At 60.4% G+C, this 56,376-nt stretch carries 52 protein-coding genes and 1 pseudogene (2 of these 53 running past the window's edge); 26 read left to right on the plus strand and 27 right to left on the minus strand.

Annotation, left to right across the window (positions count from 1 at the left end; all coding sequences use genetic code 11):
* The 4 genes from aroQ to gcbA form a co-directional block, all read right to left on the minus strand.
* Positions 1 to 80, minus strand: the start of a protein-coding gene (gene aroQ, locus EAH74_RS28440) for a type II 3-dehydroquinate dehydratase (protein WP_129438831.1). 373 nt of this gene lie to the left of the window's left edge; 80 of the gene's 453 nt are visible here — the first part of the coding sequence; it begins with the start codon at positions 78 to 80; its stop codon lies off the left edge, out of view.
* 131 nt (positions 81 to 211) lie between these two features.
* Positions 212 to 1,951: a protein-disulfide reductase DsbD gene (locus tag EAH74_RS28445; RefSeq protein ID WP_140683152.1), complete on the minus strand. Its 1,740-nt coding sequence runs from the start codon at positions 1,949 to 1,951 to the stop codon at positions 212 to 214.
* 163 nt (positions 1,952 to 2,114) lie between these two features.
* A complete protein-coding gene (locus tag EAH74_RS28450) occupies positions 2,115 to 4,061 on the minus strand; it encodes a methyl-accepting chemotaxis protein (RefSeq protein ID WP_140683155.1) in 1,947 nt (648 codons plus the stop codon).
* Between the two features lie 52 nt (positions 4,062 to 4,113).
* On the minus strand, positions 4,114 to 5,784 hold the full coding sequence (gene gcbA / locus EAH74_RS28455; RefSeq protein ID WP_140683158.1) for a diguanylate cyclase GcbA: 1,671 nt from the start codon (positions 5,782 to 5,784) through the stop codon (positions 4,114 to 4,116).
* Between the two features lie 286 nt (positions 5,785 to 6,070).
* Between gcbA and EAH74_RS28460 the strand changes: the two genes are divergently transcribed.
* From EAH74_RS28460 to EAH74_RS28490, 7 genes are all read left to right on the plus strand, one after another.
* On the plus strand, positions 6,071 to 7,138 hold the full coding sequence (locus EAH74_RS28460; protein WP_140683161.1) for a DUF2333 family protein: 1,068 nt from the start codon (positions 6,071 to 6,073) through the stop codon (positions 7,136 to 7,138).
* Between the two features lie 3 nt (positions 7,139 to 7,141).
* Positions 7,142 to 7,699, plus strand: a complete 558-nt coding sequence (locus EAH74_RS28465; protein ID WP_095127311.1) for an NUDIX hydrolase — start codon at positions 7,142 to 7,144, stop codon at positions 7,697 to 7,699.
* Between the two features lie 273 nt (positions 7,700 to 7,972).
* Positions 7,973 to 8,344 carry a translation initiation factor Sui1 gene (locus EAH74_RS28470; protein WP_033059567.1) on the plus strand — a complete coding sequence of 124 codons (372 nt, stop codon included), beginning with the start codon at positions 7,973 to 7,975 and terminating at the stop codon, positions 8,342 to 8,344.
* A 214-nt stretch (positions 8,345 to 8,558) separates the two neighbouring features.
* Complete coding sequence (gene speA, locus EAH74_RS28475) at positions 8,559 to 10,472, plus strand: arginine decarboxylase (RefSeq protein WP_008153741.1); 1,914 nt, start codon at positions 8,559 to 8,561, stop codon at positions 10,470 to 10,472.
* Between the two features lie 233 nt (positions 10,473 to 10,705).
* Positions 10,706 to 12,034: a contractile injection system protein, VgrG/Pvc8 family gene (locus EAH74_RS28480; RefSeq protein WP_140683164.1), complete on the plus strand. Its 1,329-nt coding sequence runs from the start codon at positions 10,706 to 10,708 to the stop codon at positions 12,032 to 12,034.
* The gene (locus EAH74_RS28485; RefSeq protein ID WP_140683167.1) at positions 12,031 to 12,813 is read left to right on the plus strand and encodes a DUF4123 domain-containing protein; all 783 of its coding nucleotides are present in this window, start codon (positions 12,031 to 12,033) and stop codon (positions 12,811 to 12,813) included. Before EAH74_RS28480 ends, EAH74_RS28485 begins: the two co-directional genes overlap by 4 nt.
* An 18-nt stretch (positions 12,814 to 12,831) precedes the next feature.
* A complete protein-coding gene (locus tag EAH74_RS28490) occupies positions 12,832 to 13,707 on the plus strand; it encodes an alpha/beta hydrolase (protein WP_140683170.1) in 876 nt (291 codons plus the stop codon).
* On the opposite strand, the gene EAH74_RS28495 is transcribed toward EAH74_RS28490, so the two are convergent.
* Positions 13,701 to 15,050 carry an MATE family efflux transporter gene (locus EAH74_RS28495; RefSeq protein ID WP_140683173.1) on the minus strand — a complete coding sequence of 450 codons (1,350 nt, stop codon included), beginning with the start codon at positions 15,048 to 15,050 and terminating at the stop codon, positions 13,701 to 13,703. The genes EAH74_RS28490 and EAH74_RS28495 overlap by 7 nt on opposite strands.
* Positions 15,051 to 15,212: 162 nt before the next feature.
* Positions 15,213 to 15,506, minus strand: a complete 294-nt coding sequence (locus EAH74_RS28500; RefSeq protein ID WP_140683176.1) for a hypothetical protein — start codon at positions 15,504 to 15,506, stop codon at positions 15,213 to 15,215.
* Between the two features lie 195 nt (positions 15,507 to 15,701).
* Between EAH74_RS28500 and EAH74_RS28505 the strand changes: the two genes are divergently transcribed.
* The 5 genes from EAH74_RS28505 (at position 15,702) to EAH74_RS28525 (ending at position 20,088) form a co-directional block, all read left to right on the plus strand.
* Positions 15,702 to 16,004: a MazG-like family protein gene (locus EAH74_RS28505; RefSeq protein ID WP_129438809.1), complete on the plus strand. Its 303-nt coding sequence runs from the start codon at positions 15,702 to 15,704 to the stop codon at positions 16,002 to 16,004.
* Entirely contained in the window at positions 16,004 to 16,753 is a 750-nt protein-coding gene (locus EAH74_RS28510; protein WP_008153735.1) for a methyltransferase, read from the plus strand. Before EAH74_RS28505 ends, EAH74_RS28510 begins: the two co-directional genes overlap by 1 nt.
* 12 nt (positions 16,754 to 16,765) lie before the next feature.
* Positions 16,766 to 17,380: a DUF4136 domain-containing protein gene (locus EAH74_RS28515; protein WP_140683179.1), complete on the plus strand. Its 615-nt coding sequence runs from the start codon at positions 16,766 to 16,768 to the stop codon at positions 17,378 to 17,380.
* A gap of 54 nt (positions 17,381 to 17,434) precedes the next feature.
* Positions 17,435 to 17,992 carry a DUF4136 domain-containing protein gene (locus EAH74_RS28520; protein ID WP_140683182.1) on the plus strand — a complete coding sequence of 186 codons (558 nt, stop codon included), beginning with the start codon at positions 17,435 to 17,437 and terminating at the stop codon, positions 17,990 to 17,992.
* Between the two features lie 113 nt (positions 17,993 to 18,105).
* On the plus strand, positions 18,106 to 20,088 hold the full coding sequence (locus EAH74_RS28525) for a pilus assembly protein TadG-related protein (protein ID WP_140683185.1): 1,983 nt from the start codon (positions 18,106 to 18,108) through the stop codon (positions 20,086 to 20,088).
* Here EAH74_RS28525 and EAH74_RS28530 read toward each other — a convergent pair.
* Together EAH74_RS28530 and EAH74_RS28535 are read right to left on the minus strand one after the other, a co-directional pair.
* A complete protein-coding gene (locus EAH74_RS28530) occupies positions 20,058 to 22,811 on the minus strand; it encodes a PAS domain-containing sensor histidine kinase (RefSeq protein WP_140683187.1) in 2,754 nt (917 codons plus the stop codon). The two genes, EAH74_RS28525 and EAH74_RS28530, sit on opposite strands and share 31 nt — an antisense overlap.
* Positions 22,808 to 23,248, minus strand: coding sequence for a TadE/TadG family type IV pilus assembly protein (locus tag EAH74_RS28535; RefSeq protein ID WP_140683190.1), 441 nt, complete (start codon positions 23,246 to 23,248; stop codon positions 22,808 to 22,810). Before EAH74_RS28535 ends, EAH74_RS28530 begins: the two co-directional genes overlap by 4 nt.
* A 75-nt stretch (positions 23,249 to 23,323) precedes the next feature.
* On the opposite strand from EAH74_RS28535, the gene EAH74_RS28540 reads away from it, so the two are divergent.
* A complete protein-coding gene (locus EAH74_RS28540; protein ID WP_008156575.1) occupies positions 23,324 to 23,794 on the plus strand; it encodes a prepilin peptidase in 471 nt (156 codons plus the stop codon).
* Positions 23,795 to 23,907: 113 nt separating this feature from the next.
* The gene (locus EAH74_RS28545; RefSeq protein ID WP_140683193.1) at positions 23,908 to 24,687 is read left to right on the plus strand and encodes a response regulator transcription factor; all 780 of its coding nucleotides are present in this window, start codon (positions 23,908 to 23,910) and stop codon (positions 24,685 to 24,687) included.
* Positions 24,688 to 24,786: 99 nt separating this feature from the next.
* Here EAH74_RS28545 and EAH74_RS28550 read toward each other — a convergent pair whose 3' ends face one another.
* From EAH74_RS28550 to cpaB, 5 genes are all read right to left on the minus strand, one after another.
* A complete protein-coding gene (locus EAH74_RS28550; RefSeq protein WP_140683196.1) occupies positions 24,787 to 25,677 on the minus strand; it encodes a type II secretion system F family protein in 891 nt (296 codons plus the stop codon).
* Positions 25,674 to 26,558 (minus strand): type II secretion system F family protein, encoded by an 885-nt coding sequence (locus tag EAH74_RS28555; RefSeq protein ID WP_140683292.1) that lies wholly within the window; start codon positions 26,556 to 26,558, stop codon positions 25,674 to 25,676. The genes EAH74_RS28550 and EAH74_RS28555 overlap by 4 nt, the downstream gene beginning before the upstream one ends.
* Before the next feature lie 10 nt (positions 26,559 to 26,568).
* Positions 26,569 to 27,849 carry a CpaF family protein gene (locus EAH74_RS28560; protein ID WP_140683199.1) on the minus strand — a complete coding sequence of 427 codons (1,281 nt, stop codon included), beginning with the start codon at positions 27,847 to 27,849 and terminating at the stop codon, positions 26,569 to 26,571.
* A complete protein-coding gene (locus tag EAH74_RS28565; protein ID WP_140683202.1) occupies positions 27,846 to 29,042 on the minus strand; it encodes an AAA family ATPase in 1,197 nt (398 codons plus the stop codon). The genes EAH74_RS28560 and EAH74_RS28565 overlap by 4 nt, the downstream gene beginning before the upstream one ends.
* A gap of 129 nt (positions 29,043 to 29,171) precedes the next feature.
* On the minus strand, positions 29,172 to 30,119 hold the full coding sequence (gene cpaB / locus EAH74_RS28570; RefSeq protein WP_140683206.1) for a Flp pilus assembly protein CpaB: 948 nt from the start codon (positions 30,117 to 30,119) through the stop codon (positions 29,172 to 29,174).
* Positions 30,120 to 30,442: 323 nt separating this feature from the next.
* Between cpaB and EAH74_RS28575 the strand changes: the two genes are divergently transcribed.
* Both EAH74_RS28575 and EAH74_RS28580 read left to right on the plus strand, forming a co-directional pair.
* Entirely contained in the window at positions 30,443 to 30,640 is a 198-nt protein-coding gene (locus tag EAH74_RS28575) for a Flp family type IVb pilin (RefSeq protein WP_140683209.1), read from the plus strand.
* Between the two features lie 84 nt (positions 30,641 to 30,724).
* Positions 30,725 to 31,138: a response regulator gene (locus tag EAH74_RS28580; protein WP_140683212.1), complete on the plus strand. Its 414-nt coding sequence runs from the start codon at positions 30,725 to 30,727 to the stop codon at positions 31,136 to 31,138.
* Between the two features lie 125 nt (positions 31,139 to 31,263).
* Here the strand turns inward: EAH74_RS28580 and EAH74_RS28585 are convergent, their stop codons facing one another.
* Together EAH74_RS28585 and EAH74_RS28590 are read right to left on the minus strand one after the other, a co-directional pair.
* On the minus strand, positions 31,264 to 32,118 hold the full coding sequence (locus EAH74_RS28585; RefSeq protein WP_140683215.1) for a MaoC family dehydratase: 855 nt from the start codon (positions 32,116 to 32,118) through the stop codon (positions 31,264 to 31,266).
* 2 nt (positions 32,119 to 32,120) lie between these two features.
* Positions 32,121 to 33,473: a 3-oxoacyl-ACP reductase gene (locus tag EAH74_RS28590; protein ID WP_140683218.1), complete on the minus strand. Its 1,353-nt coding sequence runs from the start codon at positions 33,471 to 33,473 to the stop codon at positions 32,121 to 32,123.
* 217 nt (positions 33,474 to 33,690) lie between these two features.
* Here EAH74_RS28590 and EAH74_RS28600 point away from each other — a divergent pair, with 217 nt between their 5' ends.
* The gene (locus EAH74_RS28600; protein WP_140683221.1) at positions 33,691 to 34,968 is read left to right on the plus strand and encodes an acetyl-CoA C-acetyltransferase; all 1,278 of its coding nucleotides are present in this window, start codon (positions 33,691 to 33,693) and stop codon (positions 34,966 to 34,968) included.
* Here the strand turns inward: EAH74_RS28600 and EAH74_RS28605 are convergent.
* Positions 34,955 to 35,983, minus strand: a complete 1,029-nt coding sequence (locus EAH74_RS28605) for a bile acid:sodium symporter family protein (protein ID WP_140683224.1) — start codon at positions 35,981 to 35,983, stop codon at positions 34,955 to 34,957. The genes EAH74_RS28600 and EAH74_RS28605 overlap by 14 nt on opposite strands.
* A gap of 84 nt (positions 35,984 to 36,067) precedes the next feature.
* On the opposite strand from EAH74_RS28605, the gene EAH74_RS28610 reads away from it, so the two are divergent.
* On the plus strand, positions 36,068 to 36,859 hold the full coding sequence (locus EAH74_RS28610; protein ID WP_140683227.1) for an AraC family transcriptional regulator: 792 nt from the start codon (positions 36,068 to 36,070) through the stop codon (positions 36,857 to 36,859).
* Between the two features lie 207 nt (positions 36,860 to 37,066).
* Here the strand turns inward: EAH74_RS28610 and EAH74_RS34020 are convergent, their stop codons facing one another.
* Positions 37,067 to 37,834: a methyl-accepting chemotaxis protein gene (locus EAH74_RS34020; protein WP_371916927.1), complete on the minus strand. Its 768-nt coding sequence runs from the start codon at positions 37,832 to 37,834 to the stop codon at positions 37,067 to 37,069.
* 90 nt (positions 37,835 to 37,924) lie between these two features.
* Positions 37,925 to 39,013, minus strand: a pseudogene (locus EAH74_RS34025) (cache domain-containing protein); the annotation flags it as partial.
* A 457-nt stretch (positions 39,014 to 39,470) separates the two neighbouring features.
* Between EAH74_RS34025 and EAH74_RS28620 the strand changes: the two are divergent.
* Both EAH74_RS28620 and EAH74_RS28625 read left to right on the plus strand, forming a co-directional pair.
* The gene (locus EAH74_RS28620) at positions 39,471 to 40,364 is read left to right on the plus strand and encodes a PA4780 family RIO1-like protein kinase (protein WP_129438758.1); all 894 of its coding nucleotides are present in this window, start codon (positions 39,471 to 39,473) and stop codon (positions 40,362 to 40,364) included.
* A 189-nt stretch (positions 40,365 to 40,553) separates the two neighbouring features.
* On the plus strand, positions 40,554 to 41,768 hold the full coding sequence (locus EAH74_RS28625) for an MFS transporter (protein ID WP_140683233.1): 1,215 nt from the start codon (positions 40,554 to 40,556) through the stop codon (positions 41,766 to 41,768).
* Here EAH74_RS28625 and cueR read toward each other — a convergent pair.
* From cueR to EAH74_RS28640, 3 genes are all read right to left on the minus strand, one after another.
* The gene (gene cueR / locus EAH74_RS28630; protein WP_008156539.1) at positions 41,722 to 42,135 is read right to left on the minus strand and encodes a Cu(I)-responsive transcriptional regulator; all 414 of its coding nucleotides are present in this window, start codon (positions 42,133 to 42,135) and stop codon (positions 41,722 to 41,724) included. The genes EAH74_RS28625 and cueR overlap by 47 nt on opposite strands.
* On the minus strand, positions 42,132 to 44,525 hold the full coding sequence (locus EAH74_RS28635) for a heavy metal translocating P-type ATPase (RefSeq protein WP_140683236.1): 2,394 nt from the start codon (positions 44,523 to 44,525) through the stop codon (positions 42,132 to 42,134). Before EAH74_RS28635 ends, cueR begins: the two co-directional genes overlap by 4 nt.
* A 180-nt stretch (positions 44,526 to 44,705) precedes the next feature.
* Positions 44,706 to 45,089, minus strand: a complete 384-nt coding sequence (locus EAH74_RS28640; protein ID WP_140683239.1) for a hypothetical protein — start codon at positions 45,087 to 45,089, stop codon at positions 44,706 to 44,708.
* 147 nt (positions 45,090 to 45,236) lie between these two features.
* Between EAH74_RS28640 and EAH74_RS28645 the strand changes: the two genes are divergently transcribed.
* Positions 45,237 to 45,434 carry a heavy-metal-associated domain-containing protein gene (locus tag EAH74_RS28645; RefSeq protein ID WP_140683242.1) on the plus strand — a complete coding sequence of 66 codons (198 nt, stop codon included), beginning with the start codon at positions 45,237 to 45,239 and terminating at the stop codon, positions 45,432 to 45,434.
* 220 nt (positions 45,435 to 45,654) lie between these two features.
* Positions 45,655 to 46,851, plus strand: a complete 1,197-nt coding sequence (locus EAH74_RS28655; RefSeq protein WP_140683245.1) for a multidrug effflux MFS transporter — start codon at positions 45,655 to 45,657, stop codon at positions 46,849 to 46,851.
* 8 nt (positions 46,852 to 46,859) lie between these two features.
* Here EAH74_RS28655 and EAH74_RS33140 read toward each other — a convergent pair whose 3' ends face one another.
* The 3 genes from EAH74_RS33140 to EAH74_RS28665 form a co-directional block, all read right to left on the minus strand.
* Positions 46,860 to 47,030, minus strand: a complete 171-nt coding sequence (locus EAH74_RS33140) for a hypothetical protein (protein WP_165353242.1) — start codon at positions 47,028 to 47,030, stop codon at positions 46,860 to 46,862.
* A gap of 229 nt (positions 47,031 to 47,259) precedes the next feature.
* Entirely contained in the window at positions 47,260 to 48,273 is a 1,014-nt protein-coding gene (locus EAH74_RS28660; protein WP_140683247.1) for a zinc-binding alcohol dehydrogenase family protein, read from the minus strand.
* Positions 48,274 to 48,306: 33 nt separating this feature from the next.
* Entirely contained in the window at positions 48,307 to 48,600 is a 294-nt protein-coding gene (locus EAH74_RS28665) for a putative quinol monooxygenase (RefSeq protein WP_134421269.1), read from the minus strand.
* 117 nt (positions 48,601 to 48,717) lie between these two features.
* Here EAH74_RS28665 and EAH74_RS28670 point away from each other — a divergent pair, with 117 nt between their 5' ends.
* The 3 genes from EAH74_RS28670 (at position 48,718) to EAH74_RS28680 (ending at position 52,205) form a co-directional block, all read left to right on the plus strand.
* The gene (locus EAH74_RS28670) at positions 48,718 to 49,647 is read left to right on the plus strand and encodes a LysR family transcriptional regulator (protein ID WP_129438744.1); all 930 of its coding nucleotides are present in this window, start codon (positions 48,718 to 48,720) and stop codon (positions 49,645 to 49,647) included.
* Positions 49,648 to 49,963: 316 nt separating this feature from the next.
* Complete coding sequence (locus EAH74_RS28675) at positions 49,964 to 50,698, plus strand: ArsR/SmtB family transcription factor (RefSeq protein ID WP_140683250.1); 735 nt, start codon at positions 49,964 to 49,966, stop codon at positions 50,696 to 50,698.
* A 127-nt stretch (positions 50,699 to 50,825) separates the two neighbouring features.
* Positions 50,826 to 52,205 (plus strand): MFS transporter, encoded by a 1,380-nt coding sequence (locus EAH74_RS28680; protein WP_140683253.1) that lies wholly within the window; start codon positions 50,826 to 50,828, stop codon positions 52,203 to 52,205.
* A gap of 87 nt (positions 52,206 to 52,292) precedes the next feature.
* Here EAH74_RS28680 and EAH74_RS28685 read toward each other — a convergent pair whose 3' ends face one another.
* From EAH74_RS28685 to EAH74_RS28695, 3 genes are all read right to left on the minus strand, one after another.
* Positions 52,293 to 53,246, minus strand: coding sequence for an adenosine deaminase (locus tag EAH74_RS28685; protein ID WP_140683256.1), 954 nt, complete (start codon positions 53,244 to 53,246; stop codon positions 52,293 to 52,295).
* 82 nt (positions 53,247 to 53,328) lie between these two features.
* Positions 53,329 to 54,294: a 2-oxoglutarate and iron-dependent oxygenase domain-containing protein gene (locus EAH74_RS28690; protein ID WP_140683259.1), complete on the minus strand. Its 966-nt coding sequence runs from the start codon at positions 54,292 to 54,294 to the stop codon at positions 53,329 to 53,331.
* A gap of 145 nt (positions 54,295 to 54,439) precedes the next feature.
* A complete protein-coding gene (locus tag EAH74_RS28695; protein WP_140683262.1) occupies positions 54,440 to 55,522 on the minus strand; it encodes a BMP family ABC transporter substrate-binding protein in 1,083 nt (360 codons plus the stop codon).
* 296 nt (positions 55,523 to 55,818) lie between these two features.
* Between EAH74_RS28695 and EAH74_RS28700 the strand changes: the two genes are divergently transcribed.
* Positions 55,819 to 56,376 carry the 5' portion of a calcium:proton antiporter gene (locus tag EAH74_RS28700; RefSeq protein ID WP_123369249.1) on the plus strand. The gene runs 531 nt beyond the window's last position, so 558 of the gene's 1,089 nt are visible here — the first part of the coding sequence; the start codon lies at positions 55,819 to 55,821; its stop codon lies beyond the right edge, outside the window.

Below are 56,376 nucleotides of genomic sequence, written 5' to 3' on the forward strand. Positions count from 1 at the left end.
GTCGTAGCGCCGTAGGTACCCGGTTCACGGGTGCCGAGCATGTTCAGGTTGGGTCCGTGCAGAACCAGTAGCGTCGCCATCTGCTGTTCCTTGTGATCTGTGTGCAATTGTCAGAACCCGGCGACTATGCCGCAAAGCCTTTGTGACTGTCCAGTTCTATGCAATAGCCAGCACGATGGCCGATGTTTGCGCGAAATATGTGACCGGGTTATTAAATTCGGTCATTTGCTTTCACAACACGTTCGGCGAAGTCGGTGGCGTTGATCTCGCCGATCACTCGCACATCGGCGTGTTCGACGCCGTCCTTGCCGAAAAACATCAGCGCTGGCGGGCCAAACAGTTTGTAGCGGTCAAGCAAGGCGCGTTGCTCGGCGTTGCTGGCGGTGATGTCGAAGCGGATCAGTCGATAGCCTTTGAGAAGTTCGACGACCTTGGCATCGTTGAGCACCTTATGTTCGATGACTTTGCAACTGATGCACCAGTCGGCGTACCAGTCGAGCAGCAGCGGGGTGCCTGAAAATTTGGCTTCGGCGAGGACGCGGTCCAGGTCAGCCGGAGTGCTGACGGTTTGCCAGGCACTGGTGTTTTGCGGTTGCTCATTGCCGGCAACCGTGCGCGGCTGGCCAATCGGATTGAGCAGGTCGGTCTGGCCGCTAAACGCTCCGTACCAACACGCCAGCGCATAAAACAGCAGGAACATCCCCAGCAATTGGCCCAGGCGTTTTCTCGGCGGTTTGTAGACGAACTCCAGCGCACCCATGAACAACCCGACGCCACCGGCCAGCAAGCCGATCAGCAGCAACGTGATCTGGCCCGGCAGTACTCGACTGAGCAGGCCGATCGCCAGCCCCAGCAACAAAACGCCAATCGCGTTTTTTACATATACCAGCCAGGGTCCGCTTTTCGGCAGCCAGGCGGCGCCACCGGTGGCGACCAGTAGCAGCGGGGCGCCCATGCCGAGGCCGAGCATGAACAGTTTCAGACCACCGCCCAATGCATCGCCGCTGGCGCTGATGTACAGCAGCGCGCCGGCCAGCGGCGCCGAGACGCAGGGCGACACCAACAGGCTGGAAACCACGCCCAGCACGGCGGCGCCCCACAACGAACCGCCCTCGGTGCGACCGGCGATTCGATCCAGCCGACTGCTGATAGCGTGAGGTAGCTTGAGTTCGAAGACGCCAAACATCGCCAAGGCAAACAGCGCAAAAAACATCGCGAACGGCACCAGCACCCACGCCGATTGCAGCCGCGCCTGAAGATTGAGCTGTGCGCCGAACATCCCCATCAATGCCCCGAGCAGGGCGAAGCAGGCGGCCATTGGCAGCACGTAGGCCAAAGATAGATTGAAGCCGCGTAACCCCCCCACCTGACCACGCAAAACCACGCCGGACAGAATCGGCAGCATCGGCAGCACGCACGGTGTGAACGTCAGGCCTATGCCTGCGAGGAAGAACAGCGCCAGTTCGCGCCAGCTCCAGGCCGGGGGCGCGCCTGCGCTGCCATCAATACTCAGGCGCTCGGTTTCGGGTGGATAGCACAAGCCTTTGTCGGCGCAACCCTGGTACGTAACCACCAGGGTGAAGGCGCGTTGATCAGTACGCGGCAGTTCGACTTCGAGAATGCCGTGGTAGACCTCGACATCGCCGAAATACTCATCGTGCTTCTGTTCGCCCTTGGGCAGTTGTGCAGCGCCCAGGCCTGCATCGGGCGGGTCGGTGCGAAACTGAAAGCGGTGCCGGTAGAGGTAGTAGCCCTCTGTGGCGACGAAACGCAGTTTGATCGATTGCGGTGTGCTTTCTACCAGACTCAGCTGAAAGGCTTCACGCACCGGCAGAAAGTCGGCGCTGTTGTTGATCGAGCCCAACGTTGAACTGGGCCGACTGTCCAGCAAACCGGCGGCGGTGGCCGGCAGGGCAAGCACAAAAAACAACAAGCAGAGCAAACGGCGCATGACAATCTCGCGTATCGAAAGTGAGGGCATGATAGCGGACGGCGGTCGGGTGTGCAGGGCGGGGAGTCTTGCGGTGATTGCAATGACGCCTTCGCGAGCAGGCTCGCTCCCACAATGGAACGCGTACCCCTGTGGGAGCGAGCCTGCTCGCGAACGCGATCTTTCAGACGCGGAAGGCTTGGACGGCGGTATGCAGTCGTCCGCCCAGCACCAACAAATTCTCCCCCTGCACGCGTCCCTCGCCGATGCGCAGCAAGTTATCCCCACCCAATTGGTGAATCCGCTCACTGTGATCGCGGATCTCGCTGACGGCGCCACTCTGCTGGGCGGTGACATCGGCGATGCGCACGGCGGTGTCGGAAATGGTCTGGATCGCGCCGACGATTTTATCCAGCGCACCGTCGGCGGCCTGGGCCTGATTGGCAGTGGCTTCGGCGTGTTCGACCTGGGCGCGCATGCCTTCCACCGATTGTCGCGCCGCGGTTTGCAAACCGGCGATTAGCGTCTGGATCTCTGCTGTGGCGCCAGCGGTGCGTTGCGCCAGTGAGCGAACTTCTTCGGCCACCACCGCAAACCCCCGACCCATTTCCCCGGCTCGGGCCGCTTCGATGGCGGCGTTCAGGGCCAGGAGGTTGGTCTGGTCGGCAATCGAGCGGATGACCGTCAGCACGCCGCCAATGGTTGCCGACTCCTCGGCCAGGTGTTCGATCATTTGCGCGTTGCCTTGCACTTCGCCAACCAGCGCGTGTAGCCCGGTGAGGCTCAAGCCGATGACTTTCTGGCCGTGCTCCACCGCCAGCCCGGCATGGCGGCTCGCGTCGGCCGCCTGGCTGGCATCGCCAGCAACCTGTTGAATGGTCGCTTCCAGCTCGCCGAGGGAATCGCGGATCAGCGCCGTGTCGCCGGCCTGATGTTCGGCGCCGCTGTGCAGGTCATTGCTCAGCTCGGCCAGGGTTCGGCTACTGCCGGCGACCTGTTCGGCGTTGAGGCGAATGGTCCCGACCAGATCGACCAGATAGGCGCGCAAGCGATTGAGCGAAGCTCGGATGTCATGCAGTTCGCGATTGGTTTTACCCAGTTGAATGTCCCGGCTGAAGTCGCCCTCGGCCCAGGTCGAAAGGGCCGGGGCGAGGTTGGTTAGCGTCCGGGCCAGTTTCCGTTGCAAGGTGTCGATCAGCAAGGCAATCAGCAGAATCAGGCCAATCATCACGCCTTGCATCAGCCGCACTTCGCCCTGGATCTGTCCGTGCTGGGCGCGAACCACCGGTTCCAGTCCGGCAATGGCCTGCTGCACGGCGGCGATTTTCAGGTGAGTGGCGGCGCTGAGGTCGGTGCGTTTCTGGATCTGGTCACGAGTACGGGAGAGTTCGGCGGGGTAGCGCGTCAGCAGGCTGTTGAGTTCGCGCTTGAGGCCGACGCCCGCATCTTCGGCAACAGCTTTTTCGGTGTTCTCCAAGCCCATCATCGCGGCGAAATCATCGGTGCCGGATTCGCTGCTACTGGCTACACCGAGCAGCGGCAAGGCGCCCAGCAGCTCAGCCTGGGTGCGGATGTTGCTGACTTCACGCTCGACATCGGCGGCCAGTTCGCTGCGGCCGCTGCTGACCAGTTTGTCCCGGGCCAGAGACAATTTGCCCACGTGCTGGGAGGCGGCGAGCAACGGCGTCAGATACGCCGGGTTAGCGCTGGCGTATTGGCTGAGCTGATCGAGGCTGGCACCGAGTTCGCGTTCGGCCTGCAGCAACAGCGCTTGCGGATCGCCCGCGAGTTTGCCGGCGGCCAGCAGGTCGGTTTTGCTGAACTCTTCCAGGTTCGACAGGCTCGGGCGCAAGGTGTCGGCCAAGGCCGGCGGCAACTCACCGAGTTCCTTTTGCAGGCCGTCGATGGCCTGGCTGGCGCTGCTCAGGCGCAGGGCATCGCCGCTGGCGAGGTAGTCGTCGATGTTGCGCGCGACTTCATTCTGAAATTGCTGGGACAAGCCCAAGTAACGCTCCATCAATAGATAGGGGCGCTCCAGGGCCTTTTGCGACCACCAAAGCGTGGCGCCAAGGGCCACGCACACGGCGACTAAAAGGAGGGTGTTGAGATTGGTCAGCAGCTTCAGGCGCATCGCGGGTCTACCAGCGGCAGAATGGTAAGCGCCTGAATTTATTGCGTTTGTGTTACAGGGTTATGACCGAATCGGTCGATTCCGATGAAAAGGTGGCACTTTGCTTTGGTGTCCGCGCAGCTTGCACGCGGTTGCGTCCGGCGTCTTTCGCGCGGTACAGCGCTTCGTCTGCCTGGCTGGCCATCATCAGGCTGTCGGAGTGTTCACACAGTTCCACCACCCCGGCGCTGAACGTGCACCAGAGGTCCTGTGGTTGAGCCGGGTAGTGAATCTCGGCAAAACGTCGACGGATTTCGTCGAGCACTTTGTGGGCCGATTCGAGATCGGTGTCCGGCATGACGATCGCGAACTCTTCACCGCCGTAACGGCCGATGAAATCGGTCTTGCGCAAGCGTTGCTTGAGAAACAGCGCCAGGCTCTTGATCACCCGATCGCCCATGGGGTGGCCGTGGCTGTCGTTGACTCGTTTGAAGTGGTCGATGTCGAGCATCGCAAAGCTCAGCGGCTTGCTCTCGCGGCGGGCGCGGAAGCTGCAGTCTTCGAGCAATTGCAGAATGTGCGTGTGGTTGTACAGCCCGGTAAGGCTGTCGCGGACCATCCGCGCTTTCAGATTGCGCGCCCGCGCCGCGCGGTTGCGCACGGTGGTGATCAGGTGCCGGGGCTTGATCGGTTTGGTCAGGAAGTCGTCGCCGCCCTCGCTCATCGCGTCGAGCTGTTTGTCCAGATCGTCCTCGGCCGACAGGTAAATGATCGGCACGCTGACGTAGCGGTCGTTGTGGCGGATCACTTTGGCCAGTTCAGTACCGGTGCAGGCCGGCATGTACATGTCGAGGATGATCAGGTCTGGCTGGAAGTCCGCGAGCTCGGCCATGGCCTGGATCGGCTCGATCAAGGTCCGCGTGACGATCCCGGCGCTATTGAGCAGGCGCTCGGTGTGCAAGGCCTGGGCGCGGGAGTCGTCGATGATCAGCACTTTATAAGGTTCGTACTGGGCGACGCAGGTCAGGACTTCGATTTTCTCCAGCAAGCTCGAGGCTTCGAGGGTGCCGGTCAGGAACTCCTGGCCACCGGCACGCACGGCGGCGAGGCGGGTAGGGGTATCGGTTTCGTGCAGGCTGAAGAATAACAGCGGCAATTGATGATCGAGGCCTTCCTGGGCTTCGGCGGCCAGTTTCAGGCCGATGCCGGCGCCACTGAAGTCCACGTCCATGACGATCGCCGCGGGCAAGCGCTCGACCATCGAAGAGCGGAACGCCGCAACGCTGTCGAGGGCTTGAGCGCTGAGACCAAAAAATTCCAGCTGCTTGGCCAGGCGCTCGGCGCGGTCGTAATCCTGCAGCATCACGTAAATCGGCTTGCGCAGCGGCGGCAGAAAGGTCTGGTCCAACTGATCGCCATGGCGCAAGCCGGTGCGTGACAGGCGTTGCATCAAACGATTGAGGTCAGTGATCAGTCCGCTGCTCAGGCGTCCGCGATTGGCGTCGACAGCCTCCAGCGACTGACCGATGTGGCGTGCCAGCTGCGAGTGTTCAGGTTGTTCGAAACGTTCGGCGAAACGCAGCAGGCGCAGGTTGGCCTCGCTCAGTTCCGATAAGTCGGTGGTGGACCACTCGCTGCATTGCAGGCGCTGCCATATCTCAAGAATTTGACGTGCCTGATGAATTACCCGCTGGGCAAAGTGGTGCTTGAGGCGCTCACGGCTGGGGTCTTCTGGCTCGGTCATATCCTGACTACTAGTTAGGGTGCATGCTGAGATCGACTGGTGGCTCTATGCTAGCACCTCTTTTCCATCGCATGAGTGTCGTGCGTCAATTAACTGCAAAGCGACCTTATTCAGTTAGTGACCGACTGGTCGCATAGGATCGAAGCTGTGCTTCATTTATAGTGGCCGTCGATCGTGGACATTGTGCGGGTAGTGTTAACGCAGGATTTAATGCGCGGCAAACGAGGCACGATGAGATAGGGTTGTGGTCGAACCGATGAACTCAAGTGATTGAAAGGATATCGCCATGCTGGACTGGAAGAACCGCGCGGGCAGCGCGCCTGAACGTGCCGCTGAACCGAAATCGGCCACCCGCAGTTACTTGGGTGGCCTGTTGTTCAGCCGGGCGCTGGCCACTCTGATTGCCATTTACTTGCTGGTGGCTATTGCGCTGGGCTGGTACTGGAGCCAGGAACCTGCGCTGTTCCCGGTTCAGCAGAATGCTCAAATAGCCGCCGAGAAAGAAGGCAAGCAAATGGTCATCGGCTACACCACGGTCGAAACCCTCAAGACCGTCGCCGGTACTTTGCTGACCAAACCGGGTGGCTATATTTCCAACGACCGTTTCCCGCCGGGCCTGTGGATGGATAACACGCCGAGCTGGGAATATGGCGTGCTGGTCCAGGTCCGTGACCTGAGTCGTGCGCTGCGTAAAGACTTCGCTCGTTCCCAGTCGCAGTCCACCGAAGACGCTGACCTGGCCAAGGCCGAGCCGCGCTTCAACTTCGACAACAAGAGCTGGGTGCTGCCTTCCAGTGAGTCCGAATACCAGGAAGGCATCAACTCCCTGAGCCGTTATCAGGCGCGCCTGTCCGACCCAAGTCAGAAAAGCGCGCTGTTCTATGCCCGCGCCGACAACCTGAACAACTGGCTGGGCGATGTCGGTACCCGTTTGGGTTCGCTGTCGCAACGGCTGTCGGCCAGCGTTGGCCGGGTCAAGCTCAACACGGCGCTGAAAACCGAAGTCATCGCTCCGGGTCAGGTGCCGCAGGTTGACGAAGAAATCGTTGAAACCCCGTGGATGCAGATCGATAACGTGTTCTACGAAGCTCGCGGTCAGGCCTGGGCCTTGTCCCATCTGCTGCGTGCCATCGAAGTCGACTTCGCCGATGTGCTGGCCAAGAAGAACGCCACGGTCAGCGTGCGTCAGATCATTCGTGAACTGGAAGCCTCGCAGGAACCGGTCTGGAGTCCTATGATCCTTAATGGCAGCGGCTTCGGGGTGCTGGCCAACCATTCGCTGGTCATGGCCAACTACATCTCCCGGGCCAACGCCGCAGTGATCGATTTGCGTCAATTGCTCAATCAGGGCTAAGTCATGGTCGATAGCGCCAGAGAGGTCGCGCACCGCGCGGCCTCGGATGCCGAACAGATCGCCTGGGTTGACGAGCAGGACAACCTGCTCGGCGCCCTGGTCCGCTCCGACCTGCGTGAACGCGGGCTGATCGGGCGCGGCACTTACATCATGCTGTTCAATTCCGCCGGTGAACTCTGCGTGCATCGACGCACGCTGAGCAAAGCCATTTATCCAGGTTTCTGGGACGTGGCGGCGGGGGGCATGGTACTAGCGACCGAAACCTACGCCGAATCGGCTGCCCGCGAGCTGGAAGAAGAGCTGGGCGTGAGCGGTGTGGAACTGACCGCCCATGACCACTTTTTCTTCGAAGACACCGGCAATCGACTCTGGTGCTCGGCGTTTTCGGCGGTGTGGGACGGCCCGTTGATCCTGCAACCGGAAGAGGTGCTGGAAGCGCGCTTTATCCCCGTTGATCAGGTCCTGCTGGAAATCCAGCAAAAGCCTTATTGCCCGGACTCTCTGGCCGCATTGAAGCGGTATCTTGGTTCTCGGGCGAATGACGTCGCAAAAGAGGCATAAATTGGCGCCGATTGGCTCTTAGCAAGTCGGCTTTTTGCCGTTACACTGCGCGACCTTTTCAAGCTGAACCGGCAATGCTTGTTGTAGGAGCTGCCGCAGGCTGCGATCTTTTGACTTTGCTTTTGAGTCAAAATCAAAAGATCGCAGCCTCGTTGCACTCGACAGCTCCTACAGAGGATTTTCTGGTTCAGTAGCGCTGCCCCTGCCTGAGTGGGGCTTCGCGGTCGATGCCAAGTGCTGCGACCAGTCTTTGTCCTCCCAAGAGGATTGCCGGTGGCCAAAAAAGCCGCATCCTTCGCCGCCCTTGGTGGCCTGGTATTTTCCACCGACGCAGGTCGTCATTGCCCGGATTGCAGTAAACCGGTGGATGCCTGCATCTGCAAACAGACCGTTATCCCGGCCGGCGACGGCATCGCTCGCGTGCGTCGCGAAAGCAAGGGGCGTGGCGGCAAGACGGTGACCACCATCACCGGCGTGCCGTTGGCCGAAGACGCACTCAAGGACCTGGCGACCACGTTGAAGAAACGTTGCGGGACCGGTGGTGCGTTGAAAGACGGAATCATTGAAATCCAGGGCGATCATGTCGAGCTACTCTTGGCCGAGCTGATCAAACACGGTTTCAAAGCGAAGAAGTCCGGCGGCTAGCAGCCTCTGTGAAAACCACCCTCGGCTTGATCCAGTCCTGACAGCAGGTCTGGCGTCGTCTACATGGTTTTCACAGAGCCTGTTCTGACCGGTTTCTAAACTCACTGCGGTCAGCGAGGTCTATCCCCTCGTTGACGAACCGTCATTTTCATTCTTTAGACTGCGCCGGCCTGAACCCAGGCGACGCTCTATGACTTCTTTATAGGGGACTTCAATGTCCGTACGACGCACACGCAAAGACGATGGCAGCCAATGGACAGTTGCGGACAGCCGCAGTGTTTACGGGATTCGCCATTGGGGGGCCGGGTACTTCGCGATCAATGACGCCGGTCGCGTCGAAGTTCGTCCGAACGGTCCGACCAGTTCGCCTATCGACCTGTTCGAGCAAGTCGACCAGCTGCGTAAAAGCGGCCTGTCCTTGCCGCTGCTGGTGCGTTTCCCTGACATTCTGCAAGACCGCGTGCGTCAGCTGACCGGCGCGTTCGACGCCAACATCGAGCGTCTGGAATACCAGAGCAAGTACACCGCGCTGTACCCGATCAAGGTTAACCAGCAAGAAGCGGTGATCGAGAACATCATTGCGACCCAGGACGTGTCCATTGGTCTTGAAGCCGGCTCCAAGCCTGAGCTGCTGGCCGTGCTGGCCCTGGCGCCGAAGGGCGGCACCATCGTCTGCAACGGCTACAAGGACCGCGAATTCATTCGTCTGGCGCTGATGGGCCAAAAGCTCGGCCACAACGTGTTCATCGTGATCGAGAAAGAATCCGAAGTCGGCCTGGTGATCGAAGAAGCCGCCTCGCTCAAGGTCAAGCCTCAGGTTGGTTTGCGCGTGCGTCTGTCGTCCCTGGCGTCGAGCAAATGGGCCGACACCGGTGGCGAGAAATCCAAGTTCGGTCTGTCGGCGGCGCAACTGCTGTCGGTGGTCGAGCGTTTCCGCGCGGCGGGCCTGGATCAGGGCATTCGCCTGTTGCACTTCCACATGGGCTCGCAGATCGCCAACCTGGCGGACTACCAGCACGGTTTCAAGGAAGCGATTCGTTACTACGGCGAACTGCGCAACCTGGGCCTGCCGGTAGATCACATCGACGTCGGTGGCGGTTTGGGCGTGGACTACGACGGTACGCACTCGCGCAACGCCAGCTCGATCAACTACGACATGGACGATTACGCCGGTGTCGTGGTCGGGATGCTCAAGGAATTCTGCGACGCGCAGAACCTGCCGCACCCGAACATCTTCTCCGAAAGCGGCCGTTCCCTGACCGCTCACCACGCGATGCTCGTGGTGCAAGTGACCGACGTCGAGAAGCACAACGACGACGTGCCGCAGATCGATAACAAGGAAGAACTGCCGGAAACCGTGCAGTGGCTGGTTGACCTGCTGGGCCCGACCGACATCGAGATGGTTACCGAAACCTACTGGCGCGCCACTCACTACATGAGCGACATCGCGACCCAGTACGCCGATGGCAAGTTGACCCTGGCCGAGAAAGCCCTGGCCGAGCAATGCTACTTCGCGGTGTGCCGTCGCCTGCACAACTCGTTGAAGGCTCGTCAGCGTTCGCACCGTCAGGTGCTCGACGAACTCAACGACAAGCTGGCCGACAAGTACATCTGCAACTTCTCGGTATTCCAGAGCCTGCCGGACACTTGGGCCATCGGCCAGGTCCTGCCGATCCTGCCGCTGCACCGTCTCGACGAAGAGCCGCTGCGCCGTGCCGTGCTGCAAGACCTGACTTGCGACTCCGACGGCAAGATCAAGCAATACGTCGACGAGCAGAGCATCGAAACCAGCCTGCCGGTTCACGGTTTGAACGACGGTGAAGACTACCTGCTGGGTATCTTCCTGGTCGGCGCCTACCAGGAAATTCTCGGCGACATGCACAACCTGTTCGGTGACACCGACTCGGTGAACATCTATCAGAACGCTGATGGCAGCGTGTACCACGCGGGTATCGAAACCCACGACACTATCGAAGACATGCTGCGTTACGTGCACTTGTCGCCGGAAGAGTTGATGACCCACTACCGCGACAAATGCGCCAGTGCCCGCATCACCGCCGCCGAGCGTACCCAATTCCTCGACGCGCTGCGTCTGGGTCTGACCCGTTCCTCTTACCTGTCTTCTTGAGGTAAGGCACCGCTCTCATCAGGTTGTCTGAAAATGTTCCGCACGTAGCGGAAATTTCAGATGACTTGGTGGGATGCCTCTCTGATTTCACGCGAAATGACTTACATTCTTGACCATCCAAGCGATGTGGTCTTCTTTTCGCGTAGGTCATTTCCTAAGTTGTACTTCGGCACTCTACTCGGCCAACTCTCTCGGAGAGAATCCCCGACCGCCCCTCCTGTAGAGAATCGCCGATGTTCAATCCAGTCAACGAGCCGTCATTTCGTCTGGATGTAGAGGGTCTGCCCGACCCCTTTGAGGTCTTGGCCTTTACCGGTAGAGAAGCCATCAGCGAGCCTTTTGTGTTCGACGTGGATCTGCTGATCGATGACCCGACACTCGACCTTGCAAGCCTGCTGTACCGTCCGGCCTTTTTGCATGTCGGGCCTGCGGGAAACGGCTTCCACGGACAATTGCATGAACTCGTCCAGCGTGACCATGACTTGGCTGTCAGGCTCTGTCGCGTACGTCTGGGGCCGAAGCTGGCGTGCCTTTCCCTGCGCTTCAGTCAGCGAATTTTCAGTGCGCGCTCGGTGCCGCAAATCCTCAGTCAGGTGCTCAAGGAGCACGGTATTGCCGGCAAGAGTCGGCGCTTTGAGCTGAGTGGCGATTACCCTGCCCGTAAATTCTGTACGCAGTACCGGGAATCAGACCTGCAATTTATCCAGCGTCTGTGTGCCCAGGAACGGCTTCACTACCACTTCGAACACGGCGAGCGCGGGCATTGCGTGGTTTTCGGCGATGGTCAGGGGCGCTTTCGTTTCGGCGAGAGCGCGGTCTTCCAGGCCGAGAGCGAGCAATCGGCCGTGCGTCAGTTCAAGCTTCTGGGGTGCGCAGGGCAACGAACCGCGCCGATCGCCGAAGGTCGGACGGACCTGACGGCGCTGCGCAGCGGTCAGTTGATGCCGCTGTCCGGTCATCCGATTGCCGACTGGAATCATCTCTGGCTGCTGACCCATGTGGAGCATCAGGGCCGCCAGGATTCAACGGCGTCCTACAGCAACCAGATCCGCGCGATTCACTGGCAGGTGCCTTTTGTAGCGCCTCATTGCGCAGTGACACCCAGGATGCACAGCCTGCAACGGGCCTGGGTGGTCAACATTGATGAGTCATGCCCCGATCCGTCCAGACCGGTTGCCGTGCAATTTGACTGGCTCTATCAGGGCGAGGGCGCGGTGCCCAGCCACAGTTGGCTGCCGGTGGCCGCTGAACTGGGCGACGCGGCAGTCACGCAGTTGAGTGAGGGCGTCGAGGTGGTGGTGAGTTTTATCGAGGGGGATCCGGATCAGCCACTGATTACCGGGTTTCTTCACGTCCCTTCGTCCGTTGAAGAGGCTGAGGAGGTCGACCCTCCGCGCACATCCGCGACAGATGATGTCGAGGGCTTGCTGGCGCTTCTGCAATCGAGCGAACCATTGATGCTGCTATGTCTGCTGCCCGGTGGCGGCAGTTTCAACCATTGCACGCAGACCCTCTGCACCTGCCGGGCGGCGAAGCGGTTTGGCCAGAGCAGTTCGGCATGAACGTCGCGACCCCGCAATGGCTATTGCTGGACGTACCGGGTGCGCCACAGGCGGGGGCGATGCTGCAACAGCAGTTTGCGCATGCCCGGTGGTTCTGGTTGTTCGAAGGCACTGAGTGGCATGCGTTGCGTGAACACGGCCCGGCCCTGATCGACCTTCGGACATGCCCAATGCTGGCCGGGTTGTGCCACAGCGAAGTGCCCCTCTGGCGCGGCTTGCTGATGGCCAGCGAGGCGCCTTCGCCTCTGTTGCTGGAGCATTTGCGTCGCATGCTCACGGTCACGCTCGGTCTGCATCACCGAGCCTTGTTGAGTTACTACAACCCGCAAACGGCCAGTTATTTGTTCGATGCCTGCGATGCGCAGGAGCTGAGTCGCTGGCTGGGTCCCATCAGCCATTTGCGTTGGTTCGGCGGGACGTGGGCCGACCGCGCGATCGGCAGTCAGGGCTGGCAGCAGTTGGTCAATCCGGGGCTTGCCGTCAGCCCGTTGGCGATTGAAGAAAACCTCAGTCCTCGTCAGCAGGAAAAACTGCAAACCTGCCTGCTGGAGCAGCATGCCTGGCACTGGAGTCGATCCACCGGGACTGACTACAACACGTTGTGGTCCCACGTGCAGGAAGGGCTGGCGCTGGATTTTACCGAGCGCCCGGTACTCGATGACTGGTTATGGCTACGCTTGCAGTACCCCGGCGCTTTGCCTGGGCACGCATTGCCGGGGCTCACCCAGCAGGAGCGTCTCGATAGCCTGCGCAACCGGTGGCAGAACGATCAGCCCTGAGCACGAGGTTCAACATCGATGGCGAGCACCACACGGCGGTTGTTCAGCCTGATGATCGGCGGCGTAATGCTGGCTGTGATGACGGCGTGCTCGCCGCTGAAGTTGCTCAATGCGCTGACCCCCGACGCAACCTGCGACAAGACCGAGGGCATTACCTATGGCCCTGATCCGCGGCAAAAACTCGATGTGTATGTGCCGCGCCCTTCCATGAAAAACGCCCCGGTGGTGGTGTTTTTCTACGGCGGCAGCTGGAACAGCGGTTCACGCAGCGATTACGCTTTTGTCGGCGAGGCCTTGGCGTCCCGGGGAATTATTGCGGTGCTGGCGGACTATCGGTTGTATCCGCAGGTGCGTTATCCGCTGTTCCTTGAAGATGGCGCCCGGGCCGTGGCCTGGACCCATGAACACATTCGTCAATATTCCGGAAACCCGCAGCGGTTGTACCTGATGGGCCACAGTTCCGGGGCCTACAACGTCGCGATGCTGGCGCTGGACCCCGGGTTGCTGGGGGCGGTGGGCCTGTCGCCGCACAACCTCAGCGGCTGGATCGGCCTGGCCGGGCCTTATGATTTTCTGCCGATCAAGAATCCGCAGGTGCGCCCGGTGTTTTTCTGGCCGGATTCACCACCCCGGTCACAGCCGATCAATCATGTCAGTCGTGGCGCGCCGCCGGCCTTGTTGATCGCGGCGAGCGACGATGAGCTGGTCAACCCGGCGCGTAACACCGGTGGTCTGGCGCGCAAACTGCGCGAGGCGGGCGTGCCGGTGCAGGACCTGTATTTCTCGCGCACCAGCCACGCCACGTTGGTGGCGACACTGTCCCGGCCGATGCGCGGTTTGGCGCCGGTGCTGGATGTGGTCACGGCCTTCGTCAAAGCCACGCCGACTCAGTGAGCTTTGCCTGCGAACCAGCCGTCGTTTTTGTGCAGGTACCAGGCAAACGCGCCGAGTGTCAGGCTGCGCAGCAACATGAACAGTAGAAAGGTTATCCACAGGCCATGGTTGCCCAAACCTTGCAGCGCCCAAGCGAACGGCAGCAACAAAATCACCGTCAGTAGCATGCCGTTGCGCATTTCCCGGGCACGGGTGGCACCGATAAACAACCCGTCGAGCAGGTAACTCCAGACCGCGATCAGCGGCAGCGCGGCGAGGTAGGGCAGGTAGATGAACGCCGTGTCGCGCACGCTCTGAATGTTGGTCTGCATCTCGATAAACAGATGCCCGGCGAACAGGAACAACACAGCAAAGCCCAGACTCGCCAGCAACGACCAACCGCAGGCCACCACCAATGAGCGGCGCAGGGCCTCTCGATCACGAGCACCAATGGCATGCCCACAAAGGGCTTCCACCGCGTGGGCCAGGCCGTCCAGCGCATGGGCGGTCAGCAGCAGTCCATTGAGCAGCAGCGCGTTGGCGGCGACGGTGGCATCACCCAGTCGCGCGCCTTGCACGGTGATCAGGAAAAACACCGATTGCAGCGCCAGGCTGCGGATGAAAATGTCGCGGTTGACCGCCAATAGCGGTCGCCAGCTCTGCCACAGCGCCAGCGCTGCCCAGGCGATGTGGCCGGGATAGGCGCGCAGGGCATTGCGGGTCATCAGCAGGCCGATCAGCGCGCCGGTCCACTCGGCGATGACCGACGCCCGGGCCGCACCGACCACCCCCCACTCCAGTCCGAGGACGAACCACAGGTTCAGCGCGATATTCACCAGGTTGGTGCTCAGCAGAATGGCCAGCGGCGCCCGGGCGTTCTGAGTGCCGAGGAACCAGCCGACCAGCGCATAACTGGCCAGCGCCGCCGGCAGACCGAACAGGCGCGTATGGAAAAACTCGCGGGTCAGCTGATCCAGCTCCGCCGACGGCTGCATGAAATGCAGCGCAACCCCGCTCAACGGCACACCCAGTGTTCCCAGGACAATGGCCAGGCCCATGGCCAACAACAAACCCTGCAGCAAAATCTGCCGCAAGGCCGCGCCGTCCCCACGCCCGGCGGCCTGTGCGGCGAACCCGGTGGTGCCCATGCGCAGAAAACCCATGGCCCAGGCGAGAAAGGTATACAGGCTGGCCCCGACCGCGACGGCGCCCAACTGATGGGCGTGGGGCAAGTGGCCGATGACGGTACTGTCGACCAATGCCACCAGCGGTACGGAAATGTTCGAGAGAATCATCGGCGCGGCGAGCGCCCAGACTCGACGATGGGTAGGGCGGTCGCGCCAGTCGGCGATCAGGTTGGACATGCAGGCTCCTTGGGGGAGCGGCATTGTAGCGACACATTTAATCCAATGTGGGAGCGAGCCTGCTCGCGAAAACGGACTGTCAGTCACATAAATACTGGATGTGCTGCCGCCTTCGCGAGCAGGCTCGCTCCCACAGGGGTGGGATGGGTGGGATGGGTGGTATTAGTGGATTATCCAGCTCAACAGCCAAAGCCCCAGCAGCATCCAGATAATCCCCATGATGATCGACGCATTCATGAACGCCCGAATCGCCGACCACAACAGCATCAGCCCCAAAACCAGCGCAATGATGCTGATGATCGACGCGTCCATGCCCAGCGCACGGGACAGCCCTTCGACAAAGTTGCTGCCCGCGTGGCTCAACAGATTGAACAAGCCGCTGAGGCCGTCAACGATGAAACGGATAACCGAACCGAGTGCCTGGCCGAGCCATTCGAAAAAACTTTCTACCTGCATGTAGTGAACGTCCTTGATGAAAGTGGTGGCGTGGTTGCCGGACTTGAGCCTTGGGCTATCGAGCAGGGTGCCGAGTTCCCGTAGGAGCTGCCGCAGGCTGCGATCTTTTGATTATGGTGCAAAGATCCGCGCCGCACCGAGACGCTTGCCTTCCCCCGTCATCCCCCCGAAGCTATACGCCTTCAGGAGAGCCCGATGAACCTTGTTGAACTGACCGAACGCCTGCACGCCATCCGTGACCGCAATGACTGGCGGCAATTTCACAGCCCGAAAAACCTGGCCATGGCCGCGAGCGTGGAAATGTCCGAGCTGGTGGAGATTTTCCAGTGGCTGACCGAAGACCAGTCGCGCCAGTTGCCGGCGGACACACTGGCCCATGCCGGGCAGGAAATCGGCGACATCGTGCTCTATCTACTGCTGCTGTGCAGCGAGTTGGGGTTGGACATGAATGAAGTGGTGCGCAGCAAACTCGCAGACAGCGAACGGAGGTTCAGCTGATGAGCGACCGTCATTTCGATCAATTGGCGACCCGCTTCGCCGAAAAAATCTACGGCGGTGCCAAAGGCGCGATCCGTCTGGCGGTGCTTCAGGCCGACCTGGCCGAAACCCTGCCGGACCGGCCGTTGCGCGTACTGGACATCGGCGCCGGCCTGGGCCACATGTCGTTGTGGCTGGCCCAGCGTGGTCATGAGGTCACGCTGGCCGAACCCGCCGAGCCGATGCTCGAAGGCGCCCGCCAACGCTTTGCCGACGCCGGGCAAACAGCGACGTTCATTCAGGCGCCGTGGCAGGATCTGCTCGGCCAACTCACCGAGCCCTACGACCTGGTGCTGTGCCACGCGGTGCTGGAATGGCTGGCCGAACCTCACGCGATCCTGCCGGTACTGCATCAATTGACCAAACCAGATGGCTGGTTGTCCCTGGCCTTCTACAACCGCGATGCGTTGATCTATCGCAACCTGCTCAAAGGCCACTTCCGCAAGATGCGCAAGAACGACATGGCCGGCGAAAAGCAAAGCCTCACTCCGCAGCAGCCCCTTGATCCACGGGAACTGGCGGCGCAACTTGAAGGAATGTGGCAGGTCGAAACCCAGAGCGGGGTGCGGGTTTTTCACGACTACATGCCAGTGGAATTCCAGGCTCGCGCCGAACTGGTGGACTTGCTGGAAATGGAACTGGCCCACCGTCGTCACCCAAGCTTTGCCGGGCTTGGGCGCTACTTGCACTGGATCTGTCGGCCGGTCTGATCGGAGCGCGAAATGAACAGTCGTTCGGGGTTATTGGTGGTCTGTCTCGGGTTGGCGGCCTGCCAGGGCAGTAACCCTTATGTGGCGTCATCCACCCCCTTGCCCCCCGCGCCGCCTCAGGCGGCCAACACCTTTGACCGCAGCGCCTACCCGGCCGCGCCGCGCGACTACGGGCGTTACCGCAGCTGGGCCTGGCTCAACGGGCAGCTGCCGCCGGGCAGCGCCTGGGCGGATTCGGCGCAGGTCGCCGAAGCCGTCAGCAATGCGCTCGATCAACGTGGCTTGCGCCCGCTGCACGATAACCGCCCGGCCGACCTGTTTGTCAGCGCCGACCTGCACCTGGAAACCCGCCTGCGTCAGGTTCGGGACGACTATGGTTATTACGGCGGCGGTTATGGCGGTTACAACCGCTACGGCAGCGGTTACGGGATGTACAACACCGTGCCGATCATTCGGACTTATCAGGAACAGGTCGTGGTGGTGCGGGTTGATTTGTTTGACGCTCACAGCGGTCAACCGGTGTGGAGTGCCAGCGCCGAAACCAGCAATCGCGGCAGCCAGAGTGAGCGTGCCGATGCGATACGGGAGGCTGTAGAAAAGGCGATGTCGGCGTATCCTCCTAGTTAGCTTCTGTCGTTAAGAAGCATTGCGCAGGTTCACGTCTTCAACCGGAGAACTACCATGTTCCGCCGTCTCGTTTTACTGGCTGTGGCCGTGCTGCTCAGTGCCTGCGCTGGCAACCAGGTCAATCATGACTTCGATGCCAGCCGCGACTTCGCCGCCTATCGCAGCTGGAGCTGGAAAGAACCCGCCCTGCAATATCGGCCCGATGACCCACGGATCAAGAGCGACCTGACTGAGCAACGCATCCGCCAATCGGTAACCGATCAGCTGGATCAACGTGGCCTGCGTCCGGCTGCGGGTGGCCAAAAGGGCGATTTGAGCGTGCAGACCTATCTGATCGTCGAACAGCGTCAGCAACAAGTCACCACCAACTACGGCGGCACTTGGGGTAATCCATGGAACGGCTACTGGGGCGGCCCGATGTACAACGAAACCCGTAATGTCAGCTACAAAGTGGCGATCATCCAGATCGACCTGCTTGATGGCAAGGACGGCAAACTGGTGTGGCGCGGCAGTGACGAGCAGATACTCAGCCGCACACCGAACCCGTCGGATCGCAGCACGGCGATACGCGAAACAGTCGGGCGAATTCTCGCCAACTATCCACCGAAATAAACAGCTGGAAGATCTTTTGCTTGTGATCTGCGAGCAGCCCGGGAAAGCGCCAACTACACTGCTGTTCACCCATGGAGGTAGTCCTCGGCTGTGCACCGGCAAAGGAGTGCGCGATGTCTCCCCGTTTGCAGTTTCGCAGCCCGTCCCGGCAACGGGGGGCGATCGGTTTGATGGCGGCGCTGACATTGGGCATGGCTCTGGTGTTCTTGCTGATCGTGGTCGACAGCGGTCGTTTGTACCTGGAAAAACGTGACCTGCAACGCGTAGCAGATATGGCCGCACTCGAAGCCTCCACCCGAAGTGGTGATTGCGCCGCTGGCAACACCGCCACCGTCTATGCCACCGCCAGCGCAAACCGTAACGGCTTTACCCTTCCTGACCCCACTCGCAATCTGTTGGTCGCTTGCGGTGCCTTGACCCTGGATGCCAATAACCTTCGAGTATTTGGCGCCGACCCGAGCAAGAGCGAAGCCATTCGGGTGATCGCCAGCCATTCGGTCCAACAGAGTTTCGCCGGCGGTGTCGGCGCCCTGTTCGGTGGCGCTCCACGCGCGGCGACCATCAACCTGACGGCCAGCGCTGTCGCCGCATTACCGCCACCGCAGGCTTCGCTGACCCTGCGCAGCACGACGCTGAGCGTCGACACCAGCAAATCGGCCACGCTCAACGCGCTGTTCGGTGGTTTGCTCGGGGGCAACCTGAACATCAACGCAGCAGGCTGGAACGGACTGGTGAACACCAACATCAGCCTGCTCGGTTACCTCGATCGATTGAAGGTCGACCTCAACTTCAGCGCTGCCGGGTATGACCAGGTATTGGGCAATACGATTGCCGTCAGCCAGCTGATTCAGACCGCCGTCAATGTACTGGACCCCGGCGGCACACTCGGTGCGACCGCAACCATCGCCAGTCTTCAAGCGCTGAAGGTCGCGGCAGGTGCAACCACTGTCGTACTCGGCAACGTGCTGCACGTCGAGGCTGGCAGCACCGTGACGGCGCTGGGGACCAACCTGAAAGTGTTCGACCTGATCGAAGCAGTCGTGCAACTGGCCAACAAGAAAAACGGCCTGGTGGCGACCCTGCCGATCAACCTCGCGGGGCTCGCGCAAATCACTGCTCGGGTGCAGGTGCTGGAGCCTCCGCAGCTGTCGGCCATCGGCAATCCGAAAAACGCCGCGCTCGCGCCGTTGGGGCCCAACCGGATCTATGTGAAAACCGCTCAGGTTCGTACATTGCTGTCGATCGACTTGCCCATTCTGAGTGCGATTCAACCCTTGCTCGAGGCGGCGGCGGATCTTGCCGGACCGTTGACCAATATCTTGAACGCCTTGCTGAATCTCAATCTGGTCGGTGTCATTGACTCACTGACTTGCGCGCTCGGCGCGGCCTGTGAAACACCCTCGATCGTGCCACTTTCCACTACCGTAAAGCTCGATGTCGCACTGGACGTCGCGAGCGCCGCCAGTTACGTCACCGCCTACAGTTGCGTCAGCACCACCAACAAATCCCTGACCACCAATACCAGCACTTCACTGGTGACGCTGAAAATCGGCAAGATCGATCCGAACACGACTTTCGGCAGCAACACCACGCCGCCCGCCGTGGTGGTACAGCCGTTGAAGGTGATCGATATCGGGGTGAAAACCTGTCGCCGGTTCCTGATCCTTCCCGTCAGTTGTGACCCGCGGATCCCAAGCGTCGGCGGCGGCATCGATATCATGGCCGACACCACCGTGGCACAGAGCGCCAACATGCCGCACGTCTATTCCGCACCGCCGGCCACCAGCCTGCCGGAGATCAACCAGCCACCGTTCTACTATTCCTATTCCACCAGCAATATCGTCAGCAGCCTTACCGACACGGCGACCAATATCAAGGTCAACATGTACGGCCCGACGGGCAGTCTGGTCGGTGGTCTGGGGGCGATCCTCAGCACTGTCACGACATTGCTGGTCAACGTGATCAACAGCGTGCTCAGCCCATTACTCGACACCTTGATCAACACACTGCTGCTCAGCCTGGGGATCGATCTGAACAAGGTCGATGTCGGCGCCAACCTCAGTTGTCACTCAGGACGAGCGACGCTGGCAATCTGATCGTCGGCGGCAATCGGCAGTTCGATGCAAAACCGTGCGCCTTCGACCGAGTTTCTAACGCTCAGTTTTCCGCCCATGTTCTCGACGATGCCATAACTCACCGACAACCCGAGCCCGGTGCCGACACCCACGGGTTTGGTGGTGAAGAACGGCTCGAAGATCCGCTCCAGCAACCGCGGATCGATACCGCCGCCGTTGTCCTCGACCCACAGCCGCACCGAATACGCATCACGTTCGGCGTACACCGAGATCCACGGTTTGAACTCGCGGTCGGCCTCGCGTTTGCCGAGCAACGCATCCCGAGCGTTGACCATCAGATTGATCAACACCTGTTCGAGCTGATCGACGTAACCGCGCACTTGCACGTCAAACCCGGTCTCGTTGACCCGCAGATCGACCCCTTTGCCGCGCATCCCTTCGGCCAGCAGCGACAGCGTACCTTCGATGGCTTGCGCCGGATTAAACGGATGCTGCTCGATCTCCGAGCGGCGGCCAAATACCCGCATGTGATCCACCACCCGCGCGGCGCGCTGGACCTGTGCATCGATGCGGTTGAGCTTGTCGGTCAGGTAGTCGATTTGCGCATCACCGTTGCTCAGACGCTTGAGCACGTTGACGATGGCCATGCGCATCACATTCAACGGTTGATTGATTTCGTGGGCCAGCCCTGTGGCCATTTCACCGAGGGTGGCCATTTTTGCACTTTGGGTGAGCTGCTGCTGGGCGCGACGGACCTCGGTGTTGTCGCGCCCCACGGCCTGAATCTCCAGTAAATGGCCGTGCTCATCGAACACCCCGCGATCCGACCACACCCACCAGGCATGTTCCCGTCCCGGCAGTTGCAGGTTGATTTCCGCGGTGCTGACCGGGAATTCCGGGCTGAGTCGGCTGAGCCGCTGGAGAAACGCTTCGCGCTGTTCCGGCGACATCCAGCTGCCCAGATTCACCCCGGGCAGTTGCTCGGGCTGGCACTCCAGGTAAGTCGCCAGCGGGCGGTTGCCGAAGGTCAGGGTCAGGTCCGGGCGGTAGCGGCAGATCATCGCCGGAGAGTCTTCCACCAGGATCCGGTAGCGTTCTTCACTCTGTTTCACCTGTTCGGCGGCCAGGGTTGCTTCGGTGACGTCCAGCCACAGGCCGACGGCTTCCACCGGCAAACCAAGGTCGTCGCGCAGTAGCTTGGCTTCATCGAGTAGCCAGTGGTAATCGCCGCGACTGTCGCGCAGCCGATAGCGGGCGCGCACCGAACCTTCACGCAGCAAATGTCGGGTACGTTCGAAATACCGGTCGCGGTCCTCTGGATGCACCCTTTCAACCAAGGCTCCCGCCGCGCAATCAGCCAGTGTCCAGCCGAGCAGCGGCAGTAGGCTGTCACTGAAAAACGTCGGTTGCAGCGCACCTTCGACATAGCGCTGCACGTAGATCACCGCCGGTGAGCTGGCGATCAGGTTGTCCAGTCGGGCATGGGCCGCCGCGGCGTTTTGCTCCTGGTTTTTGATGTCGCTGATGTCGAGCATGAAGCCCACCAACCGCCGGCTTTTACCGATGCCCAGGACCTGACCCTGCAGGCGATACCAGTTCGGCGTTTGTGCCAAACGCACGCACAGCAGCAGCGGGGTGCCGTCGTCTTGCAAGGCTTGCAGACGACTGCTCAGCTCTTCCCGGTCGGCGGGGTGCACCCGATCGAGCCAGTCGTGCAGCGGCAAACGAGCGATCGTAAGGTTCAGGTTACTGGCCAACGACGGCGCCAATTGCACCTCGCGACTGTCGCTGAACACCTCCCACCATCCGGTGCCGAGCAAGGCTTGCAGCGACTCCAGCCGTTCCAGTTGCAGATGGTGCCGGTGCTCGCGCAAGCGCTCAAGCAACGGGCCTGCCAGCGCGGCGGTCAGTTGTAACCAGTCGCGATCATTCAGGTCGGGTGCCTGTTGCTGCACCGGATAAAGGCCACACAGCAACCAGGCGACCACACCCTGAGCATCGTGATAGGGCACTGCGAACCCTTCGGCATTACCGAAGATGCCTTGCAAGCGGGGATGTTCAGCGGGCGTCAGGCATTGCGGCGCAGAGCCGTTCAGACTGTCGAGCCCTGTGCCCAGGCGCTGAGCGTTTTGCCACAGTTGGGGCGCATCGAAGGCCGTGTAATGCTGGTGTATCTGCCAGCCTTTTTCCTGTTCATCGAGTAACGCCACCGCAATGCAGGGCATGTGGAAATGCTGGGCCAGGCCTTGCAACTGTTCCACCAACACCTCGGGCAGGCGCGTCAGGTTGCACCGGCGCAACTGTTCGCCGATCTGCGCTGCGAGTAATTGGCATTGCTCGCGGCTGCGTGATTGCCGGCGATCGAGCAACAAGTCGCCGATGTCCAGCAACTGCAACAACCAGGCATCGGCCAATGGCTGGACCCAGCCACGCAAGTGCAGGGGTTGTCCGTTGAGGCTGTAAAAGTCCAGGTCCAGACTCTGTCCCTGCCAGTCGACCGGCGAGCCTTCAACGGCGAGGCCGCTGTGGGGCATGAGGAAGTCGAGCAGGTGCGGTGTTTGCGCAGCGGGTGTCTGCTGGGCCAGTACATGCCGCAGCGGGCCGGTCAGGTGAATCACTCGACCTTCGGCATCCAGGTGCATCTGTAAACCGACACTTTGCACGCTCAGGGTGTCTGGGGTGTCTACTGGCTGAGGCGGATGGCGATTGAGCAGGCGCCCGAAGAGTTTGTCTGCGGAACTCAAAATTGCAGGCTCGAACTGACGGTGAGGGTGGCCGGCAGATTGGGCACTTGGCCAATTCCCGGCACGTTCAGAAACGGGATGACCTGCTGCAGTTTGCTGGTGGGGTAGTTGATGGTGACCTTCAACACCCCGCCCACGTAGGTGGCGCTGGCGTCGGTGGCGACGTTGAAATTCAGTGCGGCAGGAATCCAGGCCAGCTGTCGGCTCAGTTCTGTCGTGGCAACGGTTTTTACCGCGGTGTCGTATCCGGGGGTGCTCGGATCCAGCGCCACGCTTCGGCGCACCGCTTCGGCAGTCGACTGGGTGAACGATTGCATCAGCAACAGCGGCAAGCTGTAAGTGACGATTCCATAGAACACGGCGAAAAAGATGAGAAACACCAACGCGAATTCAATCGCTACAGCGCCTTTTTGCTTACGGGGGAGGCCTATCTTCATGACTGCGTCTACCCTGATATTCACGACGTGATATCAGCATAGAATCATTCAGCCAAAACGGACGTTTTTTACCGGATGCAGAGCTTTGTATTACTGATCTGGCTGACGCTATGCGCAGCACAGGATGCTCGAGAACGACACATCGCCAATGGCCTGACTCTTGGCGCAGCGGTGTTGGCGCTGGCGTATCTCCTGTGGACGGGCACTACCTGGCTGGGGGCCGAGGCGGTGCAGGGCGGCTGGGCTTTTTTGCTGGCGCTGGCCTTTACCTTGCCCGGTTATGCGCTGAGACGCTTGGGCGCAGGCGATGTGAAATTGATGACCGGCCTGGGACTTGCGACGGACGGCATGCACCTGCTTGGCGTGTTCATCGGTGCCGGATTGGCCAGTGTGCTGTGGCTGCTGCTGGCGCCAAGAGTCTGGCTTCATATGGGGCAAGGGCTTAGAAATCATCTTCGATATCTGGGGCCAGGAATGTCAAAGAAACAGCCCTTTGCACCCTTCGTATTGGTGGGCCTGTTGCTCACACTCGCCTGGTTTCACTAGTCGACTGTTCTATATACAGAGTCGGAAAGTACGTCTACTTTCAATTCAGAAGTTGTACAGCCTGTGGCTGTCAGTAAAGGAACGGTCAACGTTGACCTTGCAGGGAGTCGCACGTGAACAAGCTTTCTTCGGCAGTAAAAATCCTTGTGGTCGACGACCAGCCGTTGATTGCCGCAGAGCTTTGTGAGTTTCTTGAAGGCCGCGGTTACCGTTGCGTTCCTTGCGAGACTGGCAAACAGGCCGTCGAGCGTTTCAATGAAGACGAAGCGATCGGCCTGGTGCTTTGCGATTTGCACATGCCCGGTCTGGACGGGATTCAACTGGTTCAGGAGCTGCAACGGTTATCCGGCAAGCACCGTGTATTTGAAGCGATCATGCTCACTGGGCGCGCGGACAAGCAGGATGTGATCAAGGCTTTGCGGGCCGGGTTTGCCGATTACTACCAGAAGCCGATTAATCTGGGTGAGTTGCTCGAAGGGATTGCGCGTCAGGTAGTGGTTTTGCAGGAACGGCAGAAGAGTGTGCAGTTGGGGCATCTGGATCAGAAGCTGCAGTATTTGGCCGAGTCGATCGATGATCTGTATCAGGACCTGGATAAGGTTCGGCGTGGGCCGCGGTTATCGATTTCCACTGATGAGGATGTCATCGCTGTGGATCGGGTTGAGATTCCGGCGATTTTCAATCACCTATCGCCAAGGCAGTTGGAGGTGGCGCGGTTGGTGGGGAAGGGGCAGACGAATTATCAGATTGCCTGTGAGTTGGGGATTACCGAGAACACGGTGAAGCTTTATGTGTCGCAGGTTTTGCGGTTGACGCATATGCATAATCGGACGCAGTTGGCGCTGGCTTTGTTACCCAGTCATGGATTGCGTCAGGGGGTGACTGCGCATTAGGTTTTTTGTCTTTTTTTACAAGTGCCCGCACCGTTGCTCGCGCAACCGCCTGACAACAGTCGACTCAAACCGGCAATTATTGCTTTCATCGCGATCCCTCTAAGAACCAAAGGCACGGGACAGGGCGGTGAAGCCCGGGCCGGCCAGTACGATCAATAACGCCGGGAAGAGAAACAACATCATCACGACGGACATTTTGGCGGACAGCTTGGAGATGTATTCCTGCAGGCGCGTCAGGCGCCGGTCATCGAGCAATTGCTTGAGGGTCAGCAGGGACTTCATCGCACCGCCCCCCTGATGGATCAACTGCTCAAGGATGACGCAGGTGTCGGTGAACTCGTCGACGGCCAGCAATTGGGTGGCTTTGTGCAGTTCTTCGCCCAGTTCCAGGCCGGAATCGACCCGGGCCAATACCAGACGCAATTCATGGGTCAAGGCCGGCAATAATTGTTTGCCTTCATTGCTCAACACGCGCAGCGACTGCTCCACCGCCATGCCCGATTCGAACAGGATGCGCAGCAGCGGAATGAAGGTGGAAATCTCGATCGCCAGTTGTTTTTGCCGACGCTGTGCGGCAGCGGCCAGCAACCGTTTGGGCAATAGATAGCCGATGCAGGTGGCGAACGCCGGGGCCATCCAGTGATTGTTTGTGTGAGGGAAGAATACGCCCTGGATCAGCAAGGTCAGGGCCAGCGCCAGCACCGGAGCGCCTACCTGGAACGCCGCGAACAGTGAACGTCGCCGGGCGCTGCGCCAGCCGAGACGGTTAAGCAATGCCTGGGTTTCGTTATCCAGGTTGACCGAGCGCTGACCGATTCGGCTGCTGCCCAGCACTTGTAGCCACTGATTTACCCGGTTGTCGCTCGCCAGTTTGCCGTCGAGTCGTTGCGCCACCTGGCGAACCCGCCGACGGTGCTCCAGCAAACCGCTGAGCAGCAACAACGTTGCCCCCAGAAACAGCAATGCGCAGATCAGCAAAGGCACTTTCATACGCTGCGCAACATATGCCAGAGCGCCAGGCTGCCGACCACCTGCAAGCCGAACGCGGACGCGAGCATGATTTGCCCCGAACCGTCGTGCCACATGGCGAGCAAGTAATGAGGGTTGGTCGCGAGGAAATAGCCGGCCAGGCCAATCGGCAAACAGCCCAGGACCCACGCGGTCACCCGGGTTTCACCGGTCATGGCCCTGAGCTGGCGCGCAGCCTGTTCGCGCTCCCGGATCATCTTGATCAGGTTTTCCAGCAATTCGCTGGAATTGCCGCCATAGCGGTGATTGACCTTCAAACCGAGCGCGAACAGGCGAAGTTCGTCTTTCTCATACAGCTCGGCAAGGTCAGCCGCGGCATCCGGCAAGCTGACCCCCAGCTGCACGTTGCGCTGAATCCGCCCCATGGCGTTTTTCAGCGGGTCTTCAGCGGCGTCGATGGCGCCCAGCACCGCATCGGCCAGAGTGCGCCCGGACTTCAGGCTGCGCACGGTGTGATCGAGCATTTGTGGCAGTTGTTCGATCATGCGCTGGAGTCGGCGCTGATAACGCCAATTGACATACAGACGCAGAATCAGCGGCGGCAGCAGTAACAGAACCAGCAAGCCGAACCAGCCACCGGTAGCAAATCCGAGCAAGATGCCAAAGGCCCAGAGCAGCAGCCACCCCCCCAGACGCTTGGAGGGACGCCCAAGGCCGGCCCGCAGAAAGGCCCGGTCCAGACCGACCCAGGAGGTTTTCGTCGGCACCGGCTGCAGTTGCCCCTGGGTCAGGCGTCCCAGTACCCGCTCGGCGCCGGTCTGGCGCAAGCCGCGATAAAACAGGCGGATCGACAGTCCGAGCAAGACCAGGCAAACGAGGATGAGCAGCACCGGTTTGAGCATGCCGTGGCCTTCAGTACGCAGAGGGAGAGAGCGCCAACTCACGGCGCAGTTTGTCGCCGGCGGGGTTGACCGCCTCACGCATGAATCCGAACCCGCTGCGCCGGTCGAACCGGAACAACGTGTTGGTGACATACACGTCCTCACGCAAGCCGATCACCTCCACCACTTCGCTGACGCAGCGGCGGCCGTCGGGCAGGCGCGTCAGCTGGATCACGACGTCCAGTGCGGCGCAGATCATTTGCCGCAAGGTCCGTTCGGCGATGGTACGGCCCGTCAGGCCCACCAATGTCTCCAGGCGCAACAGCGCATCCTGGGCGTTGTTGGCATGCACGGTACTCATGGAACCGTCGTGGCCGGTGTTCATTGCGGTGAGTACGTCTACCACTTCGACGCCACGAATCTCGCCGAGGATGATTCGGTCCGGGCGCATCCGCAGGGCGTTGCGAATCAGGTCACTGGCCTTCACTTCGCCGTGGCCTTCGGCATTCGGCGGTCGGGTTTCCAGGCGCACCACGTGAGGGTGGCCCAGTTGCAGTTCGGCGACGTCTTCGATGGTGACGATTCGCTCGTGAGGGTTGATCAACTGGCTGAGAATGTTCAGCAGCGTGGTTTTGCCAGTGCCGGTACCGCCGCTGATCAGGATGTTGCAGCGCTTGCCCACGGCCTCCTGAATAAAGTCGAAGATTGCCTGATCGATGGTTTGCATCGCCATCAAGTCCGAGCTTTTGAGCATGTCCTTGCGAAATTTACGTATCGACAGGCAGGGGCCATCGAGCGCAATCGGTGGAATGATCGCGTTGACCCGGCTACCGTCGGGCAGTCGTGCGTCGACCATTGGCGACGACTCGTCGAGCCGTCGGCCGAGGGGCGCGAGGATCCGTTGCATGACCCGTTCGACGTGATGCGCATCGATAAAACGCAGGTCGCTTTGATGCAGTATGCCGTCGCGTTCAATGAACACCCGGTGCGGGCCGTTGACCAGAATCTCCGTCACCGCCGGGTCCCGCAGCAGCACTTCCAAGGGGCCGAAACCGGTGAGTTCGTCGACGATTTCTTCGGCCAGACGCTCCATTTCATAGCGGGAAATCGCCAGGTGCAGCCGGGCGATGTACTCGGCAACCTTGTCGATGACGAACTGTGAGAGCACCTGCCGTGAACCCTCCAGCAGGTTTTTGCCGGACTCCTCAATGGCGTCGATGATGTAGCGGTGTAGCACCAGTTTCAGACCTTCGTGGTCAGTGTTGCCAGTGGTGGTGCGTACAGGGGCACCGAAGAGTTTTTCACCGCTCATTGCGCACCCCTCAACCGGTTGAACCAGCCAGACTTGGGTTTGGCCAGGCCCTCGGAACGCTTGGCCAACTGATCGCCGAGGGCGCGCAGGCTTTGAGTCAAGCCTTCGCGGGGGGCCAGTTCAAACAGCGTCACACCTTGGTTCTTGGCGTTGAGCCGCACTTCCGGGCTGTAGACGAGGGTCGCGATGATCTCCATGCCGAAGCTTTTGCTCAGGGTCTCGGAGTCCGGTGCGACGTTGCGCAGGTAGCGATCCACCAGCAGTCTGGCGTGATCGAGCTTCATGCCTTTTTCACGCCACAGGTTGAGTACCGCCAGGTTACGGCGGCAGTCGAGTACGTTCTGATCGGTGTACCACAGCAACTTGTCGCAATGGGTGACGAAGGTGCGTAGCGCTTCGCTGTCCGGCTGCCCAGTCAGGTTCACCACGATGTGCTGGAAGTGTTGGCGCAGGGCGCTGAGCAACATGTACAGCTCGGCGGTGCTGGTGTGTTCCAGCGGCTCATCGTGGTTGGCGTAGGCGAGGATCCGCAACCCGGCGGCGCAGTCGGTGAACGCGCTGTCGATCAGCGTCGCGTCGAGGCGCCGCAAGTGCCTGAGTGCATCGCCGAAGTGGAACGAACTCTCCAGCCCGAGCAAGGCCAGGCTGTCACCGCGTGGCAGGCCCAGGTCCAGCAACAGCGTTTGCTGCCCGCTCTTTTGCACCACTTGCGCCAGGTGCGTGGCGAGCAGCGCGCCATCGGCGTTGATCTGCACACCGTAGAGCACCGTCAGGCTGCCCAGTTGGGTGTTCGGGGCCACGGGCGGCAGGCGTTTGCTCAGCCGTCGCACCAACCCTGCGACTTCACTGGAACGCGAACCATAGGCCACGAAATCCCGTGCACCGGCGCGCATGGCATTGAGCACGAGTTGGTTGTCCATGCCATCGCCCAGCGCGACGATCGCCAGCATCGGTTTGGCTTCCAGGGCACCTTCGATCAGTGCGCTTTGGGCCACCACGTGTTCGCGGTCCAGGCCGATGAACACCAGGCTGGCGAAGGTCACGTCCACCAGCGCCAGCAATTCGTCGAGGCTGCCACTGCCGGCGCTGACCACTTGACCCAACGGGGCGAGGGCACCTTGCAGCCACTCAAGGTCGGTGCTGTTGCGCGTGATCGCGAGGAAGGTCTGGCTCAGGTTCTGGCTCTGGCTCATTGCGATAATCCGCTGCGTTTATCGAAGTTGCAGTTTTCGAGGAAGTACAGGTGATACCAGTTCGGCTCATAGTTGAGCTTGAAACAGGGGCATGGAACGACTGCGCATTTAGATGCGTCCTTGCTCGATTCAGGGGGTTTGTTGGGTGATTTCGTTGCCGCGGATGACTTCCACGCTCGGCTTGCGCGGTGCTGTGCCGCCGTGGATGGCGACAGGTTTGGGTGGGGGCGTCATGGCCAGCTGGCTGAACTGGATCAACTCGCGGTTGGTACTGGCAAGGTTGGCTGATGAATCGCTTTCGCCGGCCCAGTAACGAGCCAGACGTTTTTCATCGGCGCTGCGTACGGCCAGGCGCAACACGCCGGCCTGGGCCGCGAGCATCAACCGACTCAGTAGTTGTTCGGGGACGGCAAGCAAGACGCTGCGGGCGCTGGCGCGCAATTGTTCCTGCCTGAGTTTTTCTTCGTTGCTGCGGGCCGGGCTTGCGGGTTGACCTTCGTTGGTCAACCCCATCTGTTCGCCCACCCCGAGCACCCGCAAGGCCGGCACTACCAGTTGAGCCGACGGCTGAAGGTTGTTGCTGTCCATGCGCAGAAACAGCAGCACATCGACGTAGTCCCCCGGTGTCAGTTGCCCACCGGCATTGATCACTTCATCCACCGCGACGGCGAGGGCGCGTTCATCGGGACGAATCATCCGCGCCAGTCTGCCGCCGGCTTCGAAACTTTCTTCATTGAGCCAGGTGCCGGCACTGAGGGCGCGCCAGGGTGTTCGGCCAATGGCTTGATCGAGGCGGCTCAGGCTGCCGGCCGGGACGGTACGGAGTTTTTCCAGGGTCACGTCGGCGGCGCTGATCGGCATGAACGGTGGCACATCATGCAGCAGCACCACCACCGGTTGGCGGGTGGGGTCGTCCACGGGGGCAGGTGTCTGGGCGATGGGGGCAGGCGTAACAATCCCGGGTTGCACGACAGGCTCGGGAATGGGTTGACGGCTCAGCGTGAGGCCCCAGTAACCGGCAATAATGGCGCCCACCAGAAACAAGCCGGCCAGGCCCAGAGTGATACGACTGTTCATGACGGCTCTCCCTTTCCTGCTGCTTGAGACCTCGCCGCACCCAACGAGAAAACTTCGCAATCAGGCAGCTATGAACATGGAACTATTTCGCTATTTGACGGTAGCTCAGCTAGAGCAAAAAGCCATTAAGGGACTGAAAATAACTAACAAAAGTAAGTCGCTAGGGCGAAAACGTGACTTTTTTGGCGTCAACGAAGCAACTAATACTTTAGTGATAATTCGTTCTTACAGTTGTGGGTATGGGGAATGCCGACAATGCTGATGCTGGCAAAGGGGAATCATGTTGCGACCGTGCAACACCCGTCGTATCCAGGAGAAACGTCATGTCCTTTTCCAAACTTGCTCAGAAGATCAAATCCCACATCGTTTTTTTCAAGGGACTGGCCAAAGATAGCGAAGGTGCTTCGGGTATCGAATACGCCATTATTGCGGGCATGGTGGCAGTCGCTCTAGCGGCGTTTGTGACGCCGATCTCCAACGCTGTCACCGCCATGTTTACCACTATTCAGGGCGCACTATAACGGTGAGGCGAGTTCTTGCCGGCAACTTGCGAATGTGCCAAAGGGGTTCTAACGTCAGCGCTTAGTCCATTGCAGGTGTTGCCCATGAACGCTCCCTCACTTCCACGCCAACAGCTTCTTCTGGTCGATGATGAGGAGGACGCATTGCTGGAGTTGGCGGAGTTGCTGGAGGGCGAGGGCTTCAATTGCTTTACCGCCACCTCGGTCAAACTCGCGTTGCACCATCTGACGCGCCACCCTGATATTGCGTTGGTGATCACTGATCTGCGGATGCCGGAGGAGAGCGGCATGTCGTTGATCAAGCGATTGCGCGAGCATACGTCCCGCCAGCATTTGCCGGTGATTGTGACGTCGGGGCATGCGGACATGGAGGATGTCAGTGACATGTTGCGGTTGCAGGTGCTCGACCTGTTTCGCAAGCCGATTTATCACGTGCGGTTGTTGGAGACGTTGAATAATTTGTTTCCGCAGCCTTGCATGGATTTAGTGAGTCCGTGATGACGGCGCTGGATAACATCAATCCGCAGGAGTAGCTGATTGATCGTTCCCCCGCTCTGCGTGGGAATGCAGCCCGGGACGCTCTGCGTCCCAAGAGCCGAACGCAGAGCGTGGGACCGTTCGGGTCAGGCAACCGGCCGCCAATGCCCCGCCATATGCTCAAGATTCCCCGCACCCACCAACAGCAAATCCCCGCTCGACCCCGCCGCACTGGCCAGCAACGTCACCTCACTGGGCAAGCGCACCGGTTTGCGAAATTGCACCGCAATCTCGACATTTGCCGCCGGCAGATGATCGGCAAGCGCCGCAAGGGTTCGGGCCTTGATCCACAACCCATGGGCGATGGCCGTCGGGAAACCGAAGAGTTTGGCGCTGACGGCACTCAGGTGAATCGGGTTGTAGTCGCCGGACACTTTGGCGTACTGCCGCCCAATGTCCGACGGCGCTTTCCAGCGGGCCACTTCCGACATTTTCAGCGTCGATGCCAACACTTCATCGACGGGCTCGCCTGCGAGTTTGACCCCGCGGCACAACATCTGGCTTTCAGCTTCCCACAACGTCCCCAGCTGATCGTCGAGTGTCGTCACAAGGTCGAACGTCGCGCCTTTTTCATGGGGCTGAAGGTTTTGCACCTGCACGCTGACCCGCACGCGATTCACGCCGCCCATAGGGCGAAAGATGCGAATGCGGTTGCTCAGGTGAATCAACCCCAGCAGCGGGAACGGAAATTCCTTGGCCGTCAGCAATTGCATCTGCAATGCGAACGCGAGGATGTGTGGATAGGTTGGCGGCAACAAACCGTTTTCGGCAAAACCGCAGACCTTGCGATAGTCCGCCAGACGCTTGGGGTCGACATTGATCCAGCAGCGCAGACCCGAATCGGGCAGGGTGGTGCCGGTGATTTTGCGTCGCGTTGCGGCCCGCACGTACAGTCCCGACAGGCTTGGTTCGCGGTTGAGTGTGTGCCAATCGATGATCATGCCTAAGCCCCCAAAACACTTTGTCCGCACACCCGCAGCGCTTGACCGGTAAACGCGCCGGTGCCCGGTTGAGCCAGCCACGCCACCGCTTCGGCGACGTCTTGCGGCAGGCCGCCCTGGCCCAGCGAACTCATGCGCCGCCCGGCCTCACGCACGCCGAACGGAAGATGCGCGGTCATCTGGGTTTCGATGAAACCGGGTGCTACCGCATTGATGCTGATGCCGCGTTCATTGAGCGTCGGCGCCCAGGCCTGGGCCAGGCCGATCAGCCCGGCCTTGCTCGCGGCGTAATTGGTTTGCCCGCGATTGCCGGCGATGCCGCTGATGGACGCCAGCAGGATCACCCGGCCATTGTCGTGCAGGGTGCCGCTGTCGAGCAGCGCCTTGGTCAGCACTTGCGGCGCATTGAGGTTGACCGCCAGCACCGCGTCCCAGAATTCCGGGGTCATGTTGGCCAGGGTTTTATCCCGGGTGATGCCAGCGTTGTGCACCACGATGTCGATGCCGTCGGGCAGTTGCTCGACCAACTGCGCAGCGGCATCTTCGGCGCAAATGTCCAGGGTGATGCTGCGCCCGCCGAGGCGTGCGGCGAGGGCTTCGAGATCAGTCTTGGCCGGTGCTACGTCGAGCAGGATCACGTCGGCCCCGTCACGGGCCAGGGTTTCGGCGATGGAGGCGCCAATGCCGCGTGCAGCACCCGTGACCAGTGCCTTGCGGCCGGACAATGGGCGAGTCCAGTCCGTCACCTGCGTATCGCAGGCATTCAAGCGAATCACTTGCCCGGAAACGAACGCACTTTTGGGCGAGAGGAAAAACCTCAGCGGGCCTTCCAGTTGATCCTCCGCACCTTCGCCGACGTAAATCAGCTGCAAGGTGCCGCCGCTGCGCAGTTCCTTGGCCAACGAGCGGCTGAAGCCTTCCAGCGCTCGTTGGGTACTGGCGGCGAACGGATCGCTCAAGGTCTCCGGCGCGCGACCCAGAATCACCAGGTGCGCGCTGCTGTCGAGGTTTTTAATCAACGGCTGGAAGAACTCGCGCAACTGTTTGAGTTGATCGGTCTGCACCAGGTCGCTGGCGTCAAACACCACGGCTTTGAGTTTGGGGCCGTGACCGGGAATCCACGCGGTGGCCAGCGAAGGCTCGGTGCCGTAGCTGTAAATCGCGTCGGTCAGACGGTTGGCGAAGGTGACGATTTTTTCCGTCAAGGGGCCACCGCCTAACAGCAGCGCCCCCTCGACAGGCCGCAGCCGGCCGGCTTGCCAGCGCTCCAGCCGAACCGGCGATGGCAGACCCAGGGCCCCGACCAAACGATGGCCGATGGACGAATTGGCGAAGTCGATATAGCGGTCAGACATGTAACGCACTCCAGCAGCTGGGGTTCAAAGTGTGGACCATGAATGGCAATCAGTCGTTCGATCCACGAGATAAGGCCTACGCTTGATCATTGTAGGAGCTGCCGAAGGCTGCGATCTTTTGATCTTGATCCCAAAAAACAGAGTCAAAAGATCGCAGCCTTCGGCAGCTCCTACAGGAGGCGGTGTTCACAATTGAATATTTCATCAGGAGCTTTTCATGACTCAACTGCGCCGCGTTGCGATTATTGGTGGTAACCGTATCCCCTTTGCCCGGTCCAACGGGCCGTACGCCACTGCCAGTAACCAGGCGATGTTCACCGCAGCGCTGGAAGGCCTGATAGAGCGCTATAACCTTCACGGTGTGCGCATGGGCGAAGTGGCAGCGGGTGCGCTGGTCAAGTATTTGCGCGATTACGGCCTGACCCGCGAATGCGTGCTGGGCTCGCGGTTGTCGCCGATGACGCCGGCCTACGACATCCAGCAAGCCTGCGGCACGGGGCTGGAGGCGACATTGCTGGTGGCGAACAAAATCGCCCTGGGTCAGATCGAATGTGGCATTGCCGGTGGCGTCGACACAGCCTCGGACGTGCCGATCGGTGTTAACGAAGGCCTGCGCAAGATCCTCCTGCAGGCCAATCGCGCCCGAAGCACCGCCGACAAACTGAAAACCTTCCTGCAACTGCGTCCCCGCCATTTGATGCCCTACTTTCCAAGCATCGGCGAGCCGCGCACCGGCCGGTCGATGGGCGAACACTGTGAAATGATGGCCCAGACCTGGAGCATCCCGCGTGACGAACAGGATCAGCTGACCCTGGAAAGTCATCAGAAACTGGCCGTGTCCTACGCCGAAGGCTGGCACAACGATTTGATGACACCGTTCCTCGGCCTGACCCGGGACAACAACCTGCGCCCGGACCTAACCCTGGAAAAACTGGCCTCACTGAAACCGGCCTTCGAGAAAAGCGCCAAGGGCACCCTGACCGCGGGCAATTCCACGCCACTCACCGATGGTGCGTCGGTGGTGCTGCTGGGCAGTGAGGAATGGGCGAAAGAGCGCGGCTTGCCGATCCTCGCCTATTGGCGTGACGGCGAGACGGCGGCGGTGGATTTCGTCAACGGTGCGGAAGGATTGTTGATGGCGCCGGTGTATGCGGTGCCGCGTTTGCTGGCGCGCAACGGCCTGACCTTGCAGGACTTCGATTATTACGAAATCCACGAAGCCTTCGCCGCGCAGGTGCTCTGCACGCTAAAGGCCTGGGAGGATCCGGAATATTGCAAAACCCGCCTCGGTCTCGATGCGCCACTGGGCTCCATCGACCGCAGCCGCCTCAATGTCAAAGGCAGTTCACTGGCGGTGGGGCATCCGTTTGCCGCGACCGGCGCACGCATCGTCGCGAGCCTGGCGAAGTTGCTGGATGCGGCGGGCAAGGGCCGAGGGTTGATCTCGATCTGCGCCGCCGGTGGCCAGGGGGTTACGGCGATTATTGAGCGCTGAGGCTCGCGGCGCTTTGCTGTGCGGCCCGCTGCCGGTTGCGGTTGGCGTAACTCTCGGCCATGACCGAGCAGACGATCAGCTGCAACGGGTGGTAGATCATGATCGGCAGCAGGATCAGCCCAAGCCCCGGGTTGGCGCCGAAGATCAGCGCCGCCATTGGCGCGCCGGCGGCCAGGGATTTCTTGCTGGCGCAAAATACCGCGGCGATTTCATCGGCCGGGCTGAATTTCAATGCGCGAGCGGTGCGGGTGGTCATCCACAGGATGATCGCCAGCAGGATCGCACTGCCGATCAGTGCCGTGAGGATCACGCTGTTGCCCTGCTTTTGCCACATCCCCGAGACCATCGAATTGCAGAACGCCGCGTAGACCAGCAACAGAATCACCAGCTTGTCGGCGATATTGGTATAGCGCTTGTGGCGGGCGAAGAACTTGCCCAGGAATGGCCGCAACATTTGGCCGAGCACCAGCGGTAACAGCAACATGGCGCAGAGGTCGAGCAGGGTTGAGCCCAGATCGATGCCGCCAGCGCCGCTGCCGACCACGAAACTCACCAGCAACGGCGTCAGGAAAATCCCCAGCACGCTGGACAGGCTCGCGTTGAGAATCGCCGCCGGTACGTTGCCGCCCGCGCTGCCGGTCAGGGCCACAGACGAGGAGATGGTCGAGGGCAGGGCACAGAGGTACAGGAAACCCAGCATCAGTAGCGACGGAATGTGCGAACCCAACAGCTTGTCACTGAGCAGCCAGATCAGCGGAAACACCGCGAAGGTGAAACCCTGAACCATTACGTGCAGCTTCCAGTTTTTCAGACCGTGAGTGATCTGCTCGCTGGACAGGTTGACCCCGTGCAGGAAGAACACCAGGAACACACCGATATTGATCACGTATTCAGCATGCATTCCGCCGCCGGTGGCACCAAAGGTCGGGAAGAAATACGCCAGCAGCGTGGCGATCAACATGCCGCACAAGAACCAGTCGGTGACCACGCGTTTGAGGTGTTTGAAGGCATGCATAACAGGCACCGAATACATTTGTAAGAATTGGTGACTTAGCCTAACGTCGGCTTCATCAGCCGTCTTGCGACATAAGGCCAATCAATGCCGACTAACGGACAACTTTCCCTCGAGCGGACGATTCCGACGCTGACGGCGCTCCCGCGTCCGCTGTATGCCCGTGCGGAAAGTCTCAACGCCGGTTCATGGACGCCGCCGCATCGGCACGATTGGGTGCAGTTTTCCTACGCGATCAGCGGCGTTCTCGGCGTGCACACCGCCGAAGGCAGTTTCTTTGCGCCGCCGCAGTGGGGAATCTGGATTCCGGCGGATCTCGAACACCAAGTGGTGACTTCGATGCGCGCCGAGATGCGCAGCCTCTATGTGCGCCGCGAGGATTGTGAATGGGCGGACGGGCGCTGCCGAGTGCTGGAAGTGACGCCGTTGGCCCGGGAGCTGATCAAGAGTTTTTGTTTGCTGCCGGTTGAATATCCACAGGGCGACAGTCAGGAGGCGCGGCTGGTGAGTGTGCTGCTGGATCAGTTGGCGCATCTGCCGGAAGTTAGCTTCTCGCTGCCGTTGCCGCGCCATGAACGGTTGCTGGGGTTGTGCAACGAGCTGATCGAAAGCCCTGAGCGCAATGTGACCTTGCAGGCGTGGGCCGAGCGGTTGGGGACGTCGGAGAAGACCTTGATGCGGTTGTTCCAGCGGGAAACCGGGTTGAGCTTTCGGGGGTGGCGCCAGCGGATGCGATTGCTGTCGTCGCTGAGTTTGCTGGAGGAGGGCGACAGCGTGACCAATGCCGCGCTGTCTTGTGGGTATGACTCGACGTCGGCGTTTATTGCGGCGTTTAAGGGATTGTTTGGGTATACGCCTGGAGAATTATTTCGGCAGTGAGATCCAGCCCCTCACCCTAACCCTCTCCCCAAGGGGCGAGGGGACTTATTGGGGATATCTCGAGAAAATCTTCGACCTGAAATATAGAGTCGAACTCAGGATTTGAAAGCGATGGAGATCGGCTCCCTTTCCCCCTCTCCCCACTGGGGCGGTCCGACGTTTCGGGAGGGCTGGGGTGAGGGGTGGATCTAAAACCACCCCCCATTCTCAAGTTCTGAACCGCCGAACCAAACCATCCAGTTCATTCGACAACCCCGCCAGGCTCTGCGAATCCAGCCGCGCCGAGTTCGCCAGTTCCGCCACCAACTGCGCATCACCATGAATCTGGCTGATGTGCCGATTGATGTCTTCAGCCACCTGATGCTGTTCTTCCGCCGCGGTAGCGATCTGGGTGTTCATGTCGCGGATCACGTCCACCGACTCCCGAATCAGCCCGAAGCTGCTGCGTGCTTCACCGATCCGTGTCACCGATTGCTGGGACACTTCCAGGCTCGCATGCATTTGCTGAGTCACTTGGCTGGTACGTTTGGCGAGGTTGCCCAGCAAACCGTCGATTTCCGCCGTGGAATCGGCAGTCCGCTTGGCCAGCGCCCGAACTTCATCGGCCACCACCGCAAACCCACGACCCTGTTCACCGGCCCGCGCCGCTTCAATGGCCGCGTTCAGCGCCAGCAGGTTGGTCTGTTCGGCAATCGAGCGAATGGTCCCGAGGATTGACTGAATGTCGTTGCTGTCGCGCTCAAGCTGTTGCATCGACTGGGCCGACTGTTCGATTTCCTGGCTCAAGCGATCAACGCTGGTCACGGCCGCATCAATCTGCTGCTGACCTTCACGCGCCTGACGCTGGCCGCTGTCGGCCGATTCCGCTGCCTGGCTGCAAGAGCGCGCGACTTCGTTGGCGGTGGCGACCATTTCGTGGAACGCCGTGGAAACCATGTCCACCGCTTCGCGCTGACGCCCGGCGGCTTCGGCCATGTCGCTGGAGACCTGGGTCGAACTCTTGGAGGTGGCGAGGATCTTGGTCGCTGCGCCGCCAATGCTCTGGATCAGGTTGCGAATCGCCGCCAAAAACTGGTTGAACCAACTGGCCAGTTGCGCGGTTTCGTCGCTGCCACGGATTTGCAGGTTCTTGGTCAGGTCGCCTTCGCCTTGGGCAATGCCTTCCAGACCGCTGGCGACGCTGCGGATCGGTCGCACGATGAGGCTGGCGAAACTGGCGCCAACGATGGCGAAGAACACGGCCAGCACGGCGGCGATGATCGCGATCAACCAGGTCAATTGAGTGGCCGAACTCATCACGTCGGTCTGCTTGATCAGGCCGATAAAGGTCCAGCCCAGCTGCTCCGACGGCCAGACGTTGGCCATGTAGCGTTCGCCGTTCAGCTCGACTTCCACCAGCCCTTTGCCGGCCTTGGCCAGTTGCGCGTAGCCGTCGCCGAGGCTGCTCAATGCCTTGAAGTTATGTTCCGGTTGCTTCGGATCGACCAGCACAGTGCCGGTGTTTTCCAGCAGCATCAGGTAGCCGGTTTCACCGAGCTTGATCTGTTTGACGATTTCGGTGAGCTGTTTAAGCGTCACGTCGATGCTGACTACGCCGCCATTGGTGCCCAACTTGTTGTCGATGGTGCGCACGGTACTGACGTACGTCGCGTCATCCTGGGCCCAGTAATAGGCCTCAGTGCGCAACGGTTTGCCCGGTTTGGCCTGGGCAGCCTTGTACCAGGGGCGCTGGCGCGGGTCGTAATTGCTCAGCTTGGCATCGTCCGGCCAGGACACATAACCGCCCGCCGCGGTGCCGAGGATGGCATAGGCGTAGGACGGATGACTGTTACCCAGGTCCTGAAGGAGGCCGAAGACCTTCTTGTCCATCTCGCCTTGAGGAATGCTCTCGGCATTGGCGCTCATGTAGGTCTTGAGGCTGTCGTCGGAATTCTTGATCAGCGGTTGGGTCGCCAGGTAATCCACGTTCTGGCTGATGCCGTCAAAGAACAGTTGCATGGCGTTGCTGACCTGACGAATCTCGCGGCCACTGCCGTCGACGAAACTGTCCTTGGCATCACTGCGCAAGTTCAGCACAACCAGGGTAGCGACCAGCACCACCGGCAAGCAGGCGATGATTGCAAACGCCCAGGTCAACTTCTGTTTGATGTTCATCCGCGCTCCAGATTTTTCTTGTAGGCCCACGCAGTGCAGATGACTCGCGGATTATTGGCAGCCGTAAACGTTTTTTGATCGACCCGGTTCCGTGAGTGCGCCATCGTTGTTGTCGAAACGATTGTCGGACAAATCACTTTGTCTCTGATGACTTCGGCTGGCCGAGGCGGAAATTGAGGCGGTTTAAGAAAAATCCTACGAAGGGTATGAATCGAGATGTCAGCTTCTGTCGCAAATACCCGCTTAGCCCTTCAGCAACAAGTGACGCAGGGTCAGCTATGATCTGTGGCGGCCGATGACGACCGGCGGTTGTTGACCGATTAATCCGGCACATTGTGTGCTTGTTGACGGTCACTGAAACGTTCATAGGTCGGCAACCCCTCCCCCGAATGAGTGGATTGCCGTATAACGAATGACTTTCGCGTGTTTGGTAATAAAGGACCCCCAATAAAAGCTGATGAAGACTCCAAAACGCATTGAACCCCTGATCGAGGACGGTCTGGTCGACGAGGTGCTGCGCCCACTCATGAGTGGTAAAGAAGCAGCTGTTTATGTGGTGCGCTGCGGCAACGAGTTACGTTGCGCGAAGGTCTACAAGGAGGCGAATAAACGCAGTTTCCGTCAGGCGGCCGAGTATCAGGAAGGCCGCAAGGTGCGCAACAGCCGTCAGGCTCGAGCGATGGCCAAGGGCTCCAAGTTCGGCAAGAAAGAAACCGAAGACGCCTGGCAGAATGCCGAAGTGGCGGCATTGTTCCGTCTGGCCGGTGCTGGCGTCCGGGTTCCTCAGCCTTACGACTTCCTTGAAGGCGTGCTGTTGATGGAACTGGTGGCCGATGAGTACGGTGATGCCGCGCCGCGTCTGAACGACGTGGTGCTGGAACCGGATCAGGCGCGCGAGTATCACGCGTTCCTGATTTCGCAGATCGTGCTGATGTTGTGTACCGGTCTGGTGCACGGTGACCTGTCGGAGTTCAACGTACTGCTGACCCCGACCGGCCCGGTGATCATCGACCTGCCGCAAGCGGTCGACGCGGCGGGCAACAACCACGCGTTCAGCATGCTGGAGCGGGATGTGGGCAACATGGCGTCCTACTTCGGGCGGTTTGCGCCGGAGTTGAAAAAGACCAAGTACGCCAAGGAAATGTGGGCCCTGTTCGAAGCCGGCACCTTGCACCCGGCCAGCATCTTGACCGGCGAGTTCGATGAGCCGGAAGAGTTGGCCGACGTTGGCGGGATCATGCGCGAGATCGAGGCGGCACGCCTTGATGAAGAGCGTAAACAAGCGGTGCGCGCGGCAGATGATGCGCCACCGGGCAAAACCGAAGAGCCGCCTCCGCCTTGGATGCAGTGATTGGTTAAAAAAAACCCGGCGTCGGCCGGGTTTTTTGTCGAACGCGTAACCCTTGTAGGAGCTGCCGAAGGTTCGGGCCGCGTTCGGACGATCTTTTGATCTTTCTTTTGATCAGTCTGCTGTTCTTCAGTGCCCCTGCCGTCAAAGATCAAAAGATCGCAGCCTTCGGCAGCTCCTACAGGACTGAATGTGAACTCCACCCGCAACGCCCAACTGATCATCACCGCCCGTCTTGTCTCGGACTTTGGCGCCTTCCTCAACATGGTCGCCCTGGCCACCTACGTCTACCTGCTCAGCAACAGCGCCATGAGCGTCGGGGTCTTTCTGGCCAGCCGCGTGGCGGGTGGGATCTTCGCCAGCCTCATCGGCACGACGTTTTATCGTCGCTGGGCCGGGCGCCTGCCGCTGATTGCCTTCGACCTGTTGCGCGCGGGGCTGCTGGGCCTGCTGCTTGTGCTACCTGTAACCCAGCAGATGCTGCTGTTACCGGTGATCGCTTTCGGTCTGGGATTCGGCAATTCGATGTTCGCGATCGGCCTCAACAGTCAGTTACCGCACTTGATCGAAAGCGAACATCTGCTCAAGACCAACGCCTGGATCACCTCGGCGTCGTCGGCAGCCATGGTCGGCGGAAGTCTGGTGTCAGGGCTATTGGTGGCAGCATTCGGCTTTGAAGCGGTGTTTGCATTGAATGTGGTCACTTATCTGCTGGCCGCGTTGTTCATCTTGCCGCTGCGTTTTTCACACCCTGCGCCCAGTGACGAACCCACCCACGAACGTGGTGAATGGGCGGCCCTGCTGCAGGGGCTGCGCAGTACACCGGTGGTGGCGGCGATACTCGTTGTGGCGATGGCTGACACCCTTGGCAGCGCCGCGCACAACGTGGGTTTTCCGATCATTTCCAGACTGCTGACGCCCGAGTCGGCCAGCACCACGCTTGGCCTGATGCTGGCCGTCTGGGCCAGCGGCAAACTGATCGGCGCGCGCATCGCCAGCCGGCTGAAAGGCTCGGATAACGTGAACCTGGAGCGGCGATTCTTCTTTGGTGTGTTGCTGATGTCCTGCGGCTTCATCCTGATGTTTCAGCAGCAAACGCTCTACGGTTTGCTGTTGTTCTCGTTGCCGGCCGGCCTCGGCGACGGTTTCTCGGAAGTCGGCCTGATGTCGCGCCTGCAACGTGAACCGGACAGCCTGCGCCTGCCGATTTTCAGCTTCCTGACACTGCTGCAAATGACCGGGTTCGGCGTCGGCATGCTGATCGCCGCGCCGTTCTATTCGTGGTGGGCGCCGGGTGCCGTGGTGCTGTTGTTCCACGGGATTCCCCTCACCACCTTGTTGGTGGTGAAGGGGCTGGCAATCAGGGGCGAGCGGGTTGTGCGCAACAGCCCGACTCCAGATTCTTGAGGATCGGGCAGTCGGGGCGGTGATCACCGTGGCAGTGTTCGACCAGGTCCTGCAGGGTGTCGCGCAGTTGGCCGAGTTCGCGGATTTTCTGGTTCAGTTCGTCGATGTGCTGACGGGCCAGGGCCTTCACGTCGGCGCTGGCTCTTTGGCGGTCCTGCCAGAGGGTCAGCAGTTTGCCGACCTCTTCCAGTGAGAACCCCAGGTCTCGGGAGCGCTTGATGAACGCCAGGGTATGCAGGTCGTCGTCGCCGTACACCCGATAGCCGCTGTCGGTACGATGGGCGGCCTTGAGCAAGCCGATGGATTCGTAATAACGGATCATCTTCGCGCTCAGGCCGCTCTGACGGGCCGCTTGGCCGATGTTCATCGGTTGTCCTCCAGATCCTTGGGTTTCCAGGTTTTCAACAGTAACGCATTGCTCACCACACTGACGCTCGACAACGCCATGGCCGCACCGGCCAGCACCGGGTTGAGGAAGCCGAACGCTGCCAGCGGAATACCAATCAAGTTGTAGACGAAGGCCCAGAACAGGTTCTGACGAATCTTCGCGTAGGTCTTGCGGCTGATCTCCAGCGCTGCCGGCACCAGCCGTGGGTCGCCGCGCATCAAGGTGATCCCGGCCGCGTGCATCGCAACGTCGGTGCCACCGCCCATGGCGATGCCGATGTCGGCGGCGGCCAGGGCAGGGGCGTCGTTGATGCCGTCGCCGACCATCGCTACCACGCCGGTTTTTTTCAGTTCGGCGACGGTGGCGGCTTTATCGGCTGGCAGTACTTCGGCGTGGACATCCTTGATGCCCAGCGCCTCGGCAACCACTTTGGCACTGCCGCGATTGTCGCCGGTCAGCAGGTGGCTGCTGATGTTGCGTGCGCTGAGTTGTTGCACGGCTTGCAGCGCGCCGGGTTTGAGGGTGTCGCCGAAAGCGAAGAGGCCCAATACTCGCGGCTCGGGGCTTTGCTCGATCAGCCAGGACAGGGTCCGGCCTTCGGTCTCCCACGCGGTGGCGGAGGCCGCCCATTCACCTGCGCTCAAGCCGCTCTCTTCCAGGAGACGACGATTGCCCAACGCCAATCGACGACCGCCGAGAGTGCCCGCGATGCCACGGCCGGTCAGGGACTGGCTGTCGGTAACATCGGCCACGGTCAAACCGCGCTCGGCGCAAGCGTCCAGCACCGCTTTGGCCAGTGGGTGTTCGCTGCCGCGTTGCAGGGCGCCGGCCATTTGCAGCAGGGCTGCTTCGTCATGGTTGATTGCGCTCAAATGGGCGATGCGCGGAGTCCCCGACGTCAGTGTGCCAGTCTTGTCGAAGACCACCGCACTGACTTCATGGGCACGCTCCAACGCTTCGGCGTCCTTGATCAGAATCCCGTGGCGCGCCGCCACGCCGGTGCCGGCCATGATCGCCGTTGGTGTGGCCAACCCGAGTGCACAAGGGCAGGCGATCACCAATACCGCCACGGCATTGATCAGCGCCGTTTCTATCGGCGCGCCGTACAACCACCACCCGATCAAGGTCGCCAACGCAATCAGCAGCACCGTTGGCACGAACACCTGGCTGACTTTATCCACCAACTTCTGGATCGGTGCCTTCGCCGCTTGAGCATCTTCGACCAGGCGGATGATGCGGGCGAGCACGGTTTCCGCGCCCAAGGCCAGGGTGCGAACGAGCAATCGGCCTTCGCCGTTGATTGCGCCACCGGTGACCTTGTCGCCGGGTTGTTTGGGCACCGGCAGGCTTTCGCCGCTGATCAACGCTTCGTCGGCGTGGCTCTGGCCTTCGACCACTTCACCGTCCACCGGGAAGCGTTCACCGGGTTTGACCATGACCAGATCATTGAGGCGTAACGCACTGATGGCGACATCCTGTTCGCGGCCGTCGATCACCTGAATCGCCCGCTCCGGACGCAAGGCTTCGAGGGCGCGAATGGCACTGGCGGTCTGGCGTTTGGCGCGGCTTTCCAGGTATTTGCCCAGCAGCACCAGGGCGATCACCACCGCCGAGGCCTCAAAATACAGGTGCGGCATGCGCCCGGCAGCGGTGGCCCATTCATAGAGACTCAAGCCATAACCGGCGCTGGTGCCCAACGCGACCAGCAAATCCATGTTGCCGGCACCGGCGCGCACGGCTTTCCAGGCAGCGACATAAAACCGCGCACCGAAGATGAATTGCACCGGCGTGGCCAACGCAAATTGCACCCAGGCCGGGAGCATCCAGTGCACGCCGAACGGTTGCAGCAGCATCGGTAGCACCAATGGCAAGGCGAGGATGATCGCCATGATCAAGGCCCAACGCTCGCGGTGCAGGCGCTGTTGTTGATTGTCGGTCTGCGGGTGTTCTACCTCCCAGACGCTGGCGCTATAGCCGGCCTTGGTCACAGCCGCGATCAGGGTTTGCGGATCGATCTGGCCGAGCAACTCAAGGTGGGCGCGTTCGTTGGCCAGATTGACGCTGACGCTTTTGACCCCCGGCACCTTGGCCAGCGCTCGTTCGACCCGGCCGACGCAGGAGGCGCAGGTCATGCCGTCGATGCTCAATTCCAGGGTCTGCTGCGGCACGCTGTAACCCGCCTGCTGCACCGCCTCCATCAAGGCCGGCAGGCTGTCGCTGGGCGCTTGAACACGGGCCTGTTCGGTGGCCAGGTTGACGCTGACGGCAGAGGCGCCGATGACTTTGCTCAAGGCACGCTCGACACGCCCGGCGCAACTGGCGCAGGTCATGCCGGCAATCGGCAGATCGAAAGTGGTGGATTCGGACATCGGTCACGCTCCCTGTAGAAGATACCTACAGGATCAACCTTGCCATGCGGGCAAGGTCAAGCGCCATGTCTCAGATCAAAAGATCGCAGCCTGCGGCAGCTCCTACAAGGTTTCGTATCCCCTGTAGGAGCTGTCGAGTGCAACGAGGCTGCGATCTTTTGATCTTTTTTTACCGGCGACTCAATATTCGAGGGCAGCGGGTTTCAGGTACATCCCTTCCTGCGTCATCGCAATCCGGAACTTCAGCACGTCACCGGCCTTGAGCGTGATGTTCTGCGAACCTGGGGCGAGCATGCCCGGGTTGCAACCCGGCGCCTGGCCCGGCAGCAGCTTCAGGCGCAAGGACACATTGCCCGGCGGCAGGTTGAACGAGGTGCTTTGTTCCTGGAACAACCGCGCCGACAGCTGATCGTGAATGTACACGCCGATCTCGCAGGAGGTCGCGACTTCCAGGCGCTCGCGGGAAATGATCAGTACGCCATAGTCCTCCCCAGCAGCATTGACCGAGGGCACGGCGGCGAAAAGGCTGAGAAAGCCAAACAGGCTGAGAGCTGACCAGCGCATGGCTGAATCTCCTGATGTCGAGTCATTGATGGACGCAGCTTGGCCGAGCGCGACGTCGATTGCCAGCCCGGCAGTTCACTTCAGAACTTGACCTTGCCATGGTGGCAAGCTCGAGACTGCACACAACTTCACGAAAGGAGTCATCCCATGCAAGTGTTCAACGTTCAAGGCATGTCTTGCGGTCACTGCGTCAAAGCCATCACTGAGGCGCTGCAAGCCAAGGATCCTGCGGCCAGCGTGCGTGTCGATCTGGCTGCGAAAGAAGTCGGTGTCGAGAGTGCGCTGTCGGTGGACCAAGTGATAGCCGTGATTACCGATGAAGGCTACGCCGCAAAACTTGCCTGAGCCCAAACACAATTCCATGTGGGAGCGAGCCTGCTCGCGAAGGCAGAGTGTCAGTCGACATCGATGTTGAATGACACACCGTCTTCGCGAGCAGGCTCGCTCCCACAAGGAATTGCATTCATTCAGTGGTTTTTAATAGTTAGCGACCTAACGGAATGTTCAAGGCGCCCCTGCGCGGCTAGACTGTCGGCCTGCCGACTCATGCCCAACTGGATGCCTGATGAACTTCCGTACCATTCTGATTCTCGGCGCCTTGAGCGCTTTCGGTCCGCTGGCAATCGATTTCTATCTGCCGGCCTTCCCGACGATGGCGCTCGCCTTCGGCACCGATGAAAAACACGTTCAACTGACCCTGGCAGCGTATTTCCTTGGCTTGTCCATCGGTCAGTTGGCTTATGGCCCGGTAGCGGATCGTTTCGGGCGACGCATTCCCTTGCTGACTGGCGTTGGCTTGTTCACCGCGGCCTCCCTGGCCTGCGCTTTTGCGCCGAATCTGGAATGGTTGATCGGCGCGCGGTTCATCCAGGCGCTGGGTGGTTGCGCAGGGATGGTGATCTCCCGCGCGGTGGTCAGCGATAAATGCGATGCGGTGGGTTCGGCGAAGGTCTTTTCGCAGCTGATGCTGGTGATGGGACTGGCGCCGATTCTTGCGCCGATGCTGGGCGGGCTGTTGGTCAACACCACGGGCTGGCAGTCGATCTTTCTCGTGTTGACCGGTTTCAGTGCACTGGCGGGTTTGGCCGTGGCGCTTGGGCTGCCGGAAAGTCTGCCGGCCCATGTGCCGCGTCAACCGTTATCCGGCGCATTGCGTCAGTACGGTCGACTGTTGTCGGATCCGGTGTTCCTCGGCCACGCCTTGACCGGTGGCATCGCCATCGCCGGGATGTTTGCCTACATCGCCGGTTCACCGTTCGTCTTCATCAAGCTGTATGGCGTACCGGCCGAGCATTTCGGCTGGCTGTTCGGTACCAACGCGGCGGGTTTCATTCTGGTGGCTCAGCTCAACGCGCGATTGCTGGCCAAGCGCGGCCCGGCATTTCTGCTGGCGCGCACCGTGTGGATCTACGTCGGCGCGGGTCTGGCGCTACTGGCCGTCAGTTCGCTGCACACTGCGCAGCTATGGCCGTTGCTGATTCCGCTGTTTGTCTGCATCGCCAGCCTCGGTTGCATCCTCCCCAACGCCTCAGCCTGCGCCATGAACGGGCAGGGCGCGCGGGCCGGCAGTGCGTCGGCGATGCTCGGTTGCCTGCAATTCAGCGTTGCCGCCGGGGCCGCAGCATTGGTGGGTGTTTTACACGACGGCAGCGCCATGCCGATGGCCATGGTCATCAGCTTGTGCGGAATTATGGTGGTGAGCGTGGCGATGCTCACCCGGCGTTTGCAAAATGCCCGGGCGCTGGCGCAAGCCCAGGTCTGAGGGCGGACTCAGCCAGCGGCACGCTGCTGGCGGTCAATAATTTGATGAGGTGCTTGTAGCCGCGCTTCAAGGGTACGAGTGAAGGCGCGGGCCTCGGCTTCGCTGCGGAATGTCACGGCGTGTTGGTCCAGACGGACTTGCCACTGGGATTTTGCCAATTCTTTTATCAGGATCTTCATTGCTGATCTCTCCTCTCGTAAAAGATGTCACATAAAAGATTGTGCCGCAGAGACCTCGATTGTAGACCCGAATACGATCGCAATTGTGACAACGGTCAACCTTCTGACTGACGGCAAAAGATCGCAGGCTGCGCCAGCTCCTACAGGATTTGTGTACGACCTAAACCTGCGAACTGTACGCAGATCCCTGTAGGAGCTGGCGCAGCCTGCGATCTTTTGACCTTGATCCTTAGAACCCTTCAAGCACAATCTTGCCCTTGGATTTGCCACTTTCGAGCAGCTCATGGGCGCGACGCAGGTTCGCCGCGTTGATGGTCCCGAAGTGCTCGCCGACCGTGGTCTTCAGCGTCCCGGCGTCGATCAGCTCAGCCACGCGGTTGAGCAATTTGTGTTGCTCGATCATGTCCGCGGTTTCGAACAGCGAGCGGGTGTACATGAACTCCCAGTGCAGCGACAGGCTCTTGCGCTTGAGCTTGGTCACGTCCAGCGCTTTCGGATCATCGATCAGGGCCAGTTTGCCTTGCGGCGCCAAAGCCTCGACCAACTGATCCAGGTGGTGATCGGTCTGGGTCAGGCTGGCGACATGGGTCACATGATCGAGACCGGCGCGTTTGAGTTCTTCGCTCAACGGCTGGCTGTGATCGATCACCAGGTCGGCACCCAACTCACGAACCCAGCTCTGGGTTTGCGGACGGGAAGCTGTGCCGATGACTTTCAGCCCGGTGAGTTGGCTGGCCAGTTGCGTGAGGATCGAGCCCACTCCACCAGCGGCACCGACGATCAAAAGGCTCTGGCCTTCATCGGTTTTGCCTTCACGCACTTGCAGGCGCTCGAAGAGCAATTCCCACGCGGTGATAGTGGTCAGCGGCAGCGCGGCGGCTTCGGCGAAACCAAGGGTTTTCGGCATATGGCCGACGATCCGCTCATCGACCACGTGCAGTTCGCTGTTGCCGCCCGCACGGGCGATGGAGCCGGCGTAGAACACGTTGTCGCCGGCCTTGAATAGCGTGACTTCACTGCCGACGGCCTTGACCACACCGGCCACGTCCCAGCCCAGCACTTTCGGCGTGCCCGCTTCAGGCTGGACGTTTTGGCGGACCTTGGTGTCCACCGGGTTGACCGAGATGGCTTTGACTTCCACCAACAGGTCGCGCGGGCCGGCAACCGGTTCTGGCAGTTCGATGTCTTGCAGCGATTTTACGTCGCTGATTGGCAACGAGGCGTAGTAGGCAATGGCTTTCATTGGAGCTCCCGAAAGTAATAAAGAAGGAAGAGATCAGACGATGGAGCGCAGGCGCTTGAGGTCGAAGTGTTCGAGAAAGTCGCCAGCCTTGGCGCGGAAGTTCTGGATATGCGCGCTGGCGTCATGGGCCTGCAGGGCTTCGTCACTGCTCCATTTTTCGATCATGTAAAAGGCATGAGGATTGGCGAGGTCCTGGTGCAAGTCGTATTGACCGCAACCGGCCTCGGCGCGGGTCGGTTCCAGCAGCGCACGCAAGTGCTGTTCGAGGGCATCCTGCTGGCCGGCTTTGGCGATGAGGGTGGCGATAGCGGTAAAAGGCTGGGACATGTTCGGCTCCGGGAACGGGATGAATTCGATGGGACGGATAATTGGCTATTTCTCTGCAAGATAAAACCCGCTAAAAGAGCAGTCTCTTTCAATGTTTTTTTGATAATCGAGGCTGAAATGCTGCGTTTCGATGACTTGCAGTTGTTTGTCCGGGCGGCGGACCTGGGCAGTCTGTCAGCAGCGGCGCGGGGGATGGACATGTCGGCCGCGGTGGCCAGTGCGGCGTTGAAGCGCATCGAACAGCAGCTCGGCGCCCGGTTGCTTGCCCGTTCTACCCGTAGCCTGCGGCTGACCGCTGAGGGCGAGGGATTTCTCGAATACGCTCGGGCTGCCTTGAGCAATCTCGATGAGGGTCGTCGTTTATTGGCCAGTGGTCAGGACCAGGTCAGCGGTATTTTGCAGCTCTCGGCGCCTTCGGACTTTGGCCGCAATCTGCTGCTGCCCTGGCTGGACGAGTTTCAGCGTGAGCATCCGAAGCTTACGGTGCGTTTGCTGTTGGGCGACCGCATCGCCGACCTGTTCCGCCAACCGGTGGACATCGCCCTGCGGTACGGCGAGCCGGAAGACTCAAGCCTGGTGGCGCTGCCCATCGCCCCGCAGAACCGCCGCGTGCTCTGTGCCGCCCCGAGTTACCTGGCCCGGCATGGCGAGCCACGGCAACTGGAGCAACTGGCTCAGCACAACTGCCTGCTGTTCATGCTCGGCAGCCGGGTCCACGATCATTGGAGTTTTCACGACGGCAAACGCGAGGTCAGCCTGACCGTCAGCGGCGATCGTTTCAGCGATGATGCCGATGTCGTGCGTCTGTGGGCCGTGGCAGGTGCCGGGATCGCCTACAAATCCTGGCTCGATGTCGCGGCCGATGTGCTGGCCGGTCGGTTGAAAGTGCTCATGCCGGAACTGCTCTGTGAGCGCGCACCGCTGAATTTGTTGTGCGCCCATCGCGCACAATTGAGTAAGCCGGTGAACCTTTTGCGGGAAATGCTCGCCAGCCGATGCGCCCGGTTGAGTAGCCAATTTCCGACGTTATCGGGCCCCGATCATTAGTCGCAGGCAAATAGCGAAATTTCACTCAGGAACTATCACCACCAACGGTTTCCCAAGGGCAGGAACCGGCGGTTAACCCGCATATACTAGCGCTCGCCTCATGTACGCACCGTCGATCTCGCAATGGCGAGTCCACATCCGAGTCAGCCAGGCCCCATGGTCAATCGCCGCGGCTTTGCGAAATCTGCGAGCAATGGCCTGTGCGATTGGCCGGCTTTGCCCGGTTTATGGCGGTTTCCACGCCTTGGCCGACGACACATTACTGGTCAAGATGTCTCTGAGCAGTAGACGAAACGATTCAACAGGGAGTGAATACATGGAACATGCACCTTGCATCAGCCAGATCGCCACGTTGCTGGCTGACCCAAAGCGCAGCGCAATGATGTGGGCCTTGATGGACGGCTCGGCGCGACAAACCGAAGAGCTGGCCTTGTTGGCCGGCCTGTCACCGTCTTCGGCCAGTGCACATCTGGGGCGTTTGTCCGCCGGAGGTCTGTTGAAAGTCGAAATCCGCGGCCGCAAGCGGTTCTTTCGTCTTGCCGCACCTGAAGTGGGTGCCGCGATAGAGGCACTGGCCAGCGCCACCCTCGCCAGCGCTCCTCGGGAAATCCCGGACATTTTCAAGTGCACGACACCCATCGCCAAACCTCAGGCGGCGCCTTCGTCACTCTTGCGCGCCAGGCTTTGCGACGACCATTTGGGCGGCACCCTTGCCGCCGATCTTTACCAGCGTCTGCTGGATGCGGGCTGGATCGAACAGTTCGATCAGCGGGTCGCGATCACTCACAAGGGCGCCACGCAATTGGCGACACGAGGTGTGTTCATCCAGGCGCTGGCTCATCGCAACAGCCGAGTCGCCTGCGCTTGTCCGGACTGGAGCGAAAGACGTCCGCACATGGGCGGGTCACTGGGGGCGGCGTTGCTGCAATTGTTCATGCAGTCAGGTTGGTTGAGCCTGCCCAACGATTCGCGAGCCTTGCAGGTCACCGCCGCGGGGCAGCGTGAAATCCATCGGTTCGCCAAGGAAACCGAGCTGGAAATGGCGTTGTAGAGGCATCGCGATCGACGTCCGAAGCTTCGGGCGTCGTTCAGAGCTGCGAACAGGTCGCATCCAGCAGTAACCCCCAGCAGCTATCGCGCACACTCGTCCGGGGACTTTCGGATTGGGGGAATGTGGCATGGAAACACGAGGCTTCAGCGCGGCAGAACGACTGGAACGGCTGCCCATCAGCGGTTATCACCGGATCATTTTCATCATCATTGCCCTGGCGTTTTTCTTCGACTCCATGGACCTGGCGATGATGACTTTTCTGCTCGGCTCGATCAAAACCGAGTTTGGCCTGAGCACGGCTCAGGCCGGGTTGCTGGCCAGTTCGAGCTTTTTCGGCATGGTTGTGGGGGCGTCACTGTCCGGCATGCTGGCCGACCGTTTTGGCCGCAAACCGGTGTTCCAGTGGAGCATCGTGTTGTGGGGGATCGCCAGCTATCTGTGCTCCACGGCGCAGAACGTCGAAACGCTGACGTTGTTCCGAATCCTGTTGGGGATTGGCATGGGCATGGAGTTTCCCATCGCTCAGTCGATGCTCTCGGAGCTGATTCCGGCCAAGAAGCGTGGGCGCTATATCGCGTTAATGGACGGTTTCTGGCCGCTGGGCTTCGTCGCCGCCGGCGTACTGTCGTACTTCCTGCTGCCGGTGATTGGCTGGCGGGACATCTTCCTGGTGTTGGCGGTGCCGGCGGTATTTGTCCTGGCGATTCGCTTTTTCATTCCCGAATCACCGCGCTGGCTGGAACAGGCCGGACATCATGACGTGGCGGATAAGGTCTTGCTGCGCATCGAGGATCGGGTCCGGACATCTCTGGGGCGTTCGCAGCTGCCTGAGCCGATCCGCCTGCCGAGAGTGGCGAGTACGCCGGGCCATTTCTTTTCCGCGTTGCGGCAGATCTGGTCGCCGCTGTACCGCCAGCGCACGATGATGATCTGGAGCGTCTGGTTCTTCGCCTTGCTGGGGTTCTATGGCCTGACGTCCTGGCTCAGTGCCTTGCTGCAGCAGTCGGGTTTTGCCGTGACCCAGTCGGTGTATTACACGGTGTTGATTTCCCTTGGCGGGATTCCCGGTTTCCTGATGGCCGCCTGGCTGGTGGAGCGTTGGGGACGTAAACCGGTGTGTGTGGTGACGTTACTCGGCGGCGGGGTGATGGCGTTTCTTTATGGTCAGAGCGCAGTGTTTGGCGGCAACGTCAGCCTGTTGATTGCGTCGGGGCTGCTGATGCAGTTTTTCCTGTTCGGCATGTGGGCGGTGCTTTACACCTACACACCGGAGTTGTACCCGACATCGGCGCGGGCCACGGGCTCGGGGTTTGCTTCGGCGATTGGTCGCGTGGGTTCGTTGCTTGGGCCAATGGTGACGGGGCTGGTTTTCCCGATGACGGGGCAGGGCGGGGTGTTTGCGCTGGGGGCGATGTGTTTTGCGATTGCGGCAGGGGTGGTGTGGGTGTTCGGGATGGAGACGCGAGGAAAGACACTGGAAGAATTAAGCGAAGCCATTGTGGGGTAGATGCAAAAAAGATCGCAGCCTTCGGCAGCTCCTACAAGGTTATGTGTACACCCTGTAGGAGCTGCCGAAGGCTGCGATCTTTTGACTTTAAGGTTTCACCAACCGTGCATCCAGGCTGTTCTGCGCCAATCGCTTGGCCTGATCCTGCGTCATGCCCAGATCGGTATACAGCGCATGGAAGTTCTCGGTGACATAACCGCCGAAGTACGCCGGGTCATCCGAGTTTACGGTCACTTTCACGCCACGCTCGAGCATGTCGAGAATGTTGTGCTGGGACATGTGATCGAACACGCAGAGCTTGGTGTTCGACAACGGGCACACGGTCAGCGGGATTTGCTCGTCGATGATCCGCTGCATCAAACGCTCGTCTTCGATGGCGCGCACGCCATGGTCGATGCGCTGGACTTTCAGCAGATCGAGGGCTTCCCAGATGTACTCGGGCGGGCCTTCTTCACCGGCGTGGGCGACGGTCAGGAAGCCTTCGTGACGAGCGCGATCAAACACGCGCTGGAACTTGCTCGGCGGGTGACCCATTTCCGAACTGTCCAGACCGACCGCCACAAACGCATCACGGAACGGCAGCGCCTGGTCGAGGGTTTTCTGGGCTTCGTCTTCGCTCAAGTGGCGCAGGAAGCTCAGGATCAAACCGCTGGTGATGCCCAGTTGCTGCTCGCCATCCTTCAACGCGGCGGCGATGCCGTTGAGCACCACTTCGAACGGCACGCCACGGTCGGTGTGGGTCTGCGGGTCGAAGAACGGTTCGGTGTGAATCACGTTCTGCGCCTTGCAACGCAACAGGTAGGCCCAGGTCAGGTCGTAGAAATCCTGAGAGGTGCGCAACACGTCGGCGCCCTGGTAATACAGGTCGAGAAACTCTTGCAGGTTGTTGAAGGCGTAGGCCTTGCGCAGGGTTTCGACGTCGCTCCACGGCAGGGAAATCTTGTTGCGTTCGGCCAGGGCGAACAGCAGTTCAGGCTCCAGCGAACCCTCAAGGTGCAGGTGCAGTTCTGCCTTGGGCAGGGCGTTCAGCCAGTCGTACATAGTCTTTTCTCATCAGGTGCAGATGGCGAGCATTCTACAGATGCCCGTGGAAACAATTAGCAAAACCTGACCAGCCGGTTCATCACACCGCTTCCTGTTCCCGTCGATAGGCGTAAGTATCGGCGAAGCGCGAGAGCAGGAATTGTGCGCAGGTGGTGGCCGGATACTTTGCCGGGTGCCATTCATCCTGACAGCCGGGCAGGCATTCGATGACCGTGTCGGGGTGCGGCTCGGCGAAGAAGGGCATCGAGTAACGATCAACGCCCAGCGGGCTGATCACCCGGTGCGGCGTCGACAGGTAACGGTCGTTGCTCCAGCGCGCCATCATGTCGCCGAGGTTGACCACGAACGTGCCGTCGATCGGCGGTGCATCGATCCACTCGCCTTTAACGTTTCGCACTTGCAGGCCGCCGGCGGCATCCTGATACAGCAGGGTGATACAACCGTAATCGGTGTGGGCCCCGGCGCCTTGTTGCTCTTCGGAACTGGCGGTGTGGCGCGGTGGGTAATGAATCAGCCGCAGCACGCTGACCGGCTCAACGAAGCGGGTGTCGAAAAAGTCGCGCTCGATCCCCAGCGCCACGGTTATGGCCCGTAACAGGGTTAGGGCCAAGGCCTGCATGTCGACGTAGTGCTGCTCCATCAGCGATTCCCAGCCGGGCATCGACGGATGGCGGTTGGGGCCGCGCAGCGGTTTTTCCGCCAGCACTTGCGGGTGATCGGCCGGCAGATGCAGGCCCATGTCGAAGGTTTCTTTCAGATCGCTGGGTTTGCTCGGGTCGAGTTGTTCAGTGGCGATGGCGCCATAACCGCGATGGTGTCGGGATTGGGTTATGTCGATCTTGAGTTTTTCGGCGGCGGGCAGGGCGAAGAAACGTTGGGCGCTGTCGAGTACGGCGTTAATGCGCGCGGCGCTGATCGGGTGACCCTTGATGTAGAAGAAGCCCCACTCGCGGCAGGCGCGGTCGATTTGTGTGGCGATGGATTGCCAGGTGGATGCGTCATCGGTGTAGAGCGGGGCGATGTCGATGATCGGGAGCTGGTTCATGCGCAGTCCTTAAGAACGCTGGAAATCCAATGTGGGAGCGAGCTTGCTCGCGAAGAGGCCAGCACATTCAACATTGATGTTGGCTGACACACCGCCTTCGCGAGCAAGCCCGCTCCCACAAGGAGTTTTGTGTTTGGCTCGGGAGTTACTTCGGAATATCGGCCTTCATGCCTTCAACGTAGTAGTTCATCGATGCCAGCTCCGCATTGCTCGCCGTCGCGCCCGCCGCAATCTTTTCGACGCCTGCCTGATCCTTGATCGGTCCGGTGAACGGGTGGAAAGCACCGCTTTTGATGTCGGCAATGATCTGCTCTGCCTCGGCTTTCACCGGTGCTGGCACCAGATCGCTGATCGGCAACTCAACCGTACCTTCCTTCAACCCGCCCCAGTAATCCTGCGACTTCCACGTGTGGTCGAGCACGCTTTGGGTCGCCTGAATGTAGTGCGGCCCCCAGTCGTTGACGATGGACGTCAGCACCGCTTTCGGCCCGAAGTGCGCCATGTCCGAAGCGTAGCCCACGGCATACACGCCGCGGCGTTCAGCCGCCTGGATCGGCGCCGGGCTGTCGGTGTGCTGGAACACCACGTCCACCCCCTGATCGATCAACGCATTGGCGGCATCGGCTTCTTTGCCCGGATCGAACCAGGAGTTGACCCACACCACTTTGATCTCGGTGCCGGGGTTGTACTTGTTCAGGGCCAGTTGAATGGCGTTGATGTCGCGGATCACTTCCGGGATCGGGAAGGACGCGACGTAACCGATCTTCTTGGTCTTGGTCATCTTCGCCGCGAGGAATCCGCCGACGTAGCGCCCTTCATACGTGCGCGCCAGGTAAGTGCCGAGGTTCTTGTCCTGTTTGTAGCCGGTGGCGTGCTCGAAGGTCACCTTGGGAAATTGCTTGGCGACTTTCAGGGTCGGGTTCATGTAGCCGAAGGATGTGGTGAAGATCAGGTCGTACTTGTCCTTGGCCATGTTGCGGATCACCCGCTCGGCGTCGGCGCCTTCGGCGACGTTTTCCACATAGTTGGTGGTGATCTGGTTACCGAATTTTTCGGCCAGCGCCTTGCGTCCCTGTTCATGCTGATACGTCCAGCCGTGGTCACCGATCGGACCGATGTAGACGAAGCCGACTTTCAGCGGGTCGGCGGCAGTGGCGGTCAGGCTTACGCTTAGACCGATGGCTGCGGCGACGGCGCAAAGCAGCTTCTTCAACGGACGTTTGTGCATGAATTCGAACTCCATGGTGTTGTTAGGTTGGCAAGGCCAATGCAAGTTGCTGACCAACAAGACAACAAATGCCGAAACCGCGTAACGGCCTTCGCGAGCAGGCTCGCTCCCACAGGAGAACGCATTCCAATGTGGGAGCGAGCCTGCTCGCGAAGAGGCCCTTGAGGCCGATAAAAGTGCATGACTTGGCATAGCTGCCATCCACTGGTGCGCTAAGGTGTAACGAAACGTTAGCGCCGCCCCGCAGTCACTAGCTCATCACCCTGGTTTCGCTTCACACGGCAAAAAGGCCCGCAATGCTCACACTCCTCAAGCAAGAAAAGTTTCTGCTGCTGGCAGTGATTGCCGCCGTCGTCGCCTATCCGCTGGAGCACTGGATGCTGCACAGCGGCCAGCCCATCGCGTTGACCGCCGGCCTCGTACTGATCGCCTTCATCGTCGTTGCCTCCATGCGCGTCGCCCATCACGCCGAACTGCTGGCCGAAAAAGTCGGTGACCCTTACGGCACGATGATCCTGACCCTGGCCGCGGTGCTGGTAGAAGTGGTGATTCTGGCGATCATGATGAGCAACGAAGCCTCGCCGACCCTGGTGCGCGACACGATTTATTCGGCGGTGATGCTCGACATCAACGGCATTCTCGGCCTGGCCGCGTTGATGGGCGGGATCAAGCACGGCGAACAGTCCTACAACGATGACTCGGCGCGCAGTTACAGCGTGATGATCCTCACCGCCATGGGCGTTTCCATGGTGGTGCCGGAGTTTATTCCCGAGGCCAACTGGAAGATTTATTCGGCGTTCACCATCGGCGCGATGATCGTGCTCTACACCCTGTTCCTGCGCATGCAGGTCGGG

Source organism: Pseudomonas mandelii (genome assembly GCF_006438925.1).
GTDB classification, from domain to species: Bacteria; Pseudomonadota; Gammaproteobacteria; order Pseudomonadales; family Pseudomonadaceae; genus Aquipseudomonas; species Aquipseudomonas mandelii_C.

Bases quoted from the DNA above. Each gene is read 5' to 3' on its own strand.
- EAH74_RS28445 (WP_140683152.1), bottom strand. From the start codon at position 1,951: ATGCGCCGTTTGCTCTGCTTGTTGTTTTTTGTGCTTGCCCTGCCGGCC.
- EAH74_RS28450 (WP_140683155.1), bottom strand. From the start codon at position 4,061: ATGCGCCTGAAGCTGCTGACCAATCTCAACACCCTCCTTTTAGTCGCC.
- gcbA (WP_140683158.1), bottom strand. From the start codon at position 5,784: ATGACCGAGCCAGAAGACCCCAGCCGTGAGCGCCTCAAGCACCACTTT.
- EAH74_RS28460 (WP_140683161.1), top strand. From the start codon at position 6,071: ATGCTGGACTGGAAGAACCGCGCGGGCAGCGCGCCTGAACGTGCCGCT.
- EAH74_RS28465 (WP_095127311.1), top strand. From the start codon at position 7,142: ATGGTCGATAGCGCCAGAGAGGTCGCGCACCGCGCGGCCTCGGATGCC.
- speA (WP_008153741.1), top strand. From the start codon at position 8,559: ATGTCCGTACGACGCACACGCAAAGACGATGGCAGCCAATGGACAGTT.
- EAH74_RS28480 (WP_140683164.1), top strand. From the start codon at position 10,706: ATGTTCAATCCAGTCAACGAGCCGTCATTTCGTCTGGATGTAGAGGGT.
- EAH74_RS28485 (WP_140683167.1), top strand. From the start codon at position 12,031: ATGAACGTCGCGACCCCGCAATGGCTATTGCTGGACGTACCGGGTGCG.
- EAH74_RS28490 (WP_140683170.1), top strand. From the start codon at position 12,832: ATGGCGAGCACCACACGGCGGTTGTTCAGCCTGATGATCGGCGGCGTA.
- EAH74_RS28495 (WP_140683173.1), bottom strand. From the start codon at position 15,050: ATGTCCAACCTGATCGCCGACTGGCGCGACCGCCCTACCCATCGTCGA.
- EAH74_RS28500 (WP_140683176.1), bottom strand. From the start codon at position 15,506: ATGCAGGTAGAAAGTTTTTTCGAATGGCTCGGCCAGGCACTCGGTTCG.
- EAH74_RS28505 (WP_129438809.1), top strand. From the start codon at position 15,702: ATGAACCTTGTTGAACTGACCGAACGCCTGCACGCCATCCGTGACCGC.
- EAH74_RS28510 (WP_008153735.1), top strand. From the start codon at position 16,004: ATGAGCGACCGTCATTTCGATCAATTGGCGACCCGCTTCGCCGAAAAA.
- EAH74_RS28515 (WP_140683179.1), top strand. From the start codon at position 16,766: ATGAACAGTCGTTCGGGGTTATTGGTGGTCTGTCTCGGGTTGGCGGCC.
- EAH74_RS28520 (WP_140683182.1), top strand. From the start codon at position 17,435: ATGTTCCGCCGTCTCGTTTTACTGGCTGTGGCCGTGCTGCTCAGTGCC.
- EAH74_RS28525 (WP_140683185.1), top strand. From the start codon at position 18,106: ATGTCTCCCCGTTTGCAGTTTCGCAGCCCGTCCCGGCAACGGGGGGCG.
- EAH74_RS28535 (WP_140683190.1), bottom strand. From the start codon at position 23,248: ATGAAGATAGGCCTCCCCCGTAAGCAAAAAGGCGCTGTAGCGATTGAA.
- EAH74_RS28540 (WP_008156575.1), top strand. From the start codon at position 23,324: ATGCAGAGCTTTGTATTACTGATCTGGCTGACGCTATGCGCAGCACAG.
- EAH74_RS28550 (WP_140683196.1), bottom strand. From the start codon at position 25,677: ATGAAAGTGCCTTTGCTGATCTGCGCATTGCTGTTTCTGGGGGCAACG.
- EAH74_RS28555 (WP_140683292.1), bottom strand. From the start codon at position 26,558: ATGCTCAAACCGGTGCTGCTCATCCTCGTTTGCCTGGTCTTGCTCGGA.
- EAH74_RS28560 (WP_140683199.1), bottom strand. From the start codon at position 27,849: ATGAGCGGTGAAAAACTCTTCGGTGCCCCTGTACGCACCACCACTGGC.
- EAH74_RS28565 (WP_140683202.1), bottom strand. From the start codon at position 29,042: ATGAGCCAGAGCCAGAACCTGAGCCAGACCTTCCTCGCGATCACGCGC.
- cpaB (WP_140683206.1), bottom strand. From the start codon at position 30,119: ATGAACAGTCGTATCACTCTGGGCCTGGCCGGCTTGTTTCTGGTGGGC.
- EAH74_RS28575 (WP_140683209.1), top strand. From the start codon at position 30,443: ATGTCCTTTTCCAAACTTGCTCAGAAGATCAAATCCCACATCGTTTTT.
- EAH74_RS28580 (WP_140683212.1), top strand. From the start codon at position 30,725: ATGAACGCTCCCTCACTTCCACGCCAACAGCTTCTTCTGGTCGATGAT.
- EAH74_RS28585 (WP_140683215.1), bottom strand. From the start codon at position 32,118: ATGATCATCGATTGGCACACACTCAACCGCGAACCAAGCCTGTCGGGA.
- EAH74_RS28590 (WP_140683218.1), bottom strand. From the start codon at position 33,473: ATGTCTGACCGCTATATCGACTTCGCCAATTCGTCCATCGGCCATCGT.
- EAH74_RS28600 (WP_140683221.1), top strand. From the start codon at position 33,691: ATGACTCAACTGCGCCGCGTTGCGATTATTGGTGGTAACCGTATCCCC.
- EAH74_RS28605 (WP_140683224.1), bottom strand. From the start codon at position 35,983: ATGCATGCCTTCAAACACCTCAAACGCGTGGTCACCGACTGGTTCTTG.
- EAH74_RS28610 (WP_140683227.1), top strand. From the start codon at position 36,068: ATGCCGACTAACGGACAACTTTCCCTCGAGCGGACGATTCCGACGCTG.
- EAH74_RS34020 (WP_371916927.1), bottom strand. From the start codon at position 37,834: ATGGCCGAAGCCGCCGGGCGTCAGCGCGAAGCGGTGGACATGGTTTCC.
- EAH74_RS28620 (WP_129438758.1), top strand. From the start codon at position 39,471: ATGAAGACTCCAAAACGCATTGAACCCCTGATCGAGGACGGTCTGGTC.
- cueR (WP_008156539.1), bottom strand. From the start codon at position 42,135: ATGAACATCGGCCAAGCGGCCCGTCAGAGCGGCCTGAGCGCGAAGATG.
- EAH74_RS28635 (WP_140683236.1), bottom strand. From the start codon at position 44,525: ATGTCCGAATCCACCACTTTCGATCTGCCGATTGCCGGCATGACCTGC.
- EAH74_RS28640 (WP_140683239.1), bottom strand. From the start codon at position 45,089: ATGCGCTGGTCAGCTCTCAGCCTGTTTGGCTTTCTCAGCCTTTTCGCC.
- EAH74_RS28645 (WP_140683242.1), top strand. From the start codon at position 45,237: ATGCAAGTGTTCAACGTTCAAGGCATGTCTTGCGGTCACTGCGTCAAA.
- EAH74_RS28655 (WP_140683245.1), top strand. From the start codon at position 45,655: ATGAACTTCCGTACCATTCTGATTCTCGGCGCCTTGAGCGCTTTCGGT.
- EAH74_RS33140 (WP_165353242.1), bottom strand. From the start codon at position 47,030: ATGAAGATCCTGATAAAAGAATTGGCAAAATCCCAGTGGCAAGTCCGT.
- EAH74_RS28660 (WP_140683247.1), bottom strand. From the start codon at position 48,273: ATGAAAGCCATTGCCTACTACGCCTCGTTGCCAATCAGCGACGTAAAA.
- EAH74_RS28665 (WP_134421269.1), bottom strand. From the start codon at position 48,600: ATGTCCCAGCCTTTTACCGCTATCGCCACCCTCATCGCCAAAGCCGGC.
- EAH74_RS28670 (WP_129438744.1), top strand. From the start codon at position 48,718: ATGCTGCGTTTCGATGACTTGCAGTTGTTTGTCCGGGCGGCGGACCTG.
- EAH74_RS28675 (WP_140683250.1), top strand. From the start codon at position 49,964: ATGGAACATGCACCTTGCATCAGCCAGATCGCCACGTTGCTGGCTGAC.
- EAH74_RS28680 (WP_140683253.1), top strand. From the start codon at position 50,826: ATGGAAACACGAGGCTTCAGCGCGGCAGAACGACTGGAACGGCTGCCC.
- EAH74_RS28685 (WP_140683256.1), bottom strand. From the start codon at position 53,246: ATGTACGACTGGCTGAACGCCCTGCCCAAGGCAGAACTGCACCTGCAC.
- EAH74_RS28690 (WP_140683259.1), bottom strand. From the start codon at position 54,294: ATGAACCAGCTCCCGATCATCGACATCGCCCCGCTCTACACCGATGAC.
- EAH74_RS28695 (WP_140683262.1), bottom strand. From the start codon at position 55,522: ATGCACAAACGTCCGTTGAAGAAGCTGCTTTGCGCCGTCGCCGCAGCC.